The organism is Buchnera aphidicola (Eriosoma lanigerum), from assembly GCF_964059125.1.
GTDB lineage: Bacteria > Pseudomonadota > Gammaproteobacteria > Enterobacterales > Enterobacteriaceae > Buchnera_D > Buchnera_D aphidicola_C.
The window spans coordinates 115,343-173,013 of sequence record NZ_OZ060395.1 but is presented as its reverse complement, the minus strand read 5'-3'; the positions used below and the strand labels follow the sequence as shown (position 1 = coordinate 173,013).

The 57,671-nt window shown below is 23.5% G+C and carries 48 protein-coding genes (2 of these 48 running past the window's edge); 13 read left to right on the top strand and 35 right to left on the bottom strand.

Annotation, left to right across the window (positions count from 1 at the left end):
- The 13 genes from AB4W75_RS00770 to ndhC all read right to left on the bottom strand — a co-directional run.
- A protein-coding gene (locus AB4W75_RS00770) for an NADH-quinone oxidoreductase subunit N (RefSeq protein ID WP_367679561.1) crosses the window boundary here: on the bottom strand, window positions 1–973 show its 5' portion. It extends 470 nt beyond the left edge of the window; only the first 973 of its 1,443 coding nucleotides appear in the window; its start codon is at window positions 971–973; the stop codon falls past the left edge of the window.
- A 16-nt stretch (window positions 974–989) separates the two neighbouring features.
- Complete coding sequence (locus tag AB4W75_RS00765) at window positions 990–2,498, bottom strand: NuoM family protein (protein WP_367679560.1); 1,509 nt, start codon at window positions 2,496–2,498, stop codon at window positions 990–992.
- Between the two features lie 129 nt (window positions 2,499–2,627).
- Window positions 2,628–4,469: an NADH-quinone oxidoreductase subunit L gene (nuoL, locus tag AB4W75_RS00760; RefSeq protein ID WP_367679559.1), complete on the bottom strand. Its 1,842-nt coding sequence runs from the start codon at window positions 4,467–4,469 to the stop codon at window positions 2,628–2,630.
- Window positions 4,466–4,768 carry an NADH-quinone oxidoreductase subunit NuoK gene (nuoK, locus tag AB4W75_RS00755; protein ID WP_367679558.1) on the bottom strand — a complete coding sequence of 101 codons (303 nt, stop codon included), beginning with the start codon at window positions 4,766–4,768 and terminating at the stop codon, window positions 4,466–4,468. Before nuoK ends, nuoL begins: the two co-directional genes overlap by 4 nt.
- 63 nt (window positions 4,769–4,831) lie before the next feature.
- On the bottom strand, window positions 4,832–5,323 hold the full coding sequence (gene nuoJ, locus AB4W75_RS00750) for an NADH-quinone oxidoreductase subunit J (protein ID WP_367679557.1): 492 nt from the start codon (window positions 5,321–5,323) through the stop codon (window positions 4,832–4,834).
- A gap of 15 nt (window positions 5,324–5,338) precedes the next feature.
- Window positions 5,339–5,881 (bottom strand): NADH-quinone oxidoreductase subunit NuoI, encoded by a 543-nt coding sequence (gene nuoI / locus AB4W75_RS00745; RefSeq protein ID WP_367679556.1) that lies wholly within the window; start codon window positions 5,879–5,881, stop codon window positions 5,339–5,341.
- 29 nt (window positions 5,882–5,910) lie between these two features.
- Window positions 5,911–6,888 (bottom strand): NADH-quinone oxidoreductase subunit NuoH, encoded by a 978-nt coding sequence (gene nuoH, locus AB4W75_RS00740; RefSeq protein ID WP_367679555.1) that lies wholly within the window; start codon window positions 6,886–6,888, stop codon window positions 5,911–5,913.
- A 3-nt stretch (window positions 6,889–6,891) separates the two neighbouring features.
- Entirely contained in the window at window positions 6,892–9,624 is a 2,733-nt protein-coding gene (gene nuoG, locus AB4W75_RS00735; protein ID WP_367679664.1) for an NADH-quinone oxidoreductase subunit NuoG, read from the bottom strand.
- 158 nt (window positions 9,625–9,782) lie between these two features.
- The gene (gene nuoF / locus AB4W75_RS00730) at window positions 9,783–11,057 is read right to left on the bottom strand and encodes an NADH-quinone oxidoreductase subunit NuoF (protein ID WP_367679554.1); all 1,275 of its coding nucleotides are present in this window, start codon (window positions 11,055–11,057) and stop codon (window positions 9,783–9,785) included.
- The gene (gene nuoE / locus AB4W75_RS00725) at window positions 11,054–11,563 is read right to left on the bottom strand and encodes an NADH-quinone oxidoreductase subunit NuoE (RefSeq protein ID WP_367679553.1); all 510 of its coding nucleotides are present in this window, start codon (window positions 11,561–11,563) and stop codon (window positions 11,054–11,056) included. The genes nuoF and nuoE overlap by 4 nt, the downstream gene beginning before the upstream one ends.
- Before the next feature lie 4 nt (window positions 11,564–11,567).
- Window positions 11,568–13,367, bottom strand: coding sequence for an NADH-quinone oxidoreductase subunit C/D (nuoC, locus tag AB4W75_RS00720; protein WP_367679552.1), 1,800 nt, complete (start codon window positions 13,365–13,367; stop codon window positions 11,568–11,570).
- A 98-nt stretch (window positions 13,368–13,465) separates the two neighbouring features.
- On the bottom strand, window positions 13,466–14,116 hold the full coding sequence (locus tag AB4W75_RS00715) for an NADH-quinone oxidoreductase subunit B (protein ID WP_367679663.1): 651 nt from the start codon (window positions 14,114–14,116) through the stop codon (window positions 13,466–13,468).
- 85 nt (window positions 14,117–14,201) lie between these two features.
- Window positions 14,202–14,600: an NADH-quinone oxidoreductase subunit A gene (gene ndhC, locus AB4W75_RS00710; RefSeq protein ID WP_367679551.1), complete on the bottom strand. Its 399-nt coding sequence runs from the start codon at window positions 14,598–14,600 to the stop codon at window positions 14,202–14,204.
- 386 nt (window positions 14,601–14,986) lie between these two features.
- On the opposite strand from ndhC, the gene dnaK reads away from it, so the two are divergent.
- Window positions 14,987–16,903: a molecular chaperone DnaK gene (gene dnaK / locus AB4W75_RS00705; RefSeq protein WP_367679550.1), complete on the top strand. Its 1,917-nt coding sequence runs from the start codon at window positions 14,987–14,989 to the stop codon at window positions 16,901–16,903.
- Window positions 16,904–17,016: 113 nt separating this feature from the next.
- Window positions 17,017–18,153: a molecular chaperone DnaJ gene (gene dnaJ, locus AB4W75_RS00700; RefSeq protein WP_367679549.1), complete on the top strand. Its 1,137-nt coding sequence runs from the start codon at window positions 17,017–17,019 to the stop codon at window positions 18,151–18,153.
- Window positions 18,154–18,338: 185 nt separating this feature from the next.
- Here the strand turns inward: dnaJ and rpsT are convergent, their stop codons facing one another.
- A complete protein-coding gene (gene rpsT, locus AB4W75_RS00695; RefSeq protein WP_367679548.1) occupies window positions 18,339–18,602 on the bottom strand; it encodes a 30S ribosomal protein S20 in 264 nt (87 codons plus the stop codon).
- Window positions 18,603–19,509: 907 nt separating this feature from the next.
- Here rpsT and ileS point away from each other — a divergent pair.
- The 7 genes from ileS to AB4W75_RS00660 all read left to right on the top strand — a co-directional run bounded on the left by ileS (window position 19,510) and on the right by AB4W75_RS00660 (window position 29,221).
- A complete protein-coding gene (gene ileS, locus AB4W75_RS00690; protein WP_367679547.1) occupies window positions 19,510–22,329 on the top strand; it encodes an isoleucine--tRNA ligase in 2,820 nt (939 codons plus the stop codon).
- Window positions 22,307–22,792: a signal peptidase II gene (gene lspA / locus AB4W75_RS00685; protein WP_367679546.1), complete on the top strand. Its 486-nt coding sequence runs from the start codon at window positions 22,307–22,309 to the stop codon at window positions 22,790–22,792. Before ileS ends, lspA begins: the two co-directional genes overlap by 23 nt.
- 457 nt (window positions 22,793–23,249) lie before the next feature.
- On the top strand, window positions 23,250–24,053 hold the full coding sequence (gene dapB, locus AB4W75_RS00680) for a 4-hydroxy-tetrahydrodipicolinate reductase (RefSeq protein ID WP_367679545.1): 804 nt from the start codon (window positions 23,250–23,252) through the stop codon (window positions 24,051–24,053).
- A 202-nt stretch (window positions 24,054–24,255) separates the two neighbouring features.
- Window positions 24,256–25,401, top strand: coding sequence for a glutamine-hydrolyzing carbamoyl-phosphate synthase small subunit (gene carA, locus AB4W75_RS00675; RefSeq protein WP_367679544.1), 1,146 nt, complete (start codon window positions 24,256–24,258; stop codon window positions 25,399–25,401).
- Window positions 25,352–25,456 carry a hypothetical protein gene (locus tag AB4W75_RS00670; protein WP_367679543.1) on the top strand — a complete coding sequence of 35 codons (105 nt, stop codon included), beginning with the start codon at window positions 25,352–25,354 and terminating at the stop codon, window positions 25,454–25,456. The genes carA and AB4W75_RS00670 overlap by 50 nt, the downstream gene beginning before the upstream one ends.
- Entirely contained in the window at window positions 25,440–28,667 is a 3,228-nt protein-coding gene (gene carB / locus AB4W75_RS00665; protein WP_367679542.1) for a carbamoyl-phosphate synthase large subunit, read from the top strand. Before AB4W75_RS00670 ends, carB begins: the two co-directional genes overlap by 17 nt.
- Before the next feature lie 71 nt (window positions 28,668–28,738).
- A complete protein-coding gene (locus AB4W75_RS00660) occupies window positions 28,739–29,221 on the top strand; it encodes a dihydrofolate reductase (RefSeq protein ID WP_367679541.1) in 483 nt (160 codons plus the stop codon).
- Window positions 29,222–29,227: 6 nt separating this feature from the next.
- On the opposite strand, the gene apaH is transcribed toward AB4W75_RS00660, so the two are convergent.
- From apaH to AB4W75_RS00645, 3 genes are all read right to left on the bottom strand, one after another.
- Window positions 29,228–30,040 (bottom strand): bis(5'-nucleosyl)-tetraphosphatase (symmetrical) ApaH, encoded by an 813-nt coding sequence (apaH, locus tag AB4W75_RS00655; protein WP_367679540.1) that lies wholly within the window; start codon window positions 30,038–30,040, stop codon window positions 29,228–29,230.
- 116 nt (window positions 30,041–30,156) lie between these two features.
- Window positions 30,157–30,969 (bottom strand): 16S rRNA (adenine(1518)-N(6)/adenine(1519)-N(6))-dimethyltransferase RsmA, encoded by an 813-nt coding sequence (gene rsmA / locus AB4W75_RS00650; protein WP_367679539.1) that lies wholly within the window; start codon window positions 30,967–30,969, stop codon window positions 30,157–30,159.
- A gap of 127 nt (window positions 30,970–31,096) precedes the next feature.
- Window positions 31,097–32,392 (bottom strand): peptidylprolyl isomerase, encoded by a 1,296-nt coding sequence (locus AB4W75_RS00645; protein ID WP_367679538.1) that lies wholly within the window; start codon window positions 32,390–32,392, stop codon window positions 31,097–31,099.
- A gap of 384 nt (window positions 32,393–32,776) precedes the next feature.
- Here AB4W75_RS00645 and AB4W75_RS00640 point away from each other — a divergent pair, with 384 nt between their 5' ends.
- Window positions 32,777–33,553, top strand: coding sequence for a DedA family protein (locus tag AB4W75_RS00640; protein ID WP_367679537.1), 777 nt, complete (start codon window positions 32,777–32,779; stop codon window positions 33,551–33,553).
- A 129-nt stretch (window positions 33,554–33,682) separates the two neighbouring features.
- Here the strand turns inward: AB4W75_RS00640 and rplY are convergent, their stop codons facing one another.
- Both rplY and nfo read right to left on the bottom strand, forming a co-directional pair.
- Window positions 33,683–33,970, bottom strand: a complete 288-nt coding sequence (gene rplY / locus AB4W75_RS00635; protein WP_367679536.1) for a 50S ribosomal protein L25 — start codon at window positions 33,968–33,970, stop codon at window positions 33,683–33,685.
- A 132-nt stretch (window positions 33,971–34,102) separates the two neighbouring features.
- Window positions 34,103–34,942 carry a deoxyribonuclease IV gene (gene nfo / locus AB4W75_RS00630; RefSeq protein ID WP_367679535.1) on the bottom strand — a complete coding sequence of 280 codons (840 nt, stop codon included), beginning with the start codon at window positions 34,940–34,942 and terminating at the stop codon, window positions 34,103–34,105.
- A gap of 834 nt (window positions 34,943–35,776) precedes the next feature.
- Here nfo and glyQ point away from each other — a divergent pair.
- Window positions 35,777–36,697 (top strand): glycine--tRNA ligase subunit alpha, encoded by a 921-nt coding sequence (glyQ, locus tag AB4W75_RS00625; RefSeq protein ID WP_367679534.1) that lies wholly within the window; start codon window positions 35,777–35,779, stop codon window positions 36,695–36,697.
- Window positions 36,694–38,769 (top strand): glycine--tRNA ligase subunit beta, encoded by a 2,076-nt coding sequence (gene glyS / locus AB4W75_RS00620; RefSeq protein WP_367679533.1) that lies wholly within the window; start codon window positions 36,694–36,696, stop codon window positions 38,767–38,769. Before glyQ ends, glyS begins: the two co-directional genes overlap by 4 nt.
- A 431-nt stretch (window positions 38,770–39,200) precedes the next feature.
- Here glyS and tgt read toward each other — a convergent pair whose 3' ends face one another.
- The 10 genes from tgt to ydiK all read right to left on the bottom strand — a co-directional run bounded on the left by tgt (window position 39,201) and on the right by ydiK (window position 50,493).
- The gene (tgt, locus tag AB4W75_RS00615) at window positions 39,201–40,325 is read right to left on the bottom strand and encodes a tRNA guanosine(34) transglycosylase Tgt (RefSeq protein WP_367679532.1); all 1,125 of its coding nucleotides are present in this window, start codon (window positions 40,323–40,325) and stop codon (window positions 39,201–39,203) included.
- Between the two features lie 203 nt (window positions 40,326–40,528).
- A complete protein-coding gene (locus tag AB4W75_RS00610) occupies window positions 40,529–40,810 on the bottom strand; it encodes an integration host factor subunit alpha (protein ID WP_367679531.1) in 282 nt (93 codons plus the stop codon).
- Window positions 40,791–43,214: a phenylalanine--tRNA ligase subunit beta gene (pheT, locus tag AB4W75_RS00605; RefSeq protein ID WP_367679530.1), complete on the bottom strand. Its 2,424-nt coding sequence runs from the start codon at window positions 43,212–43,214 to the stop codon at window positions 40,791–40,793. Before pheT ends, AB4W75_RS00610 begins: the two co-directional genes overlap by 20 nt.
- A 17-nt stretch (window positions 43,215–43,231) precedes the next feature.
- Window positions 43,232–44,215 carry a phenylalanine--tRNA ligase subunit alpha gene (pheS, locus tag AB4W75_RS00600; protein WP_367679529.1) on the bottom strand — a complete coding sequence of 328 codons (984 nt, stop codon included), beginning with the start codon at window positions 44,213–44,215 and terminating at the stop codon, window positions 43,232–43,234.
- A gap of 177 nt (window positions 44,216–44,392) precedes the next feature.
- Entirely contained in the window at window positions 44,393–44,749 is a 357-nt protein-coding gene (rplT, locus tag AB4W75_RS00595) for a 50S ribosomal protein L20 (RefSeq protein ID WP_367679528.1), read from the bottom strand.
- Window positions 44,750–44,787: 38 nt separating this feature from the next.
- On the bottom strand, window positions 44,788–44,985 hold the full coding sequence (gene rpmI, locus AB4W75_RS00590) for a 50S ribosomal protein L35 (protein WP_367679527.1): 198 nt from the start codon (window positions 44,983–44,985) through the stop codon (window positions 44,788–44,790).
- Between the two features lie 87 nt (window positions 44,986–45,072).
- Window positions 45,073–45,612 (bottom strand): translation initiation factor IF-3, encoded by a 540-nt coding sequence (infC, locus tag AB4W75_RS00585; RefSeq protein WP_367679662.1) that lies wholly within the window; start codon window positions 45,610–45,612, stop codon window positions 45,073–45,075.
- A gap of 3 nt (window positions 45,613–45,615) precedes the next feature.
- Window positions 45,616–47,547, bottom strand: a complete 1,932-nt coding sequence (gene thrS, locus AB4W75_RS00580) for a threonine--tRNA ligase (protein ID WP_367679526.1) — start codon at window positions 47,545–47,547, stop codon at window positions 45,616–45,618.
- Between the two features lie 277 nt (window positions 47,548–47,824).
- Complete coding sequence (locus tag AB4W75_RS00575) at window positions 47,825–48,874, bottom strand: 3-deoxy-7-phosphoheptulonate synthase (RefSeq protein ID WP_367679525.1); 1,050 nt, start codon at window positions 48,872–48,874, stop codon at window positions 47,825–47,827.
- A gap of 518 nt (window positions 48,875–49,392) precedes the next feature.
- Complete coding sequence (gene ydiK / locus AB4W75_RS00570; protein WP_367679524.1) at window positions 49,393–50,493, bottom strand: AI-2E family transporter YdiK; 1,101 nt, start codon at window positions 50,491–50,493, stop codon at window positions 49,393–49,395.
- Between the two features lie 465 nt (window positions 50,494–50,958).
- On the opposite strand from ydiK, the gene AB4W75_RS00565 reads away from it, so the two are divergent.
- On the top strand, window positions 50,959–51,336 hold the full coding sequence (locus tag AB4W75_RS00565; protein WP_367679523.1) for an iron-sulfur cluster assembly accessory protein: 378 nt from the start codon (window positions 50,959–50,961) through the stop codon (window positions 51,334–51,336).
- A 34-nt stretch (window positions 51,337–51,370) separates the two neighbouring features.
- On the opposite strand, the gene tyrS is transcribed toward AB4W75_RS00565, so the two are convergent.
- The 6 genes from tyrS to rsxC form a co-directional block, all read right to left on the bottom strand.
- Window positions 51,371–52,645, bottom strand: coding sequence for a tyrosine--tRNA ligase (tyrS, locus tag AB4W75_RS00560; RefSeq protein WP_367679522.1), 1,275 nt, complete (start codon window positions 52,643–52,645; stop codon window positions 51,371–51,373).
- A 360-nt stretch (window positions 52,646–53,005) separates the two neighbouring features.
- Window positions 53,006–53,644 (bottom strand): endonuclease III, encoded by a 639-nt coding sequence (gene nth / locus AB4W75_RS00555; protein ID WP_367679521.1) that lies wholly within the window; start codon window positions 53,642–53,644, stop codon window positions 53,006–53,008.
- Window positions 53,645–53,702: 58 nt separating this feature from the next.
- On the bottom strand, window positions 53,703–54,347 hold the full coding sequence (locus tag AB4W75_RS00550) for an electron transport complex subunit E (protein ID WP_367679520.1): 645 nt from the start codon (window positions 54,345–54,347) through the stop codon (window positions 53,703–53,705).
- On the bottom strand, window positions 54,328–54,975 hold the full coding sequence (gene rsxG / locus AB4W75_RS00545) for an electron transport complex subunit RsxG (protein ID WP_367679519.1): 648 nt from the start codon (window positions 54,973–54,975) through the stop codon (window positions 54,328–54,330). Before rsxG ends, AB4W75_RS00550 begins: the two co-directional genes overlap by 20 nt.
- An 8-nt stretch (window positions 54,976–54,983) precedes the next feature.
- A complete protein-coding gene (locus tag AB4W75_RS00540; RefSeq protein WP_367679518.1) occupies window positions 54,984–56,003 on the bottom strand; it encodes an RnfABCDGE type electron transport complex subunit D in 1,020 nt (339 codons plus the stop codon).
- Window positions 56,004–56,132: 129 nt separating this feature from the next.
- Window positions 56,133–57,671: the 3' portion of an electron transport complex subunit RsxC gene (rsxC, locus tag AB4W75_RS00535; protein WP_367679517.1), read on the bottom strand. 102 nt of this gene lie beyond the right edge of the window; only the last 1,539 of its 1,641 coding nucleotides appear in the window; its start codon lies beyond the right edge, outside the window; it ends in the stop codon at window positions 56,133–56,135.

The window sequence follows — 57,671 nt, the reverse complement described above, 5'->3', positions numbered from 1 at the left end:
TTTCTAAAAAATATGAATTACTCTGCAAAGTAACTAAGATAATCAACAAATAACCAAAATGAGATATAGAAGAATAAGCTAATAATCGTTTTAAATTAATTTGAAACAATGCCATCAAGTTTCCAAATAATATTGAACAAATAGCAACTATTGAACAAATAAAATATATAGAAAATACTTTTTCAACTGGAAGATACAAAAATAACCGAACTAAAACAACAAAAATAGCTGTTTTTACTACTGTAGAGAAAAAAGTTAAAGTTAATGCAGAAGTACCTTGATATACATCAGGAACCCATAAATGAAATGGAAATAACGATAATTTAAAAAATAGTACAATTAGAATCATTCCTATTCCAAATAATAAAATTAAATGATTCATAGAATTCATATTTAATGCTATTTGTAATTCAATAAAACTTAGACCTCCTGAACCTATATATACTAATGCAATACCAAACAATAAAAATGTTGATGTTAAACCTGATAAAATCATATATTTTAATGTTGATTCTAATACTTGATGACGATTTTTAAAATATCCTAATAAACCAATTAATGGTAATGAAACTAGTTCTAATCCAATAAACAAACTAATCATATGAACAGTCATAGTTAATAATAAGCAACCTAAACTAGACAATAGAATTAATAAATAAAATTCATCTTTTACATCATAATAATGATCCAAACTAAAATAAGAAATAATACAAATAAAAATAGTTAAAACAAGAATAAAAGCAGAATAAAGTACAGCATAATCATCTATTTTAAATAAAAAATTTATTTCAATGGGTATATAAAAATGTATAAAAAATAAAGATATTAAGCTACATACTAACCCTAATATACTCAATGAGAAATGTAAAAAATGATTTCTACTCCAAGAAATAGATAACATTATTGCTATAATAGTACCAAACAAACAAAAAATTGGTAATAAATCAGTCAATAAATTATTAATAATTATCATTTCGTAAAACAACCTTTTAGTTAAAAAAATAAGAAAAATTATTTTGAATATTATATATTGAATAATAAGAAGTTTCTAAAATAATTTTAGGATACATTCCAATCCAAATAATTAAAATTATCAAACTAATAATTATCCCAATTTCACGAATAGAAACAGTATGAGAAAAAGAAATATGATTGCTTTTACCATAAAAAATTACATGCATCATATTTAAAGAATAAATAGAAACAACTATTAAAATTAATGATATAAAACCAGCAATAATTGGAAAATTTTTAAAAATTCCCAATAGAATCATAAATTCTCCAATAAAATTTCCACTTCCAGGTATTCCTAAATTAACCATAGAAAAAAATAGAAAAAAAGCAGGAATCCATCTTAATTGAGACCACACACCTCCCATTTGATATATATTCATAGTTTTAAAACGTTCATACAATTGACCTGATAATATAAATAAAGCAGAAGAAGATAATCCATGAGCTATAATTTGAATAATTAATCCTTGATAAGCTAATAGATTACCTGAATAAATTCCTATTAAAATCATACCCATATTTGATACAGAAGAATATGCTAATAATCTTTTAATATTAGTTTGAGAAAAAGCTAAAAAAGATCCATAAAATATATTAATTACACCTAATAATTCTACTAAAGGAATAATCATAAAAGAAGAACGAGGAAACAAAGGAATACAAAATCGAAGCAAACCATAAACAGAGGTTTTAACTATTAAACCTACCAAGTCAATAGAACCTGCAGTAGAAGAATGACTATGCGATTCAATCAACCAAGTATGAAAAGGAATTACCGGGATTTTTATTATAAAAGATAAGAAAAAACCAAACATTAAGTACCATTCTAAATATGAATCTATAGGAACATGTAATAACACATTGTAATCAAAACTCCAAACAAGACTAATATTATGATAATTAATTACTAATCCTAGTATTGAAAATAATAATAATAATCCTGATAATTGTGCATAAATAAAAAATTTATTTGCAGAATGTATACAATTTCTTCCTAAAATTAATTCATTGTTTCCCCATATTGCTATTAAAAAATACGTTGGAATTAAAATTAATTCCCAAAAACAAAAAAATAAAAATAAATCAATTGATAAGCATAATCCTATAGCACCACTAATAACACATAATAAATTAAAATAAAAACCATTTTGATGATGTTTAATTTCATTCCAAGAACATAACACAGCTATAAATCCCAGAAAAGAAATTAAAAGAACAAATAATAAGGATAAACCATCTATAGCTAAATGAAAATTTATACCTAAATTAGGAATCCAAGAACAAACATATTGAAGATCCCATTGAGAATTTATATTTACATGATTAAAATAGTAATAAAAAAACCAAAATTTTAATACTATTAACAATGTAATTCCCATGCTAGATAAAGCAATCCAACGAGAAAATGAAACTGTTATATATCCACATAACCAAGATAACAAAGCACCTAATAATGGAATACAAACTAAACACAAAAGTAACATTGAGATTATAATCCTATTTTTAATATGATAAGCTATCATTCAAAATCATTAACACAAAATATTCAATAAATATCTATATTAATATTTTATTTATTCAATTAATGATACAATTATTTATAAGTCTACAATTTAAAAATTTAAAGATTCAATTATAAAAAAAAATAATAGTATACCAATCATAAATGAACAAATATACCATCTTAATTTACCATTTTCCGAAATTAATAAAAATTTATTACAAAAACAAGATAAAAATTCTAATTGACTCAAAATAATTCCTAGAGGATCTCTATTAAATAATTTAGAAATATATATATATGATTTTTTGAACAATAATGAATATATATAATCAAAACCAAAACCACTAGAAAATAAAAGACAAATAGTACTAAAAAATGTGTTTTTTAAACATTTTTTTAACAACTCTATATTTTTTATCCAACAATAATAAGATATAACAAGTCCTAAAATAGAAAATACACTGGTAATAATAGATACAACAAATTTACTTAAATATACCGTATTTTGTTCTGGTAACATAAAATCAAATATAGAAAATATTAAAACTCCAAACAAACTAGAAAATAAAACAAGAACTATCAATGGAAAATCATGCATGAATCCACTGTTTTTATTAATTAAATCTATATTAGAATTGTTAAAAATTGAAAAAATCATACGAAAAGTATAAATTGATGTAATCAAACCACCTAATAATCCCATTGTAAATAAAAATATATGATGACTATTTAATAAAGAAAATAAAATATTTTCTTTAGTATAAAATCCTAAAGTAACAATTGGTAATGAAATTAAAGAAGCTCCTCCTATTAAAAAACAAAAATAAAGAAAAGGAAATTGATGTATCGATCCACCCATTTTAAAAATATTTTTTTCATTCTTACAAGCTATAATTAAAGAACCAGCTGAAAGAAATAATAAAGCTTTAAAAATAGCATGAGCTATTAAATGTAAAATAGAAGCCTGCCAAGCCTCTACTGATAAAGCTAAAAACATATAACTAATTTGATTCATCGTAGAATAAGCTAATATTTTTTTTATATCTGTTTGAACTAAAGCTGAAAAACTAGAAATAACTAATGTAATGCAACCTATAATTCCTATAATATATAATACTATAGGAGTCAATATAAATAAAAAATGTGTACGAACAATTAAATATACACCAGCTGTAATCATTGTTGCTGCATGAATTAAAGCAGATACAGGTGTTGGACCAACCATTGCATCAGACAACCAAGTTTGTAATGGAAATTGAGCAGATTTTCCAATAGATCCTAATAATAAACAACCAGTAATACAATATAATAACTTATTATGACATATTAATTGACTATTACTTAAAAAATTTAAAGATATAAAATCTACTGTTCCAAATTCAGTATATAATATAATTATAGAAATTAATAAAAAAATATCTCCAATACGAGTAATGATAAATGCTTTCATAGCGGAACGAAAATTGATATTATGATTATAATAAAAACTAATTAATAAATATGAACATACACCAACTCCTTCCCAACCTAAGTACATTAACACCAAATTATCTGCTAAAACTAATATAAACATACTTAACATAAATAAATTCATATAAGCAAAGAATCGTGCATTATCATTTTTACATTTCATATACCAATAAGAAAAAATATGAATCAGTAATCCCACAATACTGACTAAACCTAACATTGTTACAGATAACGAATCCAATAAAAAACTAAAATTAATTTTTAAGTTATCAGTATCAATCCATGAAAAAAAATTATATATATAAAATTGAGAGTGTCCATAAAAAAAAATTAAAATTAAATATAAAACTATACAACTCGAAAATAAAATAGAAGTAATACCTATAATTCCTAAAATACATTGAGATAATTTTTTTTGAAATAATGACAAAATAAAAAAACTAATACAAGGAAAAAAAAATACTAAAAAAATCATGTTCATCCTTTCATCTCACTTAAAACATCAATATTTAAAGTTTGATAACGACGATATAATTGTAGTAATAAAGCCAAACCTATACTACTTTCCGATGCAGATAAAGAAACAATGAAAATGTGCATTACTTGACCATCAATTTTTCCTAAATAACAATCAGCTATTACTAATAATAAAGCAGATGCATTTAGCATTATTTCTAAACCAAGTAATATAAAAAATAAATTTCTACGAATAATAAGAGATAAAAAACCTAATATAAATAAAAAAAAAGATAAAAATAAACCGTGAGACAACGGAATCATATACAACACCTATTTATTTTTTTACAATTAATTTTATGATGTAATCAAAAAAGATTATTATATCTATTGCTTTTTTCCAAAATGAAAAGTAATTACTAAAGCTGATAACAAAATTAATGAAACTAATTCTAATAATAACATATACATTCCAAATAAAGAAAAACCAACTGTTTTAATTAAAGTTACTTTTCCTAATAAAATTGAATCTTCTCCTAAACCAAAAATTAAATAAATTATTACCAATAATAATAATAATGATAATATAGCAGGAAAAATCCAATATTTTATTGACATCCATTTTTTTTCTTCATAATATGTTTTTTCTCCAAGATTAAGAACCATTACAACAAATACAAATAATACCATTATAGCGCCTGCATAAATAATTACTTCTATAACTCCAGAAAAATACGCACCTAAAGAAAAAAATACTCCTGAAATAGATAAAATCGATATTATAAAATATAATAAAGCATACATAGGATGAGAATTAAATAAAACTAACAGAGTAGATATAACTGAAATAAAACTACATAAATAGAATACTAATTCCATTGAACTAAACCTTCCTTATGGTAGTAAATTTTTAACATCAACAGGTCGAGATTCATTCTCTAAATCACCAATTTTTTTGTCTTTAATTGAAATACCAGTAAAATGATAAAAATTATAATCTTTACATTTTCCTACGTTATCAATTAATAAATCTTGTTTTTCATAAACTAAATTTTTTCTTTCTGAATCTGAAAAGTCAAATTTAGAACTTAATTGAATAGCCATAGTAGGACATGCTTCTTCACAAAAACCACAAAAAATGCAACGAGAAAAATTAATTCTAAAAAATTCAGGATAACAACGTCCATCTTTTGTTTCTGATTTTTGCAAAGTAATACAACTAACTGGACATACTACAGCACATAAACCACAAGCAACACATCGTTCTGTTCCATCTGAATTATTAGTTAATATAACACGACCTCGAGTACGCGAAGTTACCGCAACTAACTCTTCAGGATACATTCTTGTCTCTCTTTTAGAAAACATATTACGTGCCACCATAAAAATACTTTTTAATTGACTAATACAATCGAATATAAATTTTTTTATACTCATCTCAGATTCCTAATCATAAATATTATAAATTATGGTTGAATTAATAATAAACAAAAAACACTAAACAATAAATTTAATAATGATAAAGGTAAACATATTTTCCATCCAAATAACATAATTTGATCATATCGGGGCCTAGGTATAGATGCTCGAATTAATATAAATATAACAATCAATAAAAATGTTTTTATAAAAAAACAAATAAAAGAAGAAATTAAAGGACCATTAGCACCACCAAAAAATAAAGCAGTCATTAATGAACAAACCGTAATAATTGAAATATATTCTCCAATAAAAAACAATCCAAACTTTATTCCAGAATATTCTATATGATAACCATCAGCTAATTCTTGTTCTGATTCTGGTTGATCAAATGGATGACGATGACATAATGCTAAAGAAGCAATAAAAAAAATTAAAAAACCAAAAAATTGAGGAAAAACATTCCATAAATCTCGTTGACTATGAATAATTTCTAATATGTTAAAAGATCCTGCCCTAGCTACTACTCCTAATAAAGATATTCCTAAAAACACTTCGTAACTTAATATTTGAGCAATTGATCTAATTGATCCTAACAATGCATATTTGTTATTACTAGACCAACCAGCTAATAATACTCCATATACTGATAATCCAGCCATCATTAAAAAAAATAAAATTCCAATATTTAAATCTATAAGAAACCAATTATTAGTAATTGGAACAATAGACATAACTATTAATAAAGAAGAAAAAGAAATTACTGGTGCCAGAACAAATGTAAAACGATTACTAAAAGGTGGGATCCAATCTTCTTTAAAAAATATTTTAATCATATCAGCAAATAACTGAAGTAATCCATATTTACCTACTCTATTAGGACCATATCGATTTTGAAATAATGCCAATAATTTTCTTTCGATTATACTTAAACTTGCAGCAAAGAACACTATCGATAATAAAAAAAACAAAGAATAAAAAATACACATAATATTTTGACTTATACAACTTGATAAAATACTCATATTTTATCCTTTTTTTAATTCAGTTATTTCTTGGCCTAAAAGATCTAATGGTATACCTGGAGTACCTATTGGAATTCCTATTTGACCTGATTCTAATAATTCTGAATATTGAATAAAAAATATAAACTGTTGATTCAATATATTAAAATATATTTTATCTCCCGAATTAAAATTAAATTTTAAAGCATCTTTACGATTTATAACTATAGGAAATACTGAATTATAATTTTTTATGACTGTTGAATATTGAGATAATTCATCACTTCCAAAAATAAAATAATAAGGTACTACTATCCACTTATTACTATAAATAAATAAATCAGGAACATAATTAAAAAAATCTAAATTGCTTATATTATTATCCCATAAACGAAGATTTAAAGTAGAATATTTATCATTTTTATACTGTAAATTATTTATTTTATAAGATGATTGTATAGAATTCCAACCAGGAGACCATGTAAAAGGAATATATCCGAATGAACTCTGCAATTGATTATTTCCTTCCATCGAAAAAGAAAACATAGAATTATCATCTTTTGGTTGTCTAGGTTCATGTATATTTGTATCCATGTAAAGTGCAGTTCTACCACTATAACGATGTGGAGAACGAGCTATTTTTTGTCCATTTATTCGGAATAAAGCATTTGGAACTATTTTTTTTATATTTTTAAAAATAGGAAAATCTTTAATACAACTATTGATTATATCATCTAACGTTAACCATTGTTTTATATTATAATGTATTTTATCTTTTAACCAATTTAACCATTTCCAACTTTCAAATACGATTTTGTTCGATTTACCAAAAGTTGGATCATACACTTGAAAAAACCGTTGAGGACGTAATTCATAATTAATTACAGTCCCAGAACTTTCAAATAAATTAGAAGATGGAAGACTAATATGTCCTTTTTGAAAAATTTTTGTATTTTGATGATCAATAATAATACAATTAGAATATTTTAAAATCAAATCCACTTGATAACGTAATAAAGTACGATATAAATCGTGCTCTAATATAATAATAGTATTTTTTTGGTCTTTTACTAATGAATTTAATAATTGATTAATTGATAAATTACTTAACAAGCCTACTCCAAAACTATTTACACTAGAAGGAAATAAAGCTAAACCAACTTCTAATCCTCTTTTTTTTAACGATTTAGCTATATTAAAAGACGCTTGAATTAGAGATACATTTCCTGAATGAGATCCAGATATAATTAATGGTTTTTTAGAATTTAATAATAAGTTCGTAATGTTTTTAACTAATTTAATTAAATTATGATCTAATTGATCAACTACTGGTGAGTAACAATCTAATTCATGAGCTATCGCAAAACCCAGTCGAGCTTGATTTACAACCGGTGCTATATAACGATATACAGAAACATTATCTAATTCAGTACAATCAATATTAGTAATAACTAATGGATATTTTATATTATTTTCAACATTTAAAATTCCTAATCTATTCCATTTATCAATACCTTTAGATATAGATAACTTAACTGCATACTGTTTTATTGCCTGACGAATAGCTAATGCTGCACGAGGAGATGTTTGAGTGAGATCTTCTCCAAAAACTATAATACAATCGTAATCTTCTATTTCTGCTAAACTAGGTGTATATATTCCACCATTTTTTAAAATACTTAACATCAGTTGAATACACTGATTTTCTATTTCTATCATACCATTAGAAAAGTTTTTTACTCCTACTAAGTTTTGTAATGCATAATTGCTTTCAATACTAGCTCTAACAGAACCAATACCTATTACTTTATCTGACTGATTAATCATATCACTAACATGTTTTAAAACTATATTTTTAGAAATATCTGATTGTATATTAATTATTTTTTTTTTTAATCGTATTGAATTAGGTCTATCTTTAATATTTGAATGTCCATAACTAAATCTACCTCTATCACATAAAAAATAATGATTAATTTTTTTATTATATCTGTTCTCTATTTTTCTAATAGTTCCATAACGTTCACCCGCACTAATATTACAACCTATACTACAATGTTGACATATACTTGGAGCATATTGCAAATCCCATTTTCTTGTATAATTACCAAAATGAGTTTTATCAGTAAATACACCTGTTGGACAAATTTCAATCAAATTACCAGAAAATTGATTCTCTAAATTTCCAGATTTCATGCGACCAAAATATAAATTTGAACTTATTCCATAAACACCAAAATCTGTACCATCAGCATAATCTTTATAGTAACGTACACAACGATAGCAACTAATACAACGATTCATGTTATGAGCCATAAAAGGCCCTATATTTTGATTTAAATGAGTTCGTTTTACAAACCTATATCTTCTATTTGTATGACCACTAATCACAGTCATATCTTGAAGATGACAACTACCTCCTTCCTCACATATAGGACAATCATGAGGATGATTGATCATTAATAGTTCTATAATACTCTTTCTGAAAAATATAGATTCTTTATCATGTATAGATACAATTAATCCATCTTGTACTGCAGTCATACAAGACATTACTAATCTTCCTTTTGTATCATGAATATCATGATATAATTTTACAGCACATTGACGACAGGATCCCACACTACCCAAAGCAGGATGCCAACAAAAATATGGAACATCAAAACCTAAAGATAAAAAAACACTTAATAAATTATCTAAATTATGTACATCTTTTTTTATATTATATTTTTCACCATCTATGATAATTATCATAATTTAATAATCCAAAATATAAGCTAACGTAAAATATTTATATATAAATATTTATTAAATGATTTTTGGTATATTTCAACAATCAATTATTAAATATAATATTTTAAAATAATAAAATAGAACATAAAATTTATTTTTTATACCATTAATCAGACTATATATTATTTAATTCTATTTTCAAAATCAGAACGAAAATATTTTATAGCACTTCTTAAAGGAGAAACAGCACCAGGAGCATGTGCACAAAATGTTTTACCTGGTCCCAAATGATCACATAATTCTTCTAAATGTTGCATATCTTCTTTTTTTCCTATACCTTTCTCTATAGCACACAAAATTTTTACGATCCAAGGCAAACCATCACGACAAGGTGTACACCATCCACACGATTCTCGTGCAAAAAATTCTTCTAAATTTCTTACTAAAGAAACCATATTAATATTATGATCTACTGCCATTGCCAATCCAGTTCCTAATCGACTACCTACCGACATTAAATTTGAAAAATCCATAGGTACATCTAAATGTTCTATAGTTAAAAAATCTGTTCCAGCACCTCCTGGTAACCATGCCTTAAGAGAAAAATTATTTTTCATACCACCAGCATATTTTTCTAATATTTCTCGTGCAGAAGTACCAAAAGGTAATTCCCACACTCCAGGATGATTTACTCTACCGGAAAAACCCATCATTTTAGTACCAGTATCTTTACTTTTAGATAAACTCTTGTACCAATCTACTCCATGTAATATTATTGCCGGTATATTAGATAACGTTTCGACATTATTTACACAAGTAGGCTTTCCCCATAATCCTACACTAGCTGGAAAAGGTGGTTTGAATCTAGGATTAGCTCTACGACCTTCTAAGGAATTAATTAATGCTGTTTCTTCCCCACAAATATATCTACCAGCACCAGTATGTAAAAATACATTAAAACTAAAATTACTTCCCAAAATATTTTTTCCTAAATACCCTAATTCCTTAGCTTCAGATATTGCTCTATTTAAAATATATTCTGCTTTAATATACTCTCCTCTTAAAAAAATATATCCACAAGAAGATTTAATAGCAAACGCTGCTATTAACATACCTTCAATTAATTGATGAGGAATTTGTTCCATTAATAAACGGTCTTTATATGTACCAGGTTCCATTTCATCAGCATTGCATAATAAATAATGTGGATATATTTTATTGTTATCAGATACTAACGACCATTTTATCCCAGTTAAAAAACCAGCCCCTCCTCTACCTTTTAAACCTGATTGTTTTACTATATCGATAATACCACTTTCTGTGGTATTCTTTAAAGCCATCGATAATGCTTTGTAACCATTTTTACTAATATAATCATGTATCCAAACAGTTTGTTTTCTATTATTTACCCACCATGTTAATGGATGTGTTTCTTGTGTTTTTTCTATAATACTCATTTATATTTTTCCAATAAATAAGGAATTTGTTCTTTTTTAAGATTAAAGTAAGTGTCATCGTCAATCATCATAACTGGAGATTGATCACAGCAACCTAAACAACAAGTTGGCAACAAAGTAAACCTATTATCAATCGTTGTTTTCCCAGGTTCTATTGCTAATAATGTTTCTAACATTAATTTAATTTCCATATAACCAGTAATATAACAAACCATACTATCGCAATATTTAATTATATGACGTCCAACTGGTTTCCGATAAATATTGCTATAAAATGTAGCTACTTCTTCTACATCATGTGCTGGAATATTTAATATTTCAGAAATAGCATAAATAGAATCATCTGAAACCCAACCTCTAATCTTTTGAACGATTTTCAAAGCTTCAATAGATACAGCACGAGAATCCTGATAATGCATCTTTTGTTCTTCAATTGCTTTTATTTCTATCTTACTAAGTTTAAAATTTATATTTATTAATCTTGTTTTATTTACATTTATACACATAATATTATCGATCCACATCTGACATTACAAAATCAATACTACCTAAATATACAATCAAATCTGATACTAAACTTCCTCTAATCACAGAAGGTATTTGTTGTAAATGAGGAAAACTAGGAGTACGTACTCTAGTCCTATAACTATTAGTATTACCATCACTAATTAAATAATAACTATTAATTCCTTTAGTAGCTTCAATCATTTGAAAACTTTCATTAGGAGGAATTACTGGTCCCCAAGATACTTGTAAAAAATGCGTGATCATAGTTTCAATATCTTGTAATACTTTAGATTTTAAAGGAGGAGTTGTTAATGGATGATCAGATTTATACAAGCCCAAAGGCATATACTTTAAACACTGTTTTAAAATATGTAAGCTCTGTCTAATTTCTTCTACCTTAATCATCACTCTAGAATAAGCATCACTAATACCATTTCCAATAGGTATCTCAAAAGAAAAATTTTCATAACCAGAATACGGACGATTCTTCCTAACATCAAAATCAACTCCTGTTGCTCGTAAACCAGCTCCTGTAACACCCCACTCTAAAGCTTCTTTTTTATTATATTCAGCTATTCCTTGAGAACGAGAAATTAAAATACTATTTTTTAGTCCAGAATTGACATAAAAATCTAATCTTTTTGGCATCCAATTTAAAAAATCTTCTAATAATATATGCCAATTTTCTGGTAAATCATCTGCTACACCTCCAATTCTAAACCAAGCAGGATGCATTCTAGCTCCAGTAATAGCTTCCACTAAATCGTATATTTTTTGTCGATCGGTAAAAGCTAAAAAAACAGGAGTCATCAATCCAACATCTTGAATAAAAGTAGCTATATATAATAAATGACTGTTTATCCGAAATAATTCAGATAATAATATTCGAATTACTTTTGCTCGATCAGGGACAATTATGTTTGCTAATTTTTCTACAGCTAATAAATATGGCATTTCATTGACACAACCCCCTAAATACTCAATACGATCAGTATATGGAATATAGGTATGCCAAGATTGACGTTCTGCCATTTTTTCAGCTCCGCGATGATGATAACCAATATCTGGTACACAATCTATAATTTCTTCTCCATCTAATTGTAATACAATCCTAAAAGCTCCATGAGCAGAGGGATGATTTGGACCTAAATTTAAAAACATAAAATCAGTGTCGTTATTTTTTTTTTTCATACCCCAATCTTCTGGTTTAAAAATTAATTCCGACATTGCTTCGTCTTCGATTTCTTTAGTTAAAGTAAAAATAGTTGAATCCGTAGCTCTAGCAGGATAATCTTTTCTTAAAGGATGACCTTTCCAATTATTAGGCATAATTAAACGAGATAAATGAGGATGCCCAATAAATACAACTCCAAACATATCCCATACTTCTCTCTCATACCAATTGGCATTCGGAAATAAATGAATTAAAGTTGGAACATTTAAATCATTTTCTAACAACGAAATCTTTAAAACAAGATCAGTATTTCTCTGAATAGAGGTTAAATAATAAAAAATAGTAAAATGAGATTTAGGAAAACTATTATGATTAATTCGCACTCGTTCATCTATTCCATGCAAATCAAATAACATATTATAAGGATTAGGTACATTCTGTAAAAAATTTATTATTTCTAATAAATCGTTTCGTTGTATCCAAATAACAGGACATCCTATTTTTGTAGATTGAATATAAAATTCACTATTTTTAAAATAAGATAATAAATCAATAACAATTCTATTATCTGAATAATATTTGATATCTTTTAATAAAACATCGGTTTTTTTATATGTTTCACTTTTCATAAATTATATATCTTAACTTCTTATACATCCATTAATATTATCTTAAAATGATCATGAACATCATAATTCATTTAATATTGTTTTGAACTTTAATAATTCTATTTTGACTCAATAGTAGAATCAACGTTAGTAATCATAGAAATAATTTGATGATTTGATTTATTTAGTCTAAAATCTTTTTTTTGTTGTATCATATCTACCTTGGAATCACCTATAATCCATGATAAAGGTCTTTTTTCTTTAGAAATATTTTTTTGTAATTGCATTAAAGCTTCAATATATGCTTCCGGACGAGGTGGACAACCAGGAATATAAATATCAACTGGTAATATTTTATCTACACCCTGTACTACAGAATAAATATCATACATACCTCCAGAATTAGCGCAAGAACCCATAGAAATAACCCATTTCGGATCTAACATTTGATCATATAATCTTTTAATTACTGGTGCCATTTTTATAAAAGGTGTTCCTGCTATAACCATAAAATCAGCTTGTCTTGGAGAAGCTCGTAATACTTCTGAACCAAACCTACTGACATCATGAATAGAAGTAAATGAAGTTACCATTTCTACATAACAGCAAGATAATCCAAAGTTATATGGCCATAAAGAATTTTTTCTACCCCAATTTACTAATTTATTAATTGATTCTCCAATCTTACCGAAATAAATATTGTTATTTAATATACTCTTTAAAAAATTAGTATTTTTATTCTTTTCTTTTTCTGTTTTATTATGTTTCATAGTATCTTTACGTATATTTTTCAATGTATATTTCATATATATATCCGGACTAAAATTATATAATTTTTTAAAACTACTATATCTATTAAATTTTTAATAATTTTTTCTTCATGACATTCTTCCAATCAAGACCACCTAAACTAATTAAATAAATTAAACCTACAAGTAACTCAAAAATAAATATAAATATTTCAAATAGACCTATCCATTGTGTTTCATTAATTGTAGAGACCCATATATATAAAAATACCGACTCTGTATCGAATATTACAAAAAAAATAGCAACTAAATAAAATTTTATAGAAAAACGAATATTAGTATCTCCGAATGGCACTATACCTGATTCAAAAACAGTATTTTTATATCTGGAATAAGATCTATCACCTAATACTAATCCACATAATAACATTAAAAAACAAATAATAAATATTGATATAAAAAAAATAAAGAAAGGTAAATAAGAATACATAGAATTAATATACATTAGTACAATATTCCTAATTGTTAATTTATAAAATATTATATATTTTTTCAAATATTTGAATTCATTTAAAGATATAAACAAATAAAGTAATAAAATTATAACATATGCAACAAAAATCTTTATGAAAATAATTAATCTCTTTATTTTTAAAGCATTCAAAAATTATATAAAAATGTTCATTCTCAAATAAAAAAATTAAGTAAATTGTATTTTTTTTTAATTAACCCTTGATGCATGATAAAAAGACCCCATCTAATGGTTATTCACTGAATTTTTTAAACTAAAATTTATACAAATTTGTTTAGCTCGTTAAAAGCCAAAAAAAAAATGGCTGCATAACAGTTGAATAACCCAAATTATCAAAATATTCAACAGGAGAAACTTTAATGGGTAAAATTATTGGTATAGACTTGGGCACAACCAACTCTTGTGTCGCCATTATGGACGGCAACAAAGCACGAGTATTGGAAAATGCAGAAGGTGATCGTACAACTCCTTCAATTATTGCATATACTAAAGAAGGAGAAATATTAGTAGGACAACCTGCAAAAAGGCAAGCAATTACTAATCCTAAAAACACTTTATTTGCGATCAAAAGACTTATAGGAAGAAGATTTCAAGACGAAGAAGTACAACGTGATATTAAAATCATGCCATACGAAATTGTTCAATCAGATAATGGAGATGCATGGATTAATGTTAAAAATAAAAAAATAGCTCCTCCTCAAATATCTGCAGAAGTTTTAAAGAAAATGAAAAAAACTGCAGAAGATTATCTTGGAGAAACAATTACTGAAGCTGTAATTACTGTTCCTGCATATTTCAACGATGCACAAAGACAAGCAACAAAAGATGCAGGAAGAATTGCTGGAATGGAAATAAAAAGAATAATTAATGAACCAACAGCTGCAGCTTTAGCTTATGGATTAGATAAAGGTGAAGGTAATAGAACCATTGCAGTATATGACTTAGGTGGAGGTACTTTTGATATCTCTATTATTGAAATAGATGAAGTTGATAAAGAGAAAACATTTGAAGTACTTTCTACTAATGGTGATACTCATTTGGGAGGAGAAGATTTTGACAGCCGTTTAATTAATTATTTAGTTCAAGAATTTAAAAAAGAACAAGGTATGGATCTTCGAAACGATCCATTAGCTATGCAAAGACTTAAAGAATCTGCAGAAAAAGCAAAAATTGAATTATCATCTACGAAACAAACTGATGTTAATTTACCATATATTACCGCTGATTCTTCAGGACCTAAACATTTTAACATAAAAGTAACACGTTCAAAATTAGAATCATTAGTAGAAGATCTCGTTAATCGTTCTATTGAACCGTTAAAAACAGCCTTAAAAGATGCTAATTTATCTATATCTGATATTAACGATATTATATTAGTTGGTGGTCAAACTCGTATGCCATTAGTACAAAAAAAAGTTGCATCATTCTTTGGAAAAGAACCAAGAAAAGATGTAAATCCTGATGAAGCAGTAGCTGTTGGTGCAGCTGTTCAAGCAGGTGTATTATCCGGAGATGTAAAGGATGTTTTATTATTAGATGTGACACCACTATCTCTAGGAATTGAAACAATGGGTGGTATTATGACCACTTTAATTAATAAAAATACTACTATCCCAACTAAACATAGTCAAATTTTTTCAACTGCAGAAGATAATCAATCTGCAGTAACAATACATGTACTACAAGGAGAAAGAAAAAGATCTAGCGACAATAAATCTCTAGGACAATTCAATTTAGATGGAATTCAACCTGCACCAAGAGGAATGGCTCAAATTGAAGTAACTTTTGACATTGATGCAGATGGTATTTTACATGTATCAGCTAAAGACAAAAATACTGGAAAAGAACAAAAAATTACTATTAAAGCATCTTCTGGTTTAAATGAACATGAAATTAAAAAAATGGTCTCTGATGCAGAAATAAATGCAGAATCAGATAAAAAATTTGAGGAACTTATTCAAATAAGAAATCAAGGAGATCAAATTTCTCATAATACGAAAAAACAACTAATAGAACACGGAAACACATTAAATACACAAGATAAAAATGAAATTCAAGAAGCTATAGATAAATTAGATCACTCTATTAAAGGTGAAGAAAAAACTGAAATTGAAAAAAATATACAAAATGTATTAAAAATTTCTTCAAAATTAATGGAATCTATTAAAAAAACTAATCAAAACAGTAATATCAATAATGAACAATCATCATCTTCAAAACCAGAAGAAAATGTTGTAGATGCTGAATTTGAAGAAGTAAAAGACCCTAAAAAATAATAGATTTCTCTGATTGAACAAAACAGTAAAACATAACTGTCAATCACCATCACGGGAGTGAAAAAATAATTTCACTCCCGTGAACGTATATTAATCATCAGGAAAAGTAAGAAATGGAAAAAAAAGATTACTACGAAGTTTTAGGGATTCAAAAATTAGCAGAAGAACGGGAAATTAAAAAAGCATATAAACGTTTAGCAATGAGATATCATCCTGACCGAAACCAAGGTGATAAAAATGCTGAAATTAAATTTAAAGAGATTAAAGAAGCTTATGAAATATTAATAGATCCACAAAAACGTACTGCTTATGATCAATATGGTCATAATGCCTTTCAACAAAATAATAACAATTCTAATTTTCACGGATCATTCAATAGTACAACAGATTTTAGCGATATTTTTGGAGATGTTTTTGGAGATATATTTGGAGGAAACAGACAAAAACAAGCAGCTAAAGGATCTGACCTAAAATACAATTTAGAATTGTCATTAGAAGAAGCTGTAAGAGGAATTATAAAAGAAATTTGTATACCTATATTACAAAAATGTAATATTTGTTATGGAAGTGGTGCAACTCCAGGTACAAAACGAACAAATTGTCCTACTTGCCATGGATCAGGTCAAATACAAATTAGAAAGGGTTTTTTTACAGTACAACAAACTTGTACTACATGTTATGGAAAAGCTACAATTATTCAATATCCATGCAGTAAATGTCATGGACATGGTAGAATTGAAAAGCCTAAAAACTTATCCATAAAAATTCCAGCAGGAATTAATACAAATGATCGAATAAAATTAAATAAAGAAGGAGAAGCAGGAGAACAAGGAGCTCCAGCAGGAGATTTATACGTACAAATTACTGTAAAAAAACACCCAATATTTGCAAGAGAAGACAATAATTTACATTGTGAAGTTCCTATAAATTTTTCTATAGCTGCTTTAGGAGGAGAAATTGAAGTACCAACTCTAGATGGAAGAATAAATCTAAAAATACCTGCTGGTACACAATCAGGGAAATCATTTAGAATACGAGGGAAAGGAGTATTATCTGTACGAAATGGAAAAAAAGGAGATTTATTATGTCGTATTCTTGTAGAAACTCCAGTTCACTTAAATGAAAAACAAAAAACGCTATTATATGAATTAGGAGAAAGTTTTGGTGGTTTCAAAGGAGAAAAAAACAGTCCTCGATCTAAAAGATTTTTCGATGGAGTAAAAAGATTTTTTGATGATCTTAGAAGATAATATTAATATAATGTTAAAAGTATTGCTCCAAAAAAAAAAAAAAAAAAAAAATTGGATGCAATACTTTTTATATAAAACTAATACTCAAATAAATTTAATTTACGATTTATATATATTTTATTTAAAATAATTATTTATAATATTTCAATAATACTATTACTACGTTAATATATTAATATATTAATTTAAGATAATTGTTTGATTTTCAAAAATAAATTAGATTTATGTCTAGAAGATTTATTTTTATGTATTAAACCTTTACTAGCTTGTCTATCGAGAATAGGTTGCATTTTTTTAAAAGCTAGTTCTGCTTTTTCTTTATGACCAGAATCAATAGCTAAATATACTTTTTTTATTAAATTTCGAATCATTGAACGTCTACTGATATTATGTGCATTTCTCTTTTTAGTTAAGATTGTATCTTTTTTAGAAGATTTAATATTAGCCATTTTTTATTCCTATTAATTTTATTAATTATATAATATGATTAATAATCATATAACATATAACGTACTTCTAACCTAAATTATTTATTAATATTTTATAATTTAGTAATTATTAAATATAAATATTTTTTTAAAAAATTTATATAATATATACAAAATCAGATACAATACTTATAAATACACCTGATTAATTTAATACAACATATCAATTATTACATGTATATTAAAAATTAATAATCATGATTAATATTTCATTAGTTTAGTTTACAATATTTTATATATACAAAATCAAAACTATAATTTTAATAAAAAAAATATTTATTTTACTTCTTATATCTTAAAATGTATTTACAAAATTAAAATAATGCTAAAACAATATGAAATGATTTTTATATTAATTTTAATTAACATTCATACGATAAAACATTTATTACAAAAAAAAAAAAAAAAAAAAATAACTAAAAAAAATATTCATAATAAATATATTATTACTTTAATACCAACGTTTACAATTAAGCAAAATTCAAAAAAATATATAAATTGATAAAAAAAACTTTAATAAAAACTTAAAATTAATAACAATACATATATTACATATAAAAATAAATATAAATCACTTAATTTATATTATATGTTTATTATTTTTCATTAATGAAATAAAAAAAATCAGATACTATTTTCTCAATTAAAATAACAATTTAAATAAACATATTAAATTTAAAATAATGTATATAATATCTTGATTTCATATATAAAATTAAATTAAGCATATAATATACAAAATACGAATAATATTATTATAAAAAATAAATGAGTTATATACTTTGTATAATAAAATTAAATTTAAAATTATAAAAATTCATGCAATTTAAAAAATAAAATTTTTAAAATAATAGGAATATAATTATCTATGAATGATTATAAAACTACTCTAAATTTACCAAAAACCAAATTTTCTATGAAAGGAAATTTACCAAAAAAAGAAATCCAAATACTTCAAAAATGGAAAAAAAACAATATATACATAAATATTAGGAATCAACAAAAAGGTAAACCAGTATTTTTTCTTCATGATGGTCCTCCATATGCAAATGGAAATATTCATATAGGACATGCCATAAATAAAATATTAAAGGATATCATTTTAAAATCAAAAAATCTATCTGGATTTGATGCTCCTTATATCCCTTGTTGGGACTGTCATGGTTTACCAATTGAACAACAAGTAGAAAAAATTATAAAAAAAAAACAAACTGATCATATATCAGACAAAGAATTTCGTACATTATGCAGAATATATGCTAATGATCAAGTAGAAAATCAAAAAAAAGACTTTATTAGATTAGGAATATTAGGAGATTGGGAAAATCCATATCTTACAATGGACTATTCATCTGAAGCTGATATTGTGCGTACACTTGCAAAAATTATTAATAATGGGAATATATATCAAGGATTCAAACCTGTTCATTGGTGTTTAAATTGTGAATCATCTTTAGCTGATGCTGAAGTAGAATATAATGAAAAAAAATCTACTTCTATATTATTTAAACTAAAAATTAATGATAAAAATTTAATTTATAATCAATTAAACAAAAATAAAATAAAAAAAAATATATACTTTTTAATCTGGACTACAACTACATGGACATTACCATCCAGTCAAGCTATTTCTGTACATGCTAAATATCAATATCAATTGATTGAAACCCCAACAGAAGTGTTAATTGTATTAGATAATCTTAGCAATAAAATTATGAAACAAATAAACATCAAACAATGGAAGATTATTGGAAATATTTTAGGTAAAGATCTTGAATTTATAAAAGTTCAACATCCTTTATTAAATTTACAGATACCTGTAATATTATCTGATCATGTTTCGAAAGATCTGGGAACAGGCTCCGTTCATACTGCTCCTGATCATGGAATAGATGATTTTATAGCTGCTAAACCATATGGAATTCAACCAATTAATTTAGTTAATTCTAAAGGGATATATGTTAATAATGTACTTCCTCAATTAAGCGGAAACAACATCAAAAATTCTGAATCATTAATTTTAGAAATTCTAAAAGAAAATAATATATTATTATCAGTAGAAAACATTATACATAGTTATCCACATTGTTGGAGACATAAAACACCGATTATTTTTAGAACTACTCCACAATGGTTTATTAGTATGTCTCAAAAAGAATTACAATCAAAAGCATTAAAAATTGTAAAAAAAGTAAAATGGATTCCAGATTGGGGATTAAATCGAATTCAATCAATGTTAATAAATAGACCTGACTGGTGTATATCTAGACAAAGAAAATGGGGTGTTCCAATTACTATATTTACACACAAACAAACAGGTAAAATACATCCAAATACAACCGAATTCATGGAAAAAATAGCAAAATTAATTGAAGTACACGGAATAGAAGCATGGTGGAAATTAAATAAAAAAGAACTGTTAGGTGATTCAGATAAAGAATATCAAAAATCAAAAGATATACTAGATGTATGGTTTGATTCAGGATCTAGCCAAAATTTTATCATAAATAAACCATATTTTAAAAATAAAGATAAAGCAAATATTTATGTAGAAGGATCGGATCAACATAGGGGTTGGTTTATGTCTTCTTTAATTATTAGCACAGCAATTAAAAATCAAGCTCCTTATTCTTCAGTATTAACACATGGATTTGCAGTAGATGGATTAGGAAAAAAAATGTCAAAATCTATAGGAAATTCTCTTAGTCCAAATAATATAATTAATACGTTAGGAGCAGATGTATTACGTTTATGGGTTTCCTCAACAGACTATACAAAAGATATATCTATATCAGATGAAATCTTACAACAATCAATAGAAAATTATCGAAAAATTCGTAATACAGCACGCTTTCTTTTATCAAATTTACATGAATTCGATCCAAAAAACGATCTTATTACTCCTGAAAATATGATTATTTTAGATAAATGGGCAATTGATAAAACTTATTCTACTCAAATAGAAATAATAAAATTATACAACAATTATAACTTTCATTCATTACTACAAAAAATTATGCATTTTTGTACAATAGATATGAGTGCATTTTATTTTGATATTATTAAAGATCGTAAATATACCACAAAAAAAAATAGTTTAGCTCACCGTAGTTGTCAAACTACATTTTGGCATATAATACATGCTCTAACTCGTTGGATTGCACCTATTTTATCATTTACTGCTGAAGAAATTTGGGAATATATACCAGGAAATAAGAATACAATTTTTTTTCAACAGTGGTACACAAAATTATTTCAATTATCTGATAAAGAAATTCTTTCCAATTATCACTGGAATATATTAATTAAAATTAAAAATGAAATTAATAAAGAAATAGAATCAAAAAGAAATAAAAAAATAATTAAAAATTCATTAGAAGCTTCTGTTACCCTATACGTTAAATCCAACTTATTTAATATATTATCTACTTTAGGAAATGAATTAAAATTTATATTTCTGACTTCTCAAGCAATATTAAAAAAATATGATTTAGCACCTGAAAAAATATTATCAAATAATAGTATTCCAGAATTAAAAATACATATTGAACGTATAAAAGGAGAAAAATGCAACCGATGTTGGCATTATGTTACAAATCTGATATCATCAAAATTGACAAACACAAAAATTTGTATAAGATGTCAATCAAATACAGAAGGAATAGGTGAAACACGATTTTATTGTTAATAATATAAATAAAATATTACTATTTTTTAATATATTAATATTAGATATATATACTAAATATTGGATTATTCATAATTTTCATTTATATGAATATAAATATATTATACCAATATTAAATATTCTATATATTCATAATACTGGAATTATGTTTGGTTTTTTAAATCATGATTACTACATCTCTATACAATATTACATTATTAATATATTAACTATAATTATCAATTATATAGTATGGATACAATTTAAAAAAAATAATAATTATAGTTATTTATTAATTTTTACAGGAGGAATTGGTAATTTCATTGATAGAATATATTATGGATTTGTAATAGATTTTATAGATTTACATATCTATCAATGGCATATATTTATATTTAATTTATCTGATGTTAGTATAATAACAGGATTATTCCTAATCATTATTAATAAAGTACACCATACTATTAGAAATAATAATATATAACTATATTTAATAATAATGAATTAACCATACTATAAATTAAACTAAAAAATATAAAATTCACTTTCTTACAATAATATTTAAAAATTATTAAAATAGATAAATATCATTTTTTATTCTATATATAAGTATACTTCATGATTCATAAAATATATATATATATGCATATATATTTTATATAATGCTAATTTATTTTAATTAACATATAAAATGTAAAACCAAACTAATAACATAATAAATAAAAGTATAATTTTAAATTAAAATATATAATATTAAATAAAATTAATAATCTTATTAAACTATAGTAAAAAATTTATTTTTATAGAAAAACAATGAAAAATTCAATATAAATTATTTATTATATTAAAAATATATAATTAATTTATTTAAAATTAATACAAATATTTTAAATATATATACGATATTTATTAAAAAGATGTAATATTAATAGGACATAATTATGATCATACAACCTCTAAAAATTGCAATTTCAGGTGCTTTAGGTAGAATGGGAAAAATTCTCATTCAAGAAATAAAAAAAAATAAACAATTAAAATTAACTACCGCTATTAGTCATAATCAATACATAAATAATTCCGAAAAAAATCCACAATTAATTGATGTTGACATTCCAATTAAAAATTATTTAAAAGAAAGTAATGCTGATTTCGATATACTAATTGATTTTAGTCACCCAAAATATATATCAGAATATATTCAATATTGTATAGAACACAAAAAAAAAATTGTAATTGGAACTACCGGATATAATAAACAAGAAGAAAATATTATAAAAAAAGCATCAAAAAAAATAGGAATTGTATTTTCTTATAATTTTAGTATTGGAATGAATGTATTATATAAATTAATTGAAAACACTACTAAAATTATAGGAAATAATTCAGAAATTGCTATCATAGAATCACATCACAATAAAAAAATTGACATTCCTTCTGGTACTTCCATTACTATTAAAAAAATAATTAATAATAACCTTTCAGAAAATAATCAAAAATTAAAAAAAAATGATTATAATGAAATTCAAAAAGAAAAAAAAATAGAAATTTTATCATTAAGAATGGGTGATCTTCCTGGAGAACATACAATTATATATTCACATCAAGGAGAACAACTAGAAATCACTCATAAAGCTCAAGATAGAACAATTTTTGCTAATGGAGCCATTCAATCTGCAATGTGGTTACATTTAAATAATAATGCAGGACTATTCAATATGCAAAATGTATTAGAAAAAAAAATATAATAGTTTCATTGTTAATTATCAAGACATCCTATTTCATTATATTTATTTTATGAAATCATATGTTATTATTAATATTTAACATAAACTATTTATTTTAATTGATTATTATATTTTTATTACCTAAGATTTAATATCTTAATATTAATTAAAAATAATAAAAATACAAAAATATCATTAATTATAATTATTTATTGGAGATACTTTGGAAAAATCAGGTATATTAGTATTAGAAGATGGTCATGTTTTTCAAGGAAATTCAATAGGAATAGAAGGATATACAGTAGGAGAAGTTGTATTTAATACTTCTATAACCGGATATCAAGAAATTTTAACAGATCCATCATACACCGAGCAAATTATAACATTTACTTTTCCAAATATTGGAAATGTTGGAATTAATTATGAAGATCAAGAATCTAATCAAACGTATATTAAAGGAATAATTATTCGTAATCTTTCACTAATTTCTAGTCATCATCGAAGCAAACAAAGCTTACAAAATTACCTAAAAAAAAATAAAATAATAGCTATTTCTAATATTGATACTAGAAAATTAACTCATATACTCCGTAAAACTGGATCACAAAATGGATGTATTCTAACAAAACAGTACAATAAAAATAATTATGATTATGCATATACTAAAGCAAAAAAATTTTATGGATTAAAACAAGTTGATTTAGCTAAAATAGTAAGTACAAAAAAAATTTACAACTTAAATTATAAAAATCATTATATTAATAAAAATATACTAATAAATCAATCTATAAATACCAAAAAAAAATGTTTACATGTAGTAGTATATGATTTTGGAATAAAAAAAAATATATTAAACACGTTAATTAGTTACAATTGTAAATTAACTGTTGTACCTGCAAAAACTCCTCCAAATACTATATTAAAATTAATTCCAGATGGAATTTTTTTTTCTAATGGACCAGGAGATCCTAGACCTTGTAATTATGTTATTCAATCTATAAAACAATTCTTACATACTAATATTCCAATGTTTGGAATTTGTCTTGGTCATCAATTGTTAGCTTTAGCTAGTGGAGCTAAAATTATAAAAATGAAATTTGGTCATCACGGAAGTAATCATCCTGTTCAGGATGTTCATACCAAACAAGTTATGATTACCACTCAAAATCATGGTTTTACAGTAGATTCTAATAATCTTCCTGCACAATTAAAAATTTCTCATATTTCTTTGTTTGATCATACTATACAAGGTTTAAATTGGAAGAATAAACCAATATTTGGATTTCAAGGACATCCTGAAGCTAGTCCTGGACCACATGATGCATCATCATTATTTGATAAATTTATCTATTCTATGCAAAAAATTTAATAATTTATCTAAATTTATTATTATCGAGAATATAAAAAATGCCGAAAAGAACTGATATTAAATCTATTTTAATTTTAGGAGCAGGTCCTATTATAATTGGACAAGCCTGTGAATTTGATTATTCTGGTACACAAGCATGCAAAGCATTAAAAGAAGAAAATTATCGAGTTATATTAGTTAATTCAAATCCAGCAACAATTATGACTGATCCTAATATGGCTGATGCAACATATATTGAGCCTATTAACTGGTATACTGTAAGTAAAATTATTGAAAAAGAAAAACCAGATGCTTTACTTCCAACCATGGGTGGACAAACAGCTTTAAATTGTACTTTAAAACTAGAACAAAAAAATATATTATCTAAATACCAAGTACAAATAATCGGAACTACAATTTCGGCAATTAATAAAGCAGAAAATCGTAGTCTATTCGAAAATTGTATGAAAAAAATTAATTTACAAACAGCAAAATGTGGTATTGCTCATAATATAAAAGAAGCAATAGAAATATCTAAACAAGTAGGATTTCCTTGTATTATTAGACCATCTTTTACTATGGGAGGATCTGGAGGAGGAATTGCTTATAATAAAGAAGAATTTTCAAAAATATGTAAAATGGGATTAGAACTATCTCCTATAAATGAATTACTTATTGATGAATCATTAATAGGATGGAAGGAATATGAAATGGAAGTTATAAGAGATAGTAATAACAATTGTATAATTGTATGTTCCATTGAAAATTTAGATCCTATGGGAATACATACAGGAGACTCTATTACAATTGCTCCAGCACAAACTCTAACAGATAAAGAATATCAAATTATGCGTAACGCTTCAATCAATATATTAAAAGAAATAGGAGTAGAATCTGGTGGATCTAATGTACAATTTGCAATTAATCCTAAAAATGGGAAAATGATTGTTATAGAAATGAATCCTAGAGTATCTCGTTCATCTGCTTTAGCATCAAAAGCTACTGGTTTTCCTATTGCTAAAATTTCAGCTAAATTAGCTGTAGGATATTTCTTAGATGAATTAAAAAATGATATTACTAATACATATATGCCTGCAGCTTTTGAACCATCTATAGACTATATAGTAACTAAAATTCCTAGATTTAACTTTGAAAAATTTCCAGAATCTAATGATCGATTAACAACACAAATGAAATCAGTAGGAGAAGTTATGGCTATTGGTCGATCTTTTCAAGAATCCATCCAAAAAGCTATATGTGGATTAGAAATTGGATCTAGCGGATTTGAATCAAAAATTAATGATCTAAATAATGAAAATACCATAAAAAAAATTAAATATGAATTAGAAATTCCTGGATCTGAACGTATATGGTATATTGCAGATGCTTTTAGAATAGGTATGTCAATACATGATGTTTACCTTTTAACTCATATAGATAAATGGTTTTTAATACAAATATGGGATTTAATCAAATACGAAAAAAAAATAGAAACAACTGGATTTGAAAAAATTGATTTTAAATTTTTATATCACATTAAACAAAAAGGATTTTCAGACTCACGTATCGCAAAATTAACTAATACTACAGAAAAAAACATTAGAAATTTACGTTATAAACTCAATATTCATCCTGTATATAAAAGAATTGATACATGTTCAGCTGAATTTTGTAGTAATACTGCATATATGTATTCAACTTGGGAAGAAGAATGTGAATCTCAACCTGATGAAAATAATAATAAAATTATAATATTAGGAAGTGGACCTAATAGAATAGGACAGGGGATTGAATTTGATTACTGTTGTGTACATGCTGCACAAGCATTACAAGAAGATGGTTATCAAGCTATTATGATTAATTGCAATCCTGAAACAGTTTCTACTGATTACGACATATCTAATCGTTTATATTTTGAACCAATTACTCTAGAACATGTATTAGAAATTATAAGAATTGAACAACCAAAAGGTATAATAATTCAATATGGTGGACAAACCCCGTTAAAATTAGCAACTGCACTTAAAAAAATAGGAATACCTATTATTGGTACTGATCCTAAGAATATTGATATAGCTGAAAATAGAAATTATTTTCAAAAAATAGTAAATAAATTAAATTTATTACAACCAAAAAACGGAACTGTTTCTAATATAAAAGATGCAATGTTACTAGCCAAAAATATAGGATATCCTATAATGCTCAGACCATCATATGTATTAGGAGGTAGAGATATGCAAATTATTTTTAATGAAACTCAATTAATTGAATATTTCACAAATTTCTACAACAACTCAAATAATCCAAAATTACCAATATTACTAGACCAATATCTTACTAATGCTGTAGAAGTAGATGTAGATGCTATTTTTGATGGAAAAAATATACTCATAGGAGGAATTATGGAACATGTAGAACAAGCTGGCATACATTCTGGAGATTCTGCATGTTCACTTCCACCATATACAATTAATCAAATAATACAAAACAAAATTAGAATACAAGTTGAACAATTAGCAATTGAATTAAAAATTAATGGATTAATGAATGTACAGTTTGCTATAAAAAATGATGAAATATATATCATTGAAGTAAATCCTAGAGCATCTAGAACTATTCCATTCTTATCTAAAGCCACTGGTATACCATTAGCTAAAGTAGCTGTAAAAGTAATGTGTGGTAAAACATTAGTTGATCAAAACTATATAAAAGAAATCATACCTAAATATTATTCCGTAAAAGAAGTAGTATTACCTTTTAATAAATTTCCAGGAGCAAATCCTATATTGGGTCCAGAAATGCGCTCTACTGGAGAAGTAATGGGAATAGGTAAAAATTTTGCAGAAGCTTTCGCTAAAGCTATGCTAGGAGCTCAAACTAGTATAAAAAGTTCAGGAAAAGTACTATTATCTGTACAAAACACTGATAAAAATAATATAATTAATTTAGCAATTAAATTAAAAAATCATGGTTTTAAAATTGATGCTACTATAGGAACTGCAAAAATATTAAAAAAATCAGGAATACATTCAAGAATTGTAAATAAAATTAATGAAAAAAGACCAAATATTAAAGATCACTTAAAAAATGGAGAATATGTCTATATTGTTAACACTACTTCTACAAATCAAACTATTGAAGATGCAAAAATTATTTTTCAAAATGCATTGCAACACAAAGTACATTACGATACAACTTTAAATGGAGCATTTGCTACTATTATGACATTAAATTATATTCCCATTAAATCAGTGATATCAATACAAAAACTACATAAAGAAATATAATATTAATTCAATAAAAATGAAATAATATTTATATTTTAATTAATACATACATCACATTTTAAGTAATATATATGAAAATTAGCATAATTGCAGCATTATCTCAAAATTTTGTTATTGGAAAAAACAACCAAATACCATGGTATCTTCCTCAAGATTTATCATGGTTTAAATATCATACATTACATAAAACTATTATTATGGGAAGATTAACATGGAATTCTCTTGCTGTTCCATTACCTATGCGTAACAATATTGTTATTAGCAAAACAAAAATTAAGTCAAAAACAATTATATGGGCTAATTCTATTAGTCAAGCTTTATTATTTGCAAAAAAACTTAATAAAGAAGTTATGATTATTGGAGGTGGAACACTATATCTTCAAACTATACAATATGCAAATCAATTATATTTAACACACATTCATAAACACATTATAGGTGACGTCTATTTTCCAAAATATCATATAAACTTATGGAAAAGAACGTTCTATCAAATTATGTATTCTACACAAATAAATAATTATTACTCTTTTGAAATATTAAAAAGAAAATAAAGTATATCAAGTATGAAAAGATTGTTGAAAATACATTTTATCTTCCCATCTTAACATACTTAATTCATATCCCCAACAACAACCTGTATCTAATGATATAATATTCTTTGGAGTTGATACATTTCGTAAAGTAGACCAATGACCAAAAACAATCGAATAACCTGTAGGAATATTTGTATTAATTAAAAACCAAGGTAACAAATTTGTAGGTGCAGATAAAGGAGAAGTTTTACATGAAAAATCTAATCTTCCGTTGAGGAAACAATATCTCATACGAGTAAACACATTAACGCTGAACCGTAATAATTCAAATTTAGTTAAATTTATATTCCATATATCCGGAATATCTCCATACATTTGAGATAAGAAGTCTATATAATTATCACTTTTTAAATACTTTTCAATTTCTCTAGCATATTGTAAAGCTGTAGATAAATTCCAATAAGGAAAAATTCCAGCATGAGACATTATTAATTTTTTTTCTTCATCAACTATTACTAAAGGACAATTCCGTAACCAATCAATAAAAATTTCTATTTCCGGGTGTTGTAATAAAGAAACGATATTATCACATGCATATGATTGTTTAATACCTGAATATACAGAAATTAAATATAAGTCATGATTACCTAATACAACTTTAGCTACTTTCCCAAGAGAATAAATAAATTGTAAAACTTCTAAAGAAGAAGAACCTCTAGCAATTAAATCACCAGTGAACCAAAGAATATCTTTATCTTTATTAAAAGAAACTTGATTCAACAATGCTTGTAATTGATTATAACAACCATGAACATCTCCAATTAAATATGTACTCATATACTTTTATCCTAATAAAATATTTTTACTATTTACAATATTTGATTTTTTATATATTATTATAAATTAATAAAATAATACAAAATAAAATTTATTTATTAAAACAAAAAAAATAATTATTTATATAAATTATTATCAAATATATAATTTGCTAAAGTACAATACTGTAATACCGTCAAGTTCTCCGCTCGAATACCAGGAGAAATATTTAATTTGATTAAATTTATTTCATTAATTAATGAACCTAAACTATTTTTAACAATTTTTCTTCTTTTTTCAAAGGCTAATCTTGTCACTAAAAATAAACAATTGATATTTTTTAAATAATATGGTGCAACACTGTAAGGAGTAAATTTCAGAAAAGAAGAATGTACTTTTGGTATTGGAAAAAATGATTTTGGTAATATATTTAATAATAATTTTATATCAAAAAAATATTGTATTATTACACTTAATCGACTATATTTTTTATCATTAGGTTTTGCTAATAAACGATCAGCTACTTCTTTCTGCAACATAAAATGAACATCATAAAAAATTCTAGAAAATTGTATAATATAGAAAATTAATTTAGTAGAAATGTTATAAGGAATATTACCAACTAATCTGATATATTTATTTTTTTGATGAAATAATTCTAGAAAATTAAAAGATAATACGTCTTGAAGAAAAAAAAATAATTTATTTGAAAAATGATGTTGTTTTAATCGATATACTAAAATTGGATCAATTTCAATCACAATTAATTCATCAATTAAAACTGATATTAATTTTGTTAAAGCACCTAAACCAGGACCAATTTCTACTAATAATTCGTTTTTTTTTGGATTAATACAATGAACTATCTTTTGGATAATTTTTTGATCAATAAGAAAATTTTGTCCAAAATATCTAGATGGGTTGTGACCTAAATATAATTTTTTATTCAACTGAATTCTCTTTAAAACATAGTTTAAAATTATAGCATACAATATTATTCAATATAATAAAATAATTAATTTTGCAATCATATTTAATTAAATCAAAAAAAATAAATAAAATAATGTAGATTATATTTTAATGAAAGATTTTTATATAAGAATTATAAAAAAGTTGTTCCCTCCAATTTCTTATCTCCTGAATCATTTTTTGATTAACAATAATATTATAAGCATATTTTTTTAGCATATCATAAGTATTATCTTTAGTTCTAACATCCATTAATTTAAACAAATGCCATCCTTTATTAAAATATATTGGAATAGTACAATCATGTCTACTCAATTTTAATAAAAATGATAAAACTTTAGATTCTATTTTAGATTGTTTCAACCAACCTAAATTTCCTCCTTGTACAGAAGATACTATATCATCTGAAAACATTTTTGCAGCTTCTTCGAAACTATATTTCTTTTTTATTATATTAGTATAAATTCTATTAATTTTTTGTTTAGATAAATCTTCTGATGAAAAATTAGAATTTTTAATAAAAATATGTTTTAAAAAAAATTCATGTTCAACAAATTTTTGTATATCTTTTTTTAAATCTAATATATTTATTAAATATACTCCAAATTTAGATTGAAATAAATAAAAAATACCTTTTTTTATTAATTTAAAATGAAAATGATAACGTAATTGTATGTTATTGACACTATCCCAATGAATATTACGAAAAAAAAATGTTTTATGACGGTGATAAGAATTAATAAAAATTATTTTTCTTAATTTAAAATTTTTTTTAGAATCTTTAATAATTTTTTGAGATATAAAAATAATTTTTTTACGTTCAGTGTTACTATTTTTAGATACATAAGGCAAAAATAATGTTCTTATTTTTATTTTAGTAATAATTTTTTTTTTATATAAAAATTTTTTTATCAAATTATGTAATTCTAATTGAGTAATATGCACATTAGGTTTGACAAAATAATATTCCAATGCAGAAATAATTAACATATTTTTTATATAATTTTTATAATCTTCATAACTATATTGATTATGAACATTCATAAAATGCATATATCTTTGAAATTTTGATTTAGAAATGTAAACATTATTAAACATCTTTCTCATTTGTAAATTAAAAGGTATTTGATATAACTTTAAATCTAATTTTTTTGCAATATTCAATATAATTGAATCTATAATAATACTTTTTTTAATATTATTATCATTAGTTACATTTTTGAAATAATTATTTTTCTTATTTAAAGACTGAATTTTAAAAAAACAAATTATTTTTTTTACATCTTGTTCTAATAATATTTTATCATTTACTACAGCAACAATTTTATTAATTAAAATAGGTGATGCTGAAATTGAGTTAAGATTTACTATCATTGCAAATAGTAATATAATCCATTTTTTCATACTATATTTTTCTTATTATATAAAATATATTTTAAATATAAATTTAAAATTATTATTGGATGTAGGAAACACTACTTTTAACAATATCATACCATTGAATTATTATAAAAAATGAATAATAATTAATATTATACGTTAATTTAATTTATTATCTAAATAAATTTATTTATTATATCAAAAAATACAAAATCAATTACTATTTTAAATTAAATATAAGTTATCAAGAATACAATTATTATAAATAATTATAAAATTTATAAATAATTTTTATAATTAAACAAAAATAATAATTTAAAAAAAAAAAAAAAAATAATATACTTGCGTACATTACATAATAATTTAAGATAAATTACAAAAAACACGAAACTTGAATAATGAGAAATTATGGAATACTGGTTAGAATACATCATAACATTACCTTCTAAATACTTACTCATAGCAGTTTGTATTATTTCATTTTTAGAATCATTAGCAATTGTGGGATTATTTTTACCCGGAATGATTCTTATGGCTGCATTAGGTTCAATGATAGGAAATGGAAAACTATTTTTTTATCCTGCTTGGATAGCAGGAATAATAGGATGCATACTAGGTGATTGGATCTCATATTATATGGGATGGAAATTTAAAAATTGTATATCTAAATTAAATTTTTTTAAAAAAAATTTTTCACTATTAAATAAAACTCAATCTGCACTATATAAACATAGTTTTTTAACTATATTAATTGGTCGTTTTATAGGTCCTGCAAGACCTATTATTCCATTGGTATCTGGAATGTTAAAATTACCAATTATTCAATTTATTATTCCTAATATAATTGGATGTATATTTTGGCCACCATTATATTTTTTCCCAGGTATTTTCACAGGAGTGCTTTTGAATAATCAATCAGTACTCCATGAAGAAAATATTATTCCTTTTAAATGGATTATAATTTTAACAATTTTCCTTATTTGGATTGGAATATGGATGTTAATAAAATATTGGAAAAATTACAGAAACAAACAATTTAACTTTTTTTTGTTTTCTTTAAAACAAACATTAATAATTGGATTAATTAGTATCTTTGTAGGAATGAGTATGATGATATCACTTCAATTTCATCCTCAAATGATTATACTAAGACAATTATTAATTAAAACTTTTATTTCTTCTTAAAAAATCAATAATTAATTTACATTCACACTAATAATTGTTACTGATATTACTTTATGTGTACAGTAACAATTTTAGCTAATTAGTGCATGATGCTATACAATATGAAATGTCATATAAAATATATTTTAATTAATTAATCCAAATAAAATCTACATGTAGTAATTTAGGTTTAAATACATGATAATGTATTGTTTGAACTTTAACACAATATTTAATATCATTCATTAATAAAATTAAATTATTTTTGTAAAACTCATCTTTTAAATGAATATTAAAAATAAAATCATGATCTAATATAACATTAATATTTTTTCTTTTAAAACCATAAATTATAGCTGGTATTTTTTTTTGCAAACGCAATTTACGACTATAATTAGTTCCAGAATGTATTCGTTCTACAACATTAATTGTTAACATATGTTCTTTCCTAAAAAAACACCAATTAAAATAATAAAATTATATAATTGTTATATGTAATTTCCAATATATAACTATATAATCTAATCATTAATACCATTAAATTTCAATACATTAATATTATATCAATAATTAGATACATCCTCTTAACCAATTAATTTCTTGTTTCCATAAACTAGAATCAGGAGTTTCCAAAATAATTGGAATACAATGAAATCTTTCATCTTGCATTATTCTAAAAAAACAATCGTATCCTATATTACCTTTTCCTAAACTATAATGTCTATCTACTCTACTATTCAATGGATATTTTGTATCATTTATATGAATACCACGTAAAAATTTTAATCCCACTATAGATTCAAATTGTTTAAATAAGTTTAAATATTTAGACTTACTACGTAAATCATAGCCACTAGCAAATAAATGACACGTATCCAAACATATTCCTATTCGAGAATGATCATCTACATACTCAATAATTTTTGCTAACTGTTCAAAACTATAACCAATATTAGTACCTTGACCAGCTGTATTTTCTATTACAATACATACATTATTAGTATGACGAATAGCATAATTAATTGAATTAGAAACATTTTTTAAACATAGTATCTCACTAATCTTATTTAAATGACTACCAGGATGAACATTTAATAATCTTAATCCCAATTGATCACATCGATTAATTTCTTCTATAAAAGCTATACGAGATTTATGTAATAATTCTTCTTGAGGATGTCCCAAATTAATTAAATAACTACTATGAGGTAAAATATGTTTAAAAGAAAAATGATATTGAATACAAGCTAATTTAAATTTCATTATATTAACATCAGTTAATACATTAGCTTTCCATTGTAACTGATTTTTAGTAAAAAAAGCGAATGCATTAGCACCTAAATTGTATGCTCTTATTACTGATTGATCTACACCACCTGCAGAACTCACATGAGCACCAATATATTGCATAGATTATTTTCCTATATTACATAAAATATATTATTAAAATAATAAATAATATATTTATATATATATAAATATTTCATATAACATTTTATAATATAAACTTAAATAAAAAAAATAAATATATAAATATAATTTATATTATATCTATAATATATAATAATAAACAGTTGTATTTAAATAAATAACAAACTAAAGTACAGTATTAATAATTATTAATATAATACATTAGTATTTCAAAAACATAAAAAATTAATATCTACATAATTAATTATTAAATAAAAAATTAATAATTCTATTAATTTATAAAATTATTAATTATCTATATACAAATTTTGATTACTATTGTAATTAACTAATAAATATTAAAAAATTATAAAATTACTCGTACAAATAATAATAACTGTAATCATCATAAATTACAAATGTAGAATAATACAATCCAATTACATTAATAATAAACAATTAAAATATATTAAAGTAAATAAAAAATATGAAAAAATAATATATTTTGTTATATATAAAAATAATTATATATCAAATATTAATCATACATACATAAATAAATTAAAAATACAGCAAAAGTATTTTTGAAATAAATTAAAAATTTAAAAAATGTTATAATTATACTTATATAATATATATAGATTTATTTAATAAATATATTATTTAACTAAAATATATTAATAAACTATTAATATAAACAAACACTATATATATAAATGATATTAACTATAAAAAATAATTAACATTTTTTTTAACAAATAATAATATTAACTATACTGTTCATAAGATATAATGTAAATATAAAAAAATTAAAATTATAATTCAAGACATTACATGAATAAACTTAACAAAATTACGTTTTATGATGTAATTCAAAATTTAACAAAATATTGGCATAATCAAGGATGTACTATAATACAACCATTAGATTTACCAATAGGAGCCGGTACATTTCATAGACAAACTTTTTTTAATGCACTAGGACCTGAACCAATATCCATAGCATATGTACAACCATCAAGAAGGCCTTTAGATGGTAGATTTGGAAAAAATACTAATAGATTACAACATTATTATCAATTTCAAGTCATCATAAAACCAGATGTCGATAACATTCAAGCTTTATATCTTAATTCATTAAAAAATTTAACAATCGATAATAATAATAATGATATTAGATTCGTTGAAGATAATTGGGAAAATCCAACATTAGGTGCTTGGGGTATAGGATGGGAAATATGGCTGAATGGAATGGAAATTAGCCAATTTACTTATTTTCAACAAATGGGTGGTTTAAACTGTAACCCAATTAGTGTAGAAATTACTTATGGATTAGAAAGATTAGTTATGCATGTACAAAATCAAGAAAACTTATATAAACTAATCTGGAATACAAATTCATCAACTACAACAACATATGGTGATCTATTTCTAATAAATGAACAAGAACAATCTCAATATAATTTTGAAATAGCTAATATTGATTTTTTATTTAATAGTTTTAATCAATATATTGATGAATCAAAAAGAATTTTATCTCATCAACATGATTTATTTATTCCAGCTTACGAATGTGTCTTACATGCTAATCATATCTTTAATTTACTTGATTCTAGAAAAGCACTATCTATTACTGAAAGACAAAACTATATCTTAATTATTCAAAAAATCATAAAAACAATTGCTGAAAAATACTATAATAAAAGAAAAAAATTAGGATTTCCATTATGTAAAAAAAGTAGGAATACTATATGAATAATAATACATTTATAGTTGAATTAGGAGTAGAAGAATTACCAGCAAAAAAATTATATAACATTGCATTATCATTTCACGAACAAATAAAAAAAGAAATTATAAATAATAATATTCATTACAAAAAAATAAAATGGTTTGCAACTCCTAGAAGAATAGCTGTTCAAATCAAAGGAATTGACATTAAAAACAACATAAAAAAAGAAATTATTCTGAAAGGACCATTAATTAAAAATGCATTTAATAAATATAATAAACCTACTAATTCAACAAAATTTTGGATCAAAAAAAACAATATTAATTTACAAGAAACTTCAACTATTGAAACTATACATGGAACATGCTTAGCCTACAAAAAAATAGAAATACTTAAATTTAATAATGACATTTTTTCAAACATCGTTAAATCAGCTATTGAAATAATATCAATTGGAAAATTAATGAAATGGAACATTAATGAAAAAAAATTTTTTAGACCAATTAGAACTGTAACATTAATGTACAATGATATAATTGTTCCGTTACAAATATTTAACGTATGTTCAAATCAATTTATTAGAGGACATCAAATTATAGATCAACCTATTCTTTTAACAGATGCCAATAAATATTCCTCTATATTATTTAATCAAGGAAAAGTTATAGCCTGTTATCAAAAAAGATTAAAAATAATTGAAAATGAATGTAACATTGCATCATCAAAAAAAGGTTGTAGTATAGAACTTCATGATCAATTATTACATGAAATAAACTCATTAGTTGAATGGCCAGTTGTACATGTAGGAAAATTTAAAAAAAAATTTCTTGAGTTACCAGAAATAGCAATTATTCATACAATTGAAAATGATCAAAAATGTATTCCAATGTATAAAAATAAATCCTTATCTTGTTATTTTATTTTTGTAAGTAACATTAGTAATGTTAACTTCAAAAATATCATTATAGGTAACGAAAGAGTAATTAATGCTAGATTATCAGATGCCCAATTTTTTTTTCAACAAGATAGGAAAAAAAAACTAATTGATCAATTAATATTATTAAAAAAAGTTGTATTTCAAAAAAAATTAGGTTCATTATTTGAAAAAACAAATAGAATAATATCTTTATCACAATTTATTGCTAATCATCAGATTCAAGTTAACATCGATCATGTAAGAACAGCTGCTACTTTATCAAAATGTGATTTGATTAGTCATATGGTAACTGCTTTTCCAAAAATTCAAGGAATAATAGGTATGCATTATGCAATACTGGATGGTATAGATAAAGAAATTGCAACTGCTATTAAAGATCAATACAAACCTGAATTTTCAGGAGATATATTACCTAAAAATACCATTGGTGATATTTTATCAATTTCTGATAAAATAGATTTAATTACTGGAATGTTTAGTATCGGTAATCATCCTTCTTCTGATAAAGATCCATTTGCATTACGTAGATCAGCTATAGGAATTTTAAGAATTATATTAGAGAAAAAAATTTCTATTGATCTGAAAAAATTAATTGAAAAATCGTTACACTTGTACAATACCATACAATATAATTGTAACATTGTTCAACATATTTTGCATTTTTTCATAAACAGATTACATGACTTATATCAAAAACAAGGTTATAAAAATGATATTATTAAAGCAGTCTTAAAAATTAATCAAACCAATTTAATTAAAGTTAATTTAAAAATACAAGCAATTACATATCTTCAAACATTTCCAGACTATCAATCAATTATACTTTCTATAAAAAGAATTTCTAATATTCTTAAACAATTTGACTTTATTGTAAAAGAAACATTTAATATTTCTTTAATTGATTCCGAAGATGAAAAAATTTTATATACTTTAGTAAGTTCAATAAAAAATAAAATAAAAAATATATCTATTGAAAAAAAATACTTTATAACAATCCTAGAACTTATTAAATTAAGTCAACCTATTCATAATTTCTTTTGTTCCTCTAAAATTAATCATAATAATTATGAAATAAAAATGAACAGATTACATTTGTTAAAAATGATTGAAGAACTATTTTTTACAATTGCAGACTTTTCTATTTTAGAAACAACATAATATTTTAAACTATTCATATTGTAAAAAAAAAGTAAAATATAACGATATAATTACATGAATGATCATAAAAAATTATTTTATAATACATTTTTATTATATTATCCATTAATAATAATATTGCCACTATGTTAGTGGCAAAATAAACAATAATTATACTATTCAATACATATTACATATATTCTATGTAAATTATAATTTTTTTTTACTATAGATTTATGTCATCAAATCACAACTATAATTTATATAAATAATTCTTTTTTTTATAATTATTATTTAAAATTTAATATTATTTATTTTTTAATCATATTAAATATATTTGATTAAAATATATAATTAACATAAACATAAAAATAAAAAATGATAAGAACATAATATGCTAACTAATATTATAAAAATATAGTTATTATAACAACATATAATTTTGTTTTTTTTTATATCAAATTTTCGTTTTTTATATAATTTTTATTAAAATTAATTACAAAATTACGAATCGTTTTTTGTTTAATAGCATTACGTAATTCTTCCATAAGATTAGAATAATAGAATAAATTATGTATAGTATTTAATCGTATTCCTAAAATTTCTTTACAACGATATAAATGATGTAAATAAGAACGAGTATAATTAATACAAGTATAACAGTTACATTTTTTATCCAATGGTAACATATCATATTTATATTGACTATTACGAATCTTGATAACACCATTAGAAACAAATAAATGACCATTTCTAGCATTTCTAGTAGGAATTACACAATCAAACATATCAATTCCATAATTTACTGCTTGGACGATATCTAATGGTGTTCCAACTCCCATTAAATATCTAGGTTTATCTTGAGGAAGTTGAGGAGTAACATATTTTAATATAGAATATAAGCTTTCTTTTGATTCTCCTACAGACAAACCACCTATAGCATAACCATCAAAATCCATTTTAATTAAATTAGTTATTGAAAAATAACGTAATTCATGAAATAATCCTCCCTGTATAATTCCAAATAAAAGATTTTTATTTCCTAATTTATTAAAATGATCTTTACTTCTCTTAGACCATAATACTGATCTTTCCATAGATTTTTTAACAATATCCCAGGATAAATTACAATCAATACATTCATCAAAACTCATTACAATGTCTGAAGATAAACTATATTGAATATCCATAGATTTTTCAGGAGTTAAAAATAATTTATTTCCATCTTTAGGATTTGTAAATAAAACACCATTATCATTTACTTTACATATTTTATTTAAACTAAATATCTGAAATCCTCCTGAATCTGTTAAAATTGCTTTTTTCCAACGCATAAAATTATGTAATCCATTATGATCTGTAATAGCTTTTAAACCAGGACGAAAAAATAAATGTATAGCATTACCAAGTATGATATTAAAACCCATTTCATATAATTCTTCTGGAGTCATGGATCTAACAACACCATATGTTCCTACTGGCATAAATACTGGAGTTTCAATACTTATTTTCTTTGATTTTAAATTTAATATTCCATTTCTAGCTAAACCATCATAGAACTGTACTTTAAAAACCACAGAATTAATCCTTTTTAAAAATAAATATTATTAATAAAATTATTAACATAATCATAATTATTATATTGATAATATTATTTATTATATTTGTTAAATAAATGTAATACATAAAAAAAAAAAAAAAAAAATAATTATATTTATAAATTTGTATTAATATTACATTGAAATAATTATCTTTATTATGTATAAAAAATTTAACTTAATTATACATTAATACGATTTTTTAATTTTTGACCTGATTTAAATACAACAACTCTTCTAGCAGTAACAGCTATATTTTCTTTTGTTTTTGGATTTCTACCAGGTCTTGTTTCTTTATTTCTTAAATAAAAATTACCAAAACCTGATAACTTAACAGTTTCTCCTTTTTCTAATGATAATCTAACTTCTTCAAAAAATAAATCAACTAACTGTTTAATATCTTTTTTTTTTAGTTTAAATTTTTCAAATAATAATTTTGATATATTAGATTTTGTTAGTACCATAATTCTCATCTCTTAATTGTGCTTTGAACTTCTTTTTTAATGCAAATACACAAGTACGTACCATAAAAATAATTTCATCTTCTCGCAATGTTTTTTTACAATCATAAAAAGTTAATCTAATAGATAAACTTTTTTTTCTATTACCGATTTCATTGTTACGATATATATCAAAAATATCAAATTTAATTTTTTGATTGTTAATTGAAGTTTCACAAACAGAAATAATGTCTGATACTATCACATCTTCATCTATAATAATTGAAATATCACGTTTACTTAAAGGAAAATTTGATAATTTTACAATATTAAATTTTCTTACTTCTCCTAACAGATCACATAAAATTTCAAACACTATGACTTCATGTTTTATATTAAATATACTTTGTATCTTTGGATGTAAAACTCCAATACAACCTATTCTTTTATTAAAAAAATAAATTCCTGCACTTTTTCCTGGATGTAATCCTTCAAATGATTCACTTTTAAAAAAAATATGATCTAAATTATTATTTATCTCTAAAATAGACTCTAAGTCACCTTTTAAGTCATAAAAATCTAATTTTCTATTTTTCATATCCCAATGAGGATGGTTATAATATCCACTAACAATTCCTGCAATATAATTTTGTTGTTTTACATTTAATTCGTATTGAGTATTTGGTGAAAAACACAATCCCATTTCAAAAAAACGAAGAGATTCTTGTTGACGTTTATAATTATATAAAACAGTATTTAATAAACCTGGCCATAATGATACTCTCATTGATGACATATCTTTTGAAATAGGATTATCGATCAATAAATATTCTTGATTTGGATAAAGTAAATCTTGTAACTTAGGATCAACAAAACCATATGTTACTATTTCATAGTATCCTTTATCTACAAACATCAATTTAATTCTATCTAAATATGTATCTAAATAATTTTCTTTAATTATAGAGATATCATTAATAAAATACATACCATTAGTATTATTATTTCCATGAATTCGTATAATATCACTTATAATATCTTCTTCTATTTTTATATCAAATCTCCAACTCGGAACTATGATATTCCAAATATCATCATTTAATATATTAATAACATAACCTAATTTACATAAAATATTTATACATATTTTAGAATCAATATGATACCCTAATAATTTATGTAACCTACTATAATGAAAACAAACAGTAGATTTATAAAAAAAATAATTATTATCAAAAATATTTGTAAATATTGTTCCTGGTTCCCCACCTAATATTTTCAATAATACATCAGTCATATAATCTATAGTACTATACTGTATATCTGGATCTATTCCCCTGTTTAATAAATTAGAGAAATCATAATTTAATTTAAAAATATCTAATGACATATCTATATTATCTGGTGGAAAATAAATACATCCCAAAAATATATTTTTAGTATACATAGTTACAGAAGATAATTTTGTATTAGCAATTCCATGTATAGATAAAATCTGATCGTTATCATTAGTAATCACCGTCATTTTAGAACTTAAATTAACACAAACATTATTTTTTTCTAAAATACATTTTTCTGATGAATAAGCTAAACGTACAATAAGTTCTCTGTTAATTTTATCTGCATCAAAAACATGAAACAATTGTCCAAAATGAATCATACAATAATTAATAACGTCATATATCACGTTTGTTGAAGATACATTTGAACGACGTAATTTTTCTCGCAACCAAAAAGGAGAAGAACGATTCATATCTATATTTCGAATAATTCTACCGAAATATCTTAAACATGAAGTTCCTGGTTGTATATTAATACGAAAACTATCATGAATTTTTGTATTAATTGATATATTATCAAGCAATGGGAGTTTTAAATGATTTAAAACTGCTACTTCTCGAGCAATACCTATAATACTTAATAAATCTGATCGATTAGAGTTTACAGAAACAGAAATGATATTTTCTTGTGAAGAAAAATAATATCTAATATTTATACCTACTTTCGCATTAATAGGTAATTCAATTATACCTTCTTCATGAGAAAACATTTCTAAATCTGAAAAAGAACATAGCATTCCTTCAGAAATAATTCCTTTTACAATCATAGTTGATATACGATATAATTGAGGTAATAGTGATCCTACTAAAGCTACAGCAACTTTCATTCCCACATAACATTTTTGATCTCTACAAATAATTCTAAGATTCTTAGTAATATTAACATTAACTATTAATAAAAATAATTTTTTAGATTTTGGATGTAAAGTACATTCTAAAATTTCCCCCACAACTATACCATAAAATTCTCCAGACATTTTTGTAATACTTTCAACTTCTAATCCAGCGGTTGTAACTTGATCACATAATGAAAGAATATCAATAGATGGATTAATCCATTCTCGTAAACATGTTTCACTGAATTTCACTTCAAAAAATCCTTATTTTATTTAAATTGTTCAAGAAATCTTATATCATTTTCAAAAAAAGAACGAATATCAGAAATCCCATATTTCAACATAGCCATTCTTTCTATCCCAATACCAAAAGCGCAACCTAAATATTCTAAATGATTAATATTTAAATTTTTAAATACTTTTGGATGAACCATCCCACATCCCAATACTTCTAACCATTCTCCTTGTATACTTCTAATATCTACTTCCATAGAAGGTACTGTAAAAGGAAAATATGAGTTTCGAAAACGAATTTCAACACTATTATTAAAAAATTCCCTTAATAAACTTTGAATTATCCATTTTAATTGAATAAGATTAATATTCCTATCAATAATTAATCCTTCCATTTGATGAAACATAGGAGTATGAGTAGAATCATAATCATTTCTATATACTTTACCTGCTACAATGCAACGAATAGGTAATTTTTTTTTTTTCATAATTCGTACTTGCATACTAGAAGTCTGAGTTCGTAATAATCTTGACTTATCAAACCAAAACGTATCATGCATACTACGAGAAGGATGATTTTCATCTATATTTAATGCATCAAAATTATGATAAGCATCTTCAATTTCTGGACCAGACACAAATTCTAATCCTAATTTAAAAAAAAAATTTTTTAAAAAATGTATAGTCATAGTAATGGGATGTAAATTACCATTTAAAATTTTTCTACCTAATAAAGTAACATCTATTTTTTGTTTATTTACACTAACATTCAATAAATCTTGATATATTTTTTTTTTTCTGATATTTAATATATTTTGAATATGATTTTTTATATGATTTAAATAACAAGCAATTTCTTTTTTTTCTTGATGTTTTAACACACTTAACTTCTTCATTTCAAGAGTAATGTATCCTTTCTTACCTAAATATTTAATTCTTATTTTCTCTAATTCATGTATAGTAGTACAATTACTAATTTCTATATTAGTAGATTCTATTAATTTAGATGAAAATTTCATTATTCTACACTTTCTATTTATATATTATCATTTTTAATATAAATATATTAAAAAATTAAATTCAAAAATTAAAAATTATATAGATATCAATATATAATTATGTAAACTATAATTACAGTATAATTTATATGAACAATGAGGGGTCGTTAGTTCCCCTCCATATTTAAAAATATTCAATTATTTTAATGCTGTTTTCGCTTGTTCTATTAAATTTAAAAATGTTGAATGATCAAAAATAGCAATATTAGATAAAATTTTACGATTAATATTTATACAAGATTTTTTTAAACCATACATAAATTGACTATATGATAAATTACTTGTTCGAACTCCTGCGTTGATTCTAGTTATCCATAACTGACGGAATTGACGTTTTTTATTCCTACGATCTCTATATGCATACTGACCTGCTTTAATAACAGCTTGTTTAGCTACTCTATACACACGAGAGCGTGCACCATAATAACCTTTAGCTTTTTTTAAAATTTTTTTATGTCGAGCATGGGCCACCACACCTCTTTTAACTCGTGCCATGCAAATTCTCCTTTAAAAACGATTTTATACAACTAATATTATCTATATGGAAAAAAAGATATTACTCGTTGCATATCTTCTTTTGAAACTAATATTTTAGGACGCAGGTGTCTTTTATGATGTGTATTTTTTTTAGTTAATAAATGTCTTAAATTAGCCTGTTTTCTTTTAAATTTACCTGAGGATATTTGCTTAAATCGTTTTGCTGCACTACGCAATGTTTTTAACTTTAACATAACTCAAGCCTTAAATTAAAATAATAAACTTTTCAAAAATTCATTTTGTACACATAATCTTGTTAAGATCAATAAATTAATAAATTTTTACTTTTTTTTAGGTGATAAAATCATAATCATTTGACGACCTTCAATTTTAGATGGAAATGATTCAACTATAGAATATGGAATTAAATCATTTTGTATTCTTTTTAGCATATTGACACCAATATTTTGATGAGCCATTTCTCTACCACGAAATCTTAAAGTAATTTTAACTTTATCTCCATCATTTAAAAAACGAATTAAATTTCTTAATTTTACTTGATAATCACCTTTATCAGTACTTGGTCGAAACTTTATTTCTTTTATCTGAATTATTTTTTGTTTTTTCTTTTGTTCTTTAGAATATTTATTTTTTTCATATAAAAATTTTCCATAATTCATTAATCTACATACTGGTGGTTCAGCATTAGGACTAATTTCCACCAAATCAACTCCTAATTCTTCAGATTTTAATAAAGCTTCTTTTAAGCTAACGATTCCCATAGGTTCTGAATTCAATCCTGACAATCTAACTTGAGAAACACGAATTTCTTTATTAATACGATTTAATCGTAATTGTTGTATCTTTTTTCCGACTTTAATACTTTATACCTCCATTTTATCAACACCATAAGTATCAATTTCTAATTTTAATTTCTTGATAACCCAATCAATATTTACTAATTCAAAACTTTTTCCAGATCTTGTCCGAATTGTAACTGTACAATTATCTTGCTCTTTATTACCGCAAATAATAATATATGGAATACGTAAAATTGTATAATTTCTAATTTTAGCATTAATTTTTTCATTTCTAATATCTAATTGTACACGAATTCCTGATTTTGATAATATTTTTGTTATGTTTTTTACATAAGAAATTTGATCATCATTAATATTAATTACTACTACTTGTACAGGAGATAGCCATAATGGGAAATTTCCTGCATATTCTTCTATTAAAATTCCAATAAATCTTTCTAAAGATCCTAATATTGCTCTATGAATAATAATTGGTGATTTACGTTCATTATTACAATTAATATAAAATGTATTTAATCGTTCAGATAAATAAAAATCAAGTTGAATAGTTCCACATTGCCAAGTTCGATCTAAAGAATCCTGTAAAATTAATTCAATTTTCGGTCCATAAAATGCTCCTTCTCCTGGTTGATATTCAAAACTTAAATTGTTTCTTTTTAATACATTTAATAAATCCTGTTCAGCTTTAATCCAAATTTTAGTATTACCAATACTTTTCTTAGGACGAGTAGATAACTTAATTAAAATTTTTTTAAAACCAAATATTCGATAAATATCGAAAATCATTTTTATACATATATCAATTTCAAAATCAATTTGTTCCTCTGTACAAAATATGTGAGCGTCATCTTGAGTAAAAGAACGAACTCTCATTAATCCATGCAAAGAACCAGATGGTTCTTGTCTATGACAACTTCCAAATTCAGCCATTCTAATTGGCAAATCACGATAAGATTTTAGTCCTTGATTAAAAATTTGTAAATGCCCTGGGCAATTCATAGGTTTAATGCAATATTTTCTATTTTCTGAAATAGTAGTGAATATTGATTCTTGATAATTTGTCCAATGACCACTATGTTCCCAAATTTTTTGATCCATAATTAATGGAGTTTTTACTTCTTGATAATTATATTCTAATAATTTAAGACGAATAAATTGCTCTAATAATCTAAATATAATTAATCCATTAGGATGCCAAAATACCATTCCAGGAGCTTCTTCTTGCATATGATATAAATTTAGAGTTTGATTTATTTTTCTATGATCACGTGCTTTAACTAATTGTAAATAATTTATATTATTATTTAATTGATCTCTAGTTAACCAAACTGTTCCATATACTCTATGCAACATCTTATTATTTTTATCTCCTTTCCAATAAGCTCCTGAAAGTGTTTCTAATTTAAAATATCGACAAAAACGTATATTTGGTAATTGACATCCTATATCAAAATCAACATGATCAACATGATTATATACATTAATATAATCATCATCTGTTCCTAATTGTTCTAATAATAATTCTACTTTATATGATTCTTCTATATTATTAAAAAATTTAATTGCTTCTTGTATTGTTTTTTTTTGATTTATAATGTTGAATTTACGTTTAGATAATTCTAACATTTTAATTTCAATTCTTTCTAAATCACTTTTAACAATATTTTTATTTATATCAAAATCATAATAAAATCGATTATTTATAACACCACCAATTCCTAATTTAGAGTTAGGCCATAATAACTTAATTGCATATCCTAATAAATGAATACAAGAATTTTGCATAATACTTATAGCAATATCATCAGTGTCATTAATAATTTTAACAACACAATTATTTTTAATAATAGTATTAAGATTAATTACATTATTATTTATATATCCAGCAACACAATTATTCAATATTTTTGGATTAATATGTTGAATAATATTAAATAATGAAATTGGTTGATCAAATCTATACTGGTTGCCATCAGAAAAAGAAATAATCGGCATGTTTCATCCCTAAATAAAAATAAAAAAACTAAATAAAAATATTTTATATATAAATTAATATATGTATATACAAATATAAATCAAATATGTAATATTCATTACATTATTGCAAAATATTAGCTTTTATATTTTAATATTATAGATTACATTAATATAAAAATAAAAATTTTATTATAATATAATACTATAGAATATTTCATAAGTATTCTATATTATATAGATAAATATCTTAAATTAAAAACAGTATTGCTAGCCAATATTGACCAGCAACATTTTATTAAAATCTACTATCTACAGAAAATGCTAGTTCATCTAAAATATCTATACTATCATTCCAAGATAAACAAGGATCAGTAATAGATTTACCATATATTAATTTTTCTTTATTATCAATTATCTGTTGTGTACCTTCTTCTAAAAAACTTTCAATCATTACTCCTACTATTGAATGGTTTCCGTCTTTAATTTGTTGAGATATATTAGAAGCAACTATTTTTTGTAATTTATGCTGTTTTAAACAATTCCCATGACTACAATCTATCATTAAATATTCCGGTAAAGAAAACTCTCTTAATTTTTGTTCTGCAAATCTAACATTTTCTACATCATAATTAGGCTTTTTACCACCTCTCATTATTATATGACCAAATGGATTACCACTAGTATGATTAATTGTCATTTGACCATTTTTGTTAGGTGCAAGAAATAAATGTCTAACTTTCGTAGCTCTAATAGCATCAATTGCAATTCTAATATTACCATCAGTACCATTTTTAAATCCTACTGGGCAAGATAAAGCAGAAGCCATTTCTCGATGAATTTGACTTTCTGTCGTTCTTGCTCCAATAGCTCCCCAACTAATTAAATCTGCAATAAATTGACCAATAACCATATCTAAAAATTCTGTTGCTGCTGGCATACCAATAGAATTTATATCTAATAGTAACTTTCTAGCAATGTTCAATCCATGATTTACACGAAAACTACCATTTAAATCAGGATCAGAAATTAACCCTTTCCACCCAACTACAGTTCTAGGTTTTTCAAAATAAGTACGCATGATAATTTCTAATCTTGTATTATATTTTTTTCTTAAAATATTTAAACGATGTGCATATTCCATAGCTGCTATGGGATCATGTACTGAACAAGGACCTATTACCACCAATAATCTTTTATCTTTTCCTGTAATAATATTAGCAATATTTTTTCTTGTCATAATTACATTATCCATAATTTTTGGAGTTATGACATGTTTTGTTGCTAATTCTAAAGGAGTAATTAACGGATCAATTCTAATTGTACGTAATTCATCTGTTTTTTGCATTTTATTCTCTATATTTTAATGTAAAAAAAAAAAAAAAAAAAAAATAATTTAAAAAAAATAATTTACTACTTTTATCTTAATTTTAAATATATTATTGAAAATTAATTATTACATCATGTAGTATTAATTATAATTTCAATCATCCAATATAATTTAAATTCAAAAAAATATAAAAAGATTTAAACTAAAAATATTATAACTTATTAATTTTATTTAATAGAAAAACAAAACAAACAATCATGAATAAATTATAATTTATTAAATTGATTTAAAATAAACATAAAAAACTAAATAGATAATATTTATTAATTAATAACTGTGAATATTAATATTTATTAATATAATAAATATTATTCAACTATAACAATTATCTTATATAATAAAGAAAAATTAAATAAAATAATAAAATATATTAATATTTGTTAGATTATTAATATAAATACATCATTTATTTATAAAAATTAAAATAAATTAAGATAATATCAACTACAAATAATATAAATTCATGTACTTACTATTTATTCAGTTTTATTATTTTTTTTTATATTTTTTTCTAATAAAAATTCTGAAAATGGAACATTATTCATCCATGATAAAATGAGACGATAAGAAATCACTAATACCACAGGACCTAAAAATAATCCTATCATTCCAAACATTAACAACCCCCCTATTGCTCCAAAAATACTTAATAAAGTTGGAAGATCAGCACCTATTTTAATTAAAAAAGGACGTAATATACTATCTAATATACAAATATTAATACTCCAAAATAATAATAATATTCCAGATGTAGTATAATTATTTAAAAACAACCATATAATTACTGGAATTAAAACAGGTAACGGTCCTAATTGTATCAAACAAAAAAAGATAACTAATACAATTAATATGCAAAAATAAGGAATATTAAATACAATTAATCCTATTCCAGATAAAATAATTTGAATTAAAGAAGTTACAATGATACCTAATGCCACAGAACGAATAGATTTACCGGCAAAAACAATAACCGCATCACCAGAATCAGAACCTAATCTAAAAGCAAAATGTCGAATAGTTTTTTCTATTTTTTCTCCATTCCAATATAACAACCCGCTAAAAATAATTATACAAATCAAATGTACTATTAACTTACCTAATTTTCCTGCTTGAACAAGAAAAAAAATACTTGTATAACTCATATAAGGTCTGATATGTGCAATTAATAACGATCCTTCGTTTTTTAATAAATTTTGATATTTTGAAAATAATCCATCACCAATTACAGGAATATCTTTAATCCAAATTAATTTTGGAAATTTTAAATTACCAGAATGTAACCAATTAATAAAAGGAAGACTGTTATCAATTAAATTATTAACTAAAATAATTACAGGTAAACAAAAAAATAATAATAGTAAAATAACCATAATCATTACTGCTAAGAATCTCTGACCACCTAAATTTTTTTGAATTATTAACAAAATAGGCCAAGTAGAAATAACAATCATACCAGACCAAGTAAAAGATAAAAAAAATGGATAAATAATTAAAAAACTTGTAAACATCATAATTATAATAAATATAACTAAAAAAATTGTTTGTATTAAGTTTGTATCTTTCCGTTGGTTGTACATATAAAAGTCACACCTCGAAAGTTTTTTAATTATTTTTTTTGTTGTAATAATTATCATATACTCAATTATTAATATAATTAACTAATAAGATAATTTTTACATAAATAAAATATAATAAATCACTAAAATAGTATATTTTCAATATTGTATGTTATATAATATCAAATTAAATATATAATAAAATTTTTTTAATAATTATCTTATATATATAGAATATAAAAAATATAACAATAATATAGTATCCAGTAAAATTATATATTAAATATAATAACATTATATTGTTTTATTTTCATTACTGGATCAATAATTTAAATTCACAATAATATAATATATAATTATGTTTACAAAAAATATACTATTAAAATGAACACTAATACATATAATAAGTTCAATTATTATTAATTTAAAAAATAAATGATATCAAGATATATCTATACATCAATATCATACATGCGGAAAATATATATGATAGAAAGTTATAATACCAAAATTATTAATAAAGAAAATAAATGGAAGGGTATTCATTTAACAAAAAAAGCAGAAGATCAAATTCATTCTTTATTACAACAATCAAATGATTTTATAGGTGTGAGAATTCAAATCAAGAAATCAGGGTGTGCAGGATTTCGTTATCATGTGGAACAAATTAAAGAACAAAAAAAAGAAGAATTAATATTTTATTTTACACACTTTATAGTATGTATTCCATTACAACAAATAAATTTACTTAACGATATGACAGTTGATTTTGTAACAGAAGGCGTAAATCAATTATTTAAATTTTATAACAAAAAAGTTAAATTTTCTTGTGGATGTGGAGAAAGTTTTTCATTAATAAAATAATTAAAAAACAAAAACATCATAAAATATTTATATATTATTTCCAACATAATAAACTGTATTTTTTTTTTCCTCTCTGTAATAAAGTATATTTACCAAATATTTTATCATGATTAGAAAAACAATATTTAACATCTGAAATTTTTTTAGCATTAATTGAAATAGCATTTGAAATAATCATATTTCTAGATTGAGATTTAGAATAAGATAAAGAAGAAACGATTAAAGCTGTTTGTAAATCTTCTGTACCTAACAAATTAACTGAAGGAATACCATCTTGTTTTAATTGTTCAAAATCTAATTCTGTCATTTCTGATAAACAATTAGAAAATAAACATGAAGTAATTCTTACTGCAGATTTTAAACCTTTTTCACCATGCACAATATTAGTTATTTCTTTAGCTAAAATTATTTTATCTTTACAAATATTTTCTACATGACATCCTTCGTTTTCCATTTTCATAAGTTTAGAATAATCAAAAAAAGTAAACCATTTTAAAAAAGGATATACATTTTTATCATCTATATTTACCCAAAATTGATAAAATGTATATGGACTAGTTTTCTTTGGATCTAACCAAATAGGACCTTGTTCAGTCTTACCAAATTTTACTCCATTACTTTGAGTTAATAATGGAACTGTTAAACCAAATACTTGATTACGATTAATTCTACGAATTAAATTAATTCCAGATGAAATATTTCCCCATTGATCAGAACCACCAATTTGCAAACAAACTTGATACTTTTGATTTAAAATAAAAAAATCATATGCTTGTAATAAACTATATGAAAATTCTGTAAAAGACATACCTTGTCCTATCCTATTAATTCTATTTTTTACAGAATCTTTATTAATCATTTGAGTAACTGAAAAATGTTTACCAATATCTCGTAAAAACGATAAAATATTAATTTTATTAAACCAACTATTATTATTTACAATTTTTGCACTATTAAAACCTATATTAAAATCAAGAAATAAAGAAATTTGATTAGAAATATTTTTTTCCCATTTAGATATATCATTATATGTATTTAGTTTTCTTTCTAAACTTTTAAAACTAGGATCTCCAATTAAACTAGTTGCTCCACCTATTAATACAATTGGTTTATGGCCTAACATCTGAAAATGTTTTAATACCATTAAAGGTAATAAATGCCCAATATGCAAACTATCTGCTGTTAGATCAAAACCACAATATAAAGAAATCATAGTATTATTAGTTAACTCTAATAATTCATTAGAATTACTTATTTGAAAAATAAAATTTCTTAATTTTAAAAATGTAATTATATTTTGATCATTCATATTTTTACCTACAAAATACGTGAGAAATCATATTAATTAACAAATACTATCAAATACTTAAAAATAATATATTAATAAAAATAATTTAAAATAATTAAAAGAATATTAATATACATATTAAAATATAGTTAAAAACTAAAAAAATTTTTATATTTTTATAGAATAACATACTTACATATCACTATATTATTATATATTTTAATATTTGTTAAAATAAAAATTAAAATTGCAAAAATATATAATTTCTGAAAAATATAAAACATATTAGCATAAAAAATAAATTAATTTTTGATTTATCATGAATAATATTACTTAATTAAAATTAATATTAAATCATAAAATATTACTATATCTAAAAAATTATTCATAAAATATTTTCTTGTTAAATTCGCATAAATATCTAATAAAACAAATATTACATTTTATTTTTTTTGCCGTACATATATAACGTCCATGTAATACAAACCAATTATGAAAATATAACTTATATGGATCTAAAACATAACGATCTAATTTTTTTTCTACAGCTATAACTGTATTACCTGTAGCAAATTTAGTTCTATTGCAGACTCGAAATACATGAGTGTCTACTGCTATTACATCTTTACCAAATAAAGTATTTAATATAACATTTGCAGTCTTTCTACCAACTCCAGGTAAAAATTCTAAATTTTTCCTATCAACAGGAATTTCACCATCATAATTATTAATTAAAATACTACACATATCTATAATATGTTTTGCTTTAATATTATATAAACCAACATGTTTAATATAAAATTTTAATTTTTTTATACCTAACTTTAAAATATCATTTGGAGTATTAGCTATCTGAAATAATCTACTAGTAATTTTATTTACACTTTTATCAGTAGATCGAGCAGATAAAATTACAGCTATTAACAATTCAAAAGAAGAAGAAAATTTTAATTCAGTTTTCACATTCGGCATATATTTATAAAAACAATTCAAAATTTCATTTCTTTTATCACTATTCATATTAATACTTATTAAAATTGAAGGAATATTGATAATTCATATATAATCTTATTTATAATTACGATACAATCATACGATCAATTGTAGACTTTAATGCTAAAATTAATGCTAATATAATAAAAGCACCAGCAGGAAAACAAGCTACTAGCATTGTATAATCAACATCTATAATTTTTATATAATCATTTGGACTCATAAATTTAAATAAATGAAAAATACCATAAAATATTGTTCCATGACCAATTATTTCTCTAATACTTCCTAAAACAATCATAGAAATAGTTAATCCTATTCCAGTAAATAAACCATCCATTAAACTATAAAATATTTTGTTTCTAGAAGCCACCATTTCAGCTTGACCTAAAACAATACAATTAGTAACAATTAAAGGAATAAATACTCCTAAAGAAGAATATAAATCACATAAAAAAGCATGAATGAACATGTCTATCATAGATACAAATGAAGAAATCACTATAATATATATAGGAATACGTATCATATGTGGTATAAATTTTCTTATTAAAGAAATCATACTATTAGTACAAATTAATATTATTGTTGTAGATATTCCTAAACCAACAGCATTAACAAAATTAGTAGTTATTGCTAATACAGGACATAAACCAAGTAATTGTACACAAGTAGAATTTCTTTTCCATAAACCATTAATACATATTTGTTTAATTTTTTTTATCCACATAAATAATATTACCTTTTATATCCATTAAAGTATGTGAAGATAAAGAATGTACAATAAAAACTACTGTATTTCTTATAGCATTAGTAACAGCTCTAGGAGTAATCGTAGCTCCAGTAAATTGATTAATTATTCCACCATCTTTTTTAATTGAAAAAACATAATTAATTGATGGTAATACATTCATTCCAGAAAAATAAGTAATCCAATTAGAAATATGAATATCTATCTTATCACCTAAACCTGGAGTTTCATTGTGTTTAATAATTCTTACCCCAATAATGTTACCATGTAAATCAGAAGCTACTAACATTTTAATATCACCTGAATATCCATCAGGTGCAGTAGTTTCAATAATAAAAGCATATATAGAATGCTTTTTTTTAACCAACCAAAACCTATGTAAATCTTTATCTCCTAAAATTTTATTTTGAATATGATAATTATCTTGAATTATACAACAATTACTACCAGTACAATCTACTATTTCATTTAACAATTTAATGATATGAATTCGATCTTGTTGCATAATAATATTATTCGTTAATTTATATACTACTGCTGTAAATCCTGAAAAAAAAATAGCAAACATAACTAATATAATAGAATTTTTAAAATTATTAATAAACATATATGACTTTATCTTTTTTTATATCCATATATTCTAGATTTAGTTAATAAATCTATTAATGGAACTAAAGAATTTCCTAATAATACCGAAAAAGCAATAGAATCAGGATAATTTCCAAAACTACGTATAATCCATACCATAAATCCAATTAAACAACCAAATATAATTTTTCCAAAATTAGTAGAAGGAGATGTTACAGGATCAGTTAAAACAAAAAAACTTCCTAACATTGTAGCACCAGAAAATAAATTTATTTTAGGAGATAAAATTAAATTAGGATAATATAACGAACCTAATAAAGATAATATGAATAAAGATACTAAAAAACTAACTGATATTCTCCAACAAATAATTTTATATAATAACAAAATTATTCCACCAAATAAAAACCAAAAATTAATCCAAAAGAAAACAGAAAAAATATATTTACTTTGAATGTTTTCTAAAGAAATATCTGATGTACCCAAAGATAAATGTTGATTTAATTTAAAATCATTTAAAGGTGTAGCTTGAGTTACAGAAATATTGTTTAAATCTACAATAAGATTATTAAAAAATGGTTTATTAGAAAAAATTAAATCTAAAACATCAAAAAAATTAAAACAGTGTTTAATACATAACTCTAAACAATTCCAATTTGTCATCATAGTAGGAAAAGAAACTAATATTATAGCATATCCTGTCATAGCTGGATTAAATATATTTTGTCCCAATCCACCATATAACTGTTTACCTAATATTATCATGCAAATTGAACCAATTACATTAATCCACCATGGAACTAAAATAGGCAAACATAATGAAAATAAAATAGCTGATAAAATTGCTGAATAATCACCGATAAAAAATAATACAGGTCGACGAGAAATACATAAAAATAAACATTCAGTACATAGCCCTACGATTACTGAAATTACAATTTGTATTACAGTAGCATATCCAAAATAATAAGTTTGAACAAAAACACCAGGTATCAGTGATAAAATTACTAACTTCATAATGTTTTCTGTAGTATTATACTTATACATTTAATATATCTTGTAAACAAAAACAATTAATTTTAATATAAATTACTATATATCATATTTCTATTACAGTATTTATATATATATGATAAATTATATTTTACAAAAAATTACACATATACTCAAATAAAATTATTTAGTTTCCTTTTTCAATTTTAGAATGGCATTCTTTATAATATTACGTCTCATATCTTTAGTTATAGTGTTTAAATTAGATTTAATCTTATCTAGATTAGACATATTTTTTTGTATAATAGTATTATTAAAGTTTACTTCTTTAAATTGATTAAAAAGAAAATTATTATATGATTGATCATCATCATATTCCACATTTATTCTTTTTAAACGATTCTGAAATCTAATTTTCGAATCTTCAATTCTATTTTTTTCTCGATTTATACCAATAACAATTTTTTTTTCTTTTTTATAATAATGAACTAAATTTATTTTACTAGGACATACTTGTTCACATGCCCCACATTCAATACAATCCATAATATTATAAAATTGTGTTTTACTATGATCAAGTACTCTACTATACCAATATAATTGCTGTGGTAATAATCTCATTGGACATACATTAGAACAAGCAGAACAACGAATGCATTCTCTTTGTTGATGCAATGATTTTAAAATTTTATTATTATTCATCAACAAAATACAATTTACAGTTTTTAATATTACAGAAAAATTTTGAATAAATGGTTTTCCAGTAAAAGGACCACCCAAAAATATTTGATTATTTTTTATAGATTTAATTAATATATATTTTAATAAATAACTAATAGGAGTACCAATTCTTATCCAATAATTTTCAGTATTAAATACATTATTACCAGCTATAGTTACAATTCTTTCAATTAAAGGAATATTATTGATAATAGCTCTTTTTATTGCAAATAATGTACCAACATTATGTATAAGAATTCCCATTGAAGAAGCATGCATACCAAATGGTAATTCTTCATCAAATAAAGTTTGAATTAATTGTTTTCCACTTCCTGATGGATATATTGATGGAATAACACGCAATTGAAAATCAGGATAATGCAGTAATGCTCTTTGAATAATTTCAATTGTTTTTAACTTACTATTTTCAATAGCAATCAATACAATTTTTATACCTAAAGTCCATACTAATATTTCACATCCTTTTAAAATTTCGTCAATATAATTATGTATTAAACATTCATCTGCAACAATATATGGTTCACATTCAGCAGCATTAACAATTAATGTATTATATTTTAATGGAATAAACATTTGTAATTTAGAAGCACTAGAAAATCCCCCTCCTCCTAAACCAACAATACCAAATTGATAAATTTTACGTAATATTTCACTTTTTTTTAATAATTTATAATTACATTCTTCAACAGTAAAAAAATAATTCTGTTTACCATTAGATTGTATAGTAATAATAGTTTCTTTATTATCAAAATACAATTCTTCATCATTGATATTAATATTAGTAATAATTCCAGAAATAGGAGAATGTACTACAACATTATTTATATCTCCAACAGTTAACGGTTCTCCTGTAGATACTTTATCTCCTAAAGAAACTAATAATCTTTGTTTTCTAATTAGATAATTTTTAATAGGAATATATACTATTGAAGGTATAGGAATAGATTTTAGTAAGAAAAAATGATTAATAGGCTTATGTGA

Excerpts from the sequence above, each read along its gene's own strand:
- AB4W75_RS00540 (WP_367679518.1), bottom strand. The coding sequence starts at position 56,003 with ATGTATAAGTATAATACTACAGAAAACATTATGAAGTTAGTAATTTTA.
- AB4W75_RS00610 (WP_367679531.1), bottom strand. The coding sequence starts at position 40,810 with ATGGTACTAACAAAATCTAATATATCAAAATTATTATTTGAAAAATTT.
- carB (WP_367679542.1), top strand. The coding sequence starts at position 25,440 with ATGCCGAAAAGAACTGATATTAAATCTATTTTAATTTTAGGAGCAGGT.
- nfo (WP_367679535.1), bottom strand. The coding sequence starts at position 34,942 with ATGCAATATATTGGTGCTCATGTGAGTTCTGCAGGTGGTGTAGATCAA.
- rpmI (WP_367679527.1), bottom strand. The coding sequence starts at position 44,985 with ATGTTAAAGTTAAAAACATTGCGTAGTGCAGCAAAACGATTTAAGCAA.
- rsxG (WP_367679519.1), bottom strand. The coding sequence starts at position 54,975 with ATGTTTATTAATAATTTTAAAAATTCTATTATATTAGTTATGTTTGCT.
- thrS (WP_367679526.1), bottom strand. The coding sequence starts at position 47,547 with ATGCCGATTATTTCTTTTTCTGATGGCAACCAGTATAGATTTGATCAA.
- dnaJ (WP_367679549.1), top strand. The coding sequence starts at position 17,017 with ATGGAAAAAAAAGATTACTACGAAGTTTTAGGGATTCAAAAATTAGCA.
- glyQ (WP_367679534.1), top strand. The coding sequence starts at position 35,777 with ATGAATAAACTTAACAAAATTACGTTTTATGATGTAATTCAAAATTTA.
- nuoI (WP_367679556.1), bottom strand. The coding sequence starts at position 5,881 with ATGAGTATAAAAAAATTTATATTCGATTGTATTAGTCAATTAAAAAGT.
- AB4W75_RS00670 (WP_367679543.1), top strand. The coding sequence starts at position 25,352 with ATGCATCATCATTATTTGATAAATTTATCTATTCTATGCAAAAAATTT.
- nuoJ (WP_367679557.1), bottom strand. The coding sequence starts at position 5,323 with ATGGAATTAGTATTCTATTTATGTAGTTTTATTTCAGTTATATCTACT.
- nuoC (WP_367679552.1), bottom strand. The coding sequence starts at position 13,367 with ATGAAAAGTGAAACATATAAAAAAACCGATGTTTTATTAAAAGATATC.
- ndhC (WP_367679551.1), bottom strand. The coding sequence starts at position 14,600 with ATGTATATTAATTCTATGTATTCTTATTTACCTTTCTTTATTTTTTTT.
- nuoK (WP_367679558.1), bottom strand. The coding sequence starts at position 4,768 with ATGATTCCGTTGTCTCACGGTTTATTTTTATCTTTTTTTTTATTTATA.
- nuoL (WP_367679559.1), bottom strand. The coding sequence starts at position 4,469 with ATGAACATGATTTTTTTAGTATTTTTTTTTCCTTGTATTAGTTTTTTT.
- rplT (WP_367679528.1), bottom strand. The coding sequence starts at position 44,749 with ATGGCACGAGTTAAAAGAGGTGTGGTGGCCCATGCTCGACATAAAAAA.
- AB4W75_RS00550 (WP_367679520.1), bottom strand. The coding sequence starts at position 54,347 with ATGTGGATAAAAAAAATTAAACAAATATGTATTAATGGTTTATGGAAA.
- AB4W75_RS00640 (WP_367679537.1), top strand. The coding sequence starts at position 32,777 with ATGGAATACTGGTTAGAATACATCATAACATTACCTTCTAAATACTTA.
- nuoH (WP_367679555.1), bottom strand. The coding sequence starts at position 6,888 with ATGAGTATTTTATCAAGTTGTATAAGTCAAAATATTATGTGTATTTTT.
- AB4W75_RS00565 (WP_367679523.1), top strand. The coding sequence starts at position 50,959 with ATGATAGAAAGTTATAATACCAAAATTATTAATAAAGAAAATAAATGG.
- AB4W75_RS00575 (WP_367679525.1), bottom strand. The coding sequence starts at position 48,874 with ATGCAAAAAACAGATGAATTACGTACAATTAGAATTGATCCGTTAATT.
- nth (WP_367679521.1), bottom strand. The coding sequence starts at position 53,644 with ATGAATAGTGATAAAAGAAATGAAATTTTGAATTGTTTTTATAAATAT.
- rpsT (WP_367679548.1), bottom strand. The coding sequence starts at position 18,602 with ATGGCTAATATTAAATCTTCTAAAAAAGATACAATCTTAACTAAAAAG.
- dnaK (WP_367679550.1), top strand. The coding sequence starts at position 14,987 with ATGGGTAAAATTATTGGTATAGACTTGGGCACAACCAACTCTTGTGTC.
- ydiK (WP_367679524.1), bottom strand. The coding sequence starts at position 50,493 with ATGTACAACCAACGGAAAGATACAAACTTAATACAAACAATTTTTTTA.
- AB4W75_RS00765 (WP_367679560.1), bottom strand. The coding sequence starts at position 2,498 with ATGTTACTTTTGTGTTTAGTTTGTATTCCATTATTAGGTGCTTTGTTA.
- AB4W75_RS00645 (WP_367679538.1), bottom strand. The coding sequence starts at position 32,392 with ATGAAAAAATGGATTATATTACTATTTGCAATGATAGTAAATCTTAAC.
- ileS (WP_367679547.1), top strand. The coding sequence starts at position 19,510 with ATGAATGATTATAAAACTACTCTAAATTTACCAAAAACCAAATTTTCT.
- nuoF (WP_367679554.1), bottom strand. The coding sequence starts at position 11,057 with ATGAGTATTATAGAAAAAACACAAGAAACACATCCATTAACATGGTGG.
- AB4W75_RS00660 (WP_367679541.1), top strand. The coding sequence starts at position 28,739 with ATGAAAATTAGCATAATTGCAGCATTATCTCAAAATTTTGTTATTGGA.
- dapB (WP_367679545.1), top strand. The coding sequence starts at position 23,250 with ATGATCATACAACCTCTAAAAATTGCAATTTCAGGTGCTTTAGGTAGA.
- glyS (WP_367679533.1), top strand. The coding sequence starts at position 36,694 with ATGAATAATAATACATTTATAGTTGAATTAGGAGTAGAAGAATTACCA.
- rplY (WP_367679536.1), bottom strand. The coding sequence starts at position 33,970 with ATGTTAACAATTAATGTTGTAGAACGAATACATTCTGGAACTAATTAT.
- apaH (WP_367679540.1), bottom strand. The coding sequence starts at position 30,040 with ATGAGTACATATTTAATTGGAGATGTTCATGGTTGTTATAATCAATTA.
- pheS (WP_367679529.1), bottom strand. The coding sequence starts at position 44,215 with ATGAAATTTTCATCTAAATTAATAGAATCTACTAATATAGAAATTAGT.
- tyrS (WP_367679522.1), bottom strand. The coding sequence starts at position 52,645 with ATGAATGATCAAAATATAATTACATTTTTAAAATTAAGAAATTTTATT.
- AB4W75_RS00715 (WP_367679663.1), bottom strand. The coding sequence starts at position 14,116 with ATGAAACATAATAAAACAGAAAAAGAAAAGAATAAAAATACTAATTTT.
- nuoE (WP_367679553.1), bottom strand. The coding sequence starts at position 11,563 with ATGTGTATAAATGTAAATAAAACAAGATTAATAAATATAAATTTTAAA.